General features: G+C 51.3%; 60 protein-coding genes, 1 tRNA gene and 1 pseudogene. 31 read left to right on the top strand and 31 right to left on the bottom strand.

Going from position 1 to position 50,821, the window contains the following annotated elements; all coding sequences use genetic code 11:
* Window positions 1–604 precede the first annotated feature (604 nt).
* Window positions 605–1,375, bottom strand: coding sequence for an enoyl-CoA hydratase/isomerase family protein (locus VGS11_04885; protein ID HEV2119424.1), 771 nt, complete (start codon window positions 1,373–1,375; stop codon window positions 605–607).
* Between the two features lie 107 nt (window positions 1,376–1,482).
* Between VGS11_04885 and VGS11_04880 the strand changes: the two genes are divergently transcribed.
* Window positions 1,483–2,304, top strand: a complete 822-nt coding sequence (locus VGS11_04880; GenBank protein ID HEV2119423.1) for an HD domain-containing protein — start codon at window positions 1,483–1,485, stop codon at window positions 2,302–2,304.
* A 56-nt stretch (window positions 2,305–2,360) separates the two neighbouring features.
* On the opposite strand, the gene VGS11_04875 is transcribed toward VGS11_04880, so the two are convergent.
* The 6 genes from VGS11_04875 to ychF form a co-directional block, all read right to left on the bottom strand.
* A complete protein-coding gene (locus VGS11_04875; protein HEV2119422.1) occupies window positions 2,361–2,654 on the bottom strand; it encodes an OB-fold nucleic acid binding domain-containing protein in 294 nt (97 codons plus the stop codon).
* 3 nt (window positions 2,655–2,657) lie between these two features.
* A complete protein-coding gene (locus VGS11_04870) occupies window positions 2,658–3,032 on the bottom strand; it encodes a TRAM domain-containing protein (protein HEV2119421.1) in 375 nt (124 codons plus the stop codon).
* Between the two features lie 783 nt (window positions 3,033–3,815).
* Complete coding sequence (locus VGS11_04865; protein ID HEV2119420.1) at window positions 3,816–6,320, bottom strand: valine--tRNA ligase; 2,505 nt, start codon at window positions 6,318–6,320, stop codon at window positions 3,816–3,818.
* Window positions 6,321–6,356: 36 nt separating this feature from the next.
* Window positions 6,357–7,463: a hypothetical protein gene (locus VGS11_04860; GenBank protein ID HEV2119419.1), complete on the bottom strand. Its 1,107-nt coding sequence runs from the start codon at window positions 7,461–7,463 to the stop codon at window positions 6,357–6,359.
* 13 nt (window positions 7,464–7,476) lie between these two features.
* Window positions 7,477–8,682, bottom strand: a complete 1,206-nt coding sequence (locus VGS11_04855) for a methionine adenosyltransferase (protein ID HEV2119418.1) — start codon at window positions 8,680–8,682, stop codon at window positions 7,477–7,479.
* A gap of 92 nt (window positions 8,683–8,774) precedes the next feature.
* Complete coding sequence (ychF, locus tag VGS11_04850) at window positions 8,775–9,986, bottom strand: YchF-related putative GTPase (GenBank protein HEV2119417.1); 1,212 nt, start codon at window positions 9,984–9,986, stop codon at window positions 8,775–8,777.
* Between the two features lie 247 nt (window positions 9,987–10,233).
* Here ychF and VGS11_04845 point away from each other — a divergent pair, with 247 nt between their 5' ends.
* Window positions 10,234–10,428, top strand: coding sequence for a hypothetical protein (locus tag VGS11_04845; GenBank protein ID HEV2119416.1), 195 nt, complete (start codon window positions 10,234–10,236; stop codon window positions 10,426–10,428).
* Here VGS11_04845 and VGS11_04840 read toward each other — a convergent pair.
* Genes VGS11_04840 through VGS11_04830 form a run of 3 tightly spaced genes read right to left on the bottom strand, consistent with a single transcriptional unit; the run spans window position 10,425 to window position 11,854 of the window.
* Window positions 10,425–10,742, bottom strand: coding sequence for a MoaD/ThiS family protein (locus VGS11_04840; GenBank protein ID HEV2119415.1), 318 nt, complete (start codon window positions 10,740–10,742; stop codon window positions 10,425–10,427). The genes VGS11_04845 and VGS11_04840 overlap by 4 nt on opposite strands.
* Window positions 10,735–11,589 carry a ParB N-terminal domain-containing protein gene (locus VGS11_04835; protein ID HEV2119414.1) on the bottom strand — a complete coding sequence of 285 codons (855 nt, stop codon included), beginning with the start codon at window positions 11,587–11,589 and terminating at the stop codon, window positions 10,735–10,737. The genes VGS11_04840 and VGS11_04835 overlap by 8 nt, the downstream gene beginning before the upstream one ends.
* Before the next feature lie 22 nt (window positions 11,590–11,611).
* Window positions 11,612–11,854 carry a 30S ribosomal protein S17e gene (locus VGS11_04830; GenBank protein HEV2119413.1) on the bottom strand — a complete coding sequence of 81 codons (243 nt, stop codon included), beginning with the start codon at window positions 11,852–11,854 and terminating at the stop codon, window positions 11,612–11,614.
* Between the two features lie 121 nt (window positions 11,855–11,975).
* Here VGS11_04830 and VGS11_04825 point away from each other — a divergent pair, with 121 nt between their 5' ends.
* From VGS11_04825 to VGS11_04810, 4 genes are all read left to right on the top strand, one after another.
* Window positions 11,976–12,197, top strand: coding sequence for a histone family protein (locus VGS11_04825; protein HEV2119412.1), 222 nt, complete (start codon window positions 11,976–11,978; stop codon window positions 12,195–12,197).
* 77 nt (window positions 12,198–12,274) lie between these two features.
* Entirely contained in the window at window positions 12,275–13,891 is a 1,617-nt protein-coding gene (gene thsB / locus VGS11_04820; protein ID HEV2119411.1) for a thermosome subunit beta, read from the top strand.
* Window positions 13,892–14,307: 416 nt separating this feature from the next.
* Window positions 14,308–14,419, top strand: a tRNA-Glu gene (locus VGS11_04815).
* Between the two features lie 13 nt (window positions 14,420–14,432).
* Window positions 14,433–15,002: an adenylate kinase family protein gene (locus VGS11_04810; GenBank protein ID HEV2119410.1), complete on the top strand. Its 570-nt coding sequence runs from the start codon at window positions 14,433–14,435 to the stop codon at window positions 15,000–15,002.
* An 88-nt stretch (window positions 15,003–15,090) separates the two neighbouring features.
* Here VGS11_04810 and VGS11_04805 read toward each other — a convergent pair whose 3' ends face one another.
* Complete coding sequence (locus VGS11_04805; GenBank protein ID HEV2119409.1) at window positions 15,091–15,291, bottom strand: hypothetical protein; 201 nt, start codon at window positions 15,289–15,291, stop codon at window positions 15,091–15,093.
* Between VGS11_04805 and VGS11_04800 the strand changes: the two genes are divergently transcribed.
* Together VGS11_04800 and tgtA are read left to right on the top strand one after the other, a co-directional pair.
* On the top strand, window positions 15,290–15,691 hold the full coding sequence (locus VGS11_04800) for an Lsm family RNA-binding protein (GenBank protein HEV2119408.1): 402 nt from the start codon (window positions 15,290–15,292) through the stop codon (window positions 15,689–15,691). The two genes, VGS11_04805 and VGS11_04800, sit on opposite strands and share 2 nt — an antisense overlap.
* A gap of 8 nt (window positions 15,692–15,699) precedes the next feature.
* Window positions 15,700–17,274 (top strand): tRNA guanosine(15) transglycosylase TgtA, encoded by a 1,575-nt coding sequence (gene tgtA / locus VGS11_04795; protein HEV2119407.1) that lies wholly within the window; start codon window positions 15,700–15,702, stop codon window positions 17,272–17,274.
* Here the strand turns inward: tgtA and VGS11_04790 are convergent.
* Window positions 17,271–17,969, bottom strand: a complete 699-nt coding sequence (locus VGS11_04790) for a PAC2 family protein (GenBank protein ID HEV2119406.1) — start codon at window positions 17,967–17,969, stop codon at window positions 17,271–17,273. The genes tgtA and VGS11_04790 overlap by 4 nt on opposite strands.
* A gap of 477 nt (window positions 17,970–18,446) precedes the next feature.
* Between VGS11_04790 and VGS11_04785 the strand changes: the two genes are divergently transcribed.
* Both VGS11_04785 and VGS11_04780 read left to right on the top strand, forming a co-directional pair.
* Entirely contained in the window at window positions 18,447–19,706 is a 1,260-nt protein-coding gene (locus VGS11_04785) for an MBL fold metallo-hydrolase (protein HEV2119405.1), read from the top strand.
* Window positions 19,707–19,712: 6 nt separating this feature from the next.
* Window positions 19,713–20,567: a hypothetical protein gene (locus VGS11_04780; protein ID HEV2119404.1), complete on the top strand. Its 855-nt coding sequence runs from the start codon at window positions 19,713–19,715 to the stop codon at window positions 20,565–20,567.
* On the opposite strand, the gene VGS11_04775 is transcribed toward VGS11_04780, so the two are convergent.
* Together VGS11_04775 and prf1 are read right to left on the bottom strand one after the other, a co-directional pair.
* Complete coding sequence (locus VGS11_04775) at window positions 20,562–21,281, bottom strand: HAD family hydrolase (protein HEV2119403.1); 720 nt, start codon at window positions 21,279–21,281, stop codon at window positions 20,562–20,564. The two genes, VGS11_04780 and VGS11_04775, sit on opposite strands and share 6 nt — an antisense overlap.
* Before the next feature lies 1 nt (window position 21,282).
* Window positions 21,283–22,551 carry a peptide chain release factor aRF-1 gene (prf1, locus tag VGS11_04770; GenBank protein ID HEV2119402.1) on the bottom strand — a complete coding sequence of 423 codons (1,269 nt, stop codon included), beginning with the start codon at window positions 22,549–22,551 and terminating at the stop codon, window positions 21,283–21,285.
* A 274-nt stretch (window positions 22,552–22,825) separates the two neighbouring features.
* Between prf1 and pyrH the strand changes: the two genes are divergently transcribed.
* Window positions 22,826–23,506 (top strand): UMP kinase, encoded by a 681-nt coding sequence (pyrH, locus tag VGS11_04765; GenBank protein ID HEV2119401.1) that lies wholly within the window; start codon window positions 22,826–22,828, stop codon window positions 23,504–23,506.
* Between the two features lie 20 nt (window positions 23,507–23,526).
* Window positions 23,527–23,793 (top strand): hypothetical protein, encoded by a 267-nt coding sequence (locus VGS11_04760; GenBank protein HEV2119400.1) that lies wholly within the window; start codon window positions 23,527–23,529, stop codon window positions 23,791–23,793.
* On the opposite strand, the gene VGS11_04755 is transcribed toward VGS11_04760, so the two are convergent.
* The 5 genes from VGS11_04755 to VGS11_04735 all read right to left on the bottom strand — a co-directional run bounded on the left by VGS11_04755 (window position 23,794) and on the right by VGS11_04735 (window position 27,325).
* Complete coding sequence (locus VGS11_04755) at window positions 23,794–24,234, bottom strand: hypothetical protein (GenBank protein HEV2119399.1); 441 nt, start codon at window positions 24,232–24,234, stop codon at window positions 23,794–23,796.
* Window positions 24,235–24,731: 497 nt separating this feature from the next.
* Complete coding sequence (locus VGS11_04750) at window positions 24,732–25,355, bottom strand: DNA alkylation repair protein (protein ID HEV2119398.1); 624 nt, start codon at window positions 25,353–25,355, stop codon at window positions 24,732–24,734.
* A gap of 7 nt (window positions 25,356–25,362) precedes the next feature.
* Window positions 25,363–26,037, bottom strand: coding sequence for a methyltransferase domain-containing protein (locus VGS11_04745; GenBank protein HEV2119397.1), 675 nt, complete (start codon window positions 26,035–26,037; stop codon window positions 25,363–25,365).
* 3 nt (window positions 26,038–26,040) lie between these two features.
* Window positions 26,041–26,280: a hypothetical protein gene (locus tag VGS11_04740; protein ID HEV2119396.1), complete on the bottom strand. Its 240-nt coding sequence runs from the start codon at window positions 26,278–26,280 to the stop codon at window positions 26,041–26,043.
* 40 nt (window positions 26,281–26,320) lie between these two features.
* The gene (locus VGS11_04735; GenBank protein HEV2119395.1) at window positions 26,321–27,325 is read right to left on the bottom strand and encodes a hypothetical protein; all 1,005 of its coding nucleotides are present in this window, start codon (window positions 27,323–27,325) and stop codon (window positions 26,321–26,323) included.
* Window positions 27,326–27,735: 410 nt separating this feature from the next.
* On the opposite strand from VGS11_04735, the gene VGS11_04730 reads away from it, so the two are divergent.
* Both VGS11_04730 and VGS11_04725 read left to right on the top strand, forming a co-directional pair.
* Window positions 27,736–28,530 carry a ParA family protein gene (locus VGS11_04730; protein ID HEV2119394.1) on the top strand — a complete coding sequence of 265 codons (795 nt, stop codon included), beginning with the start codon at window positions 27,736–27,738 and terminating at the stop codon, window positions 28,528–28,530.
* A 7-nt stretch (window positions 28,531–28,537) separates the two neighbouring features.
* Entirely contained in the window at window positions 28,538–29,239 is a 702-nt protein-coding gene (locus VGS11_04725) for a hypothetical protein (GenBank protein ID HEV2119393.1), read from the top strand.
* 51 nt (window positions 29,240–29,290) lie between these two features.
* Here the strand turns inward: VGS11_04725 and VGS11_04720 are convergent, their stop codons facing one another.
* The 4 genes from VGS11_04720 to VGS11_04705 all read right to left on the bottom strand — a co-directional run bounded on the left by VGS11_04720 (window position 29,291) and on the right by VGS11_04705 (window position 31,734).
* Complete coding sequence (locus VGS11_04720) at window positions 29,291–29,860, bottom strand: hypothetical protein (GenBank protein HEV2119392.1); 570 nt, start codon at window positions 29,858–29,860, stop codon at window positions 29,291–29,293.
* Between the two features lie 95 nt (window positions 29,861–29,955).
* The gene (locus tag VGS11_04715) at window positions 29,956–30,414 is read right to left on the bottom strand and encodes a hypothetical protein (protein HEV2119391.1); all 459 of its coding nucleotides are present in this window, start codon (window positions 30,412–30,414) and stop codon (window positions 29,956–29,958) included.
* Between the two features lie 79 nt (window positions 30,415–30,493).
* On the bottom strand, window positions 30,494–31,072 hold the full coding sequence (locus tag VGS11_04710) for a hypothetical protein (GenBank protein ID HEV2119390.1): 579 nt from the start codon (window positions 31,070–31,072) through the stop codon (window positions 30,494–30,496).
* A gap of 59 nt (window positions 31,073–31,131) precedes the next feature.
* Window positions 31,132–31,734, bottom strand: coding sequence for a zinc ribbon domain-containing protein (locus tag VGS11_04705; GenBank protein HEV2119389.1), 603 nt, complete (start codon window positions 31,732–31,734; stop codon window positions 31,132–31,134).
* 345 nt (window positions 31,735–32,079) lie between these two features.
* Between VGS11_04705 and VGS11_04700 the strand changes: the two genes are divergently transcribed.
* From VGS11_04700 to VGS11_04690, 3 genes are all read left to right on the top strand, one after another.
* Window positions 32,080–32,601 carry a zinc ribbon domain-containing protein gene (locus VGS11_04700; protein HEV2119388.1) on the top strand — a complete coding sequence of 174 codons (522 nt, stop codon included), beginning with the start codon at window positions 32,080–32,082 and terminating at the stop codon, window positions 32,599–32,601.
* A gap of 116 nt (window positions 32,602–32,717) precedes the next feature.
* Window positions 32,718–33,353: a class I SAM-dependent methyltransferase gene (locus tag VGS11_04695; protein HEV2119387.1), complete on the top strand. Its 636-nt coding sequence runs from the start codon at window positions 32,718–32,720 to the stop codon at window positions 33,351–33,353.
* Between the two features lie 126 nt (window positions 33,354–33,479).
* On the top strand, window positions 33,480–33,629 hold the full coding sequence (locus VGS11_04690) for a hypothetical protein (protein ID HEV2119386.1): 150 nt from the start codon (window positions 33,480–33,482) through the stop codon (window positions 33,627–33,629).
* Window positions 33,630–33,648: 19 nt separating this feature from the next.
* Here the strand turns inward: VGS11_04690 and VGS11_04685 are convergent, their stop codons facing one another.
* The gene (locus tag VGS11_04685; protein ID HEV2119385.1) at window positions 33,649–34,584 is read right to left on the bottom strand and encodes a cysteine synthase family protein; all 936 of its coding nucleotides are present in this window, start codon (window positions 34,582–34,584) and stop codon (window positions 33,649–33,651) included.
* Window positions 34,585–34,703: 119 nt separating this feature from the next.
* Here VGS11_04685 and VGS11_04680 point away from each other — a divergent pair, with 119 nt between their 5' ends.
* Entirely contained in the window at window positions 34,704–35,021 is a 318-nt protein-coding gene (locus VGS11_04680; protein HEV2119384.1) for a hypothetical protein, read from the top strand.
* A 179-nt stretch (window positions 35,022–35,200) separates the two neighbouring features.
* On the opposite strand, the gene VGS11_04675 is transcribed toward VGS11_04680, so the two are convergent.
* Entirely contained in the window at window positions 35,201–36,289 is a 1,089-nt protein-coding gene (locus VGS11_04675; GenBank protein ID HEV2119383.1) for an alpha-hydroxy acid oxidase, read from the bottom strand.
* 144 nt (window positions 36,290–36,433) lie between these two features.
* Between VGS11_04675 and VGS11_04670 the strand changes: the two genes are divergently transcribed.
* On the top strand, window positions 36,434–36,784 hold the full coding sequence (locus VGS11_04670; protein HEV2119382.1) for a hypothetical protein: 351 nt from the start codon (window positions 36,434–36,436) through the stop codon (window positions 36,782–36,784).
* Between the two features lie 74 nt (window positions 36,785–36,858).
* Here VGS11_04670 and VGS11_04665 read toward each other — a convergent pair whose 3' ends face one another.
* Window positions 36,859–37,194 carry a helix-turn-helix domain-containing protein gene (locus VGS11_04665; protein HEV2119381.1) on the bottom strand — a complete coding sequence of 112 codons (336 nt, stop codon included), beginning with the start codon at window positions 37,192–37,194 and terminating at the stop codon, window positions 36,859–36,861.
* Between the two features lie 105 nt (window positions 37,195–37,299).
* Here VGS11_04665 and VGS11_04660 point away from each other — a divergent pair, with 105 nt between their 5' ends.
* Window positions 37,300–37,788 (top strand): SRPBCC domain-containing protein, encoded by a 489-nt coding sequence (locus VGS11_04660; protein ID HEV2119380.1) that lies wholly within the window; start codon window positions 37,300–37,302, stop codon window positions 37,786–37,788.
* Window positions 37,789–37,791: 3 nt separating this feature from the next.
* Here VGS11_04660 and VGS11_04655 read toward each other — a convergent pair whose 3' ends face one another.
* Window positions 37,792–38,064 (bottom strand): hypothetical protein, encoded by a 273-nt coding sequence (locus VGS11_04655; protein HEV2119379.1) that lies wholly within the window; start codon window positions 38,062–38,064, stop codon window positions 37,792–37,794.
* 129 nt (window positions 38,065–38,193) lie between these two features.
* On the opposite strand from VGS11_04655, the gene VGS11_04650 reads away from it, so the two are divergent.
* The 3 genes from VGS11_04650 (at window position 38,194) to VGS11_04640 (ending at window position 39,766) form a co-directional block, all read left to right on the top strand.
* Window positions 38,194–38,367 carry a hypothetical protein gene (locus tag VGS11_04650; GenBank protein HEV2119378.1) on the top strand — a complete coding sequence of 58 codons (174 nt, stop codon included), beginning with the start codon at window positions 38,194–38,196 and terminating at the stop codon, window positions 38,365–38,367.
* A gap of 101 nt (window positions 38,368–38,468) precedes the next feature.
* Window positions 38,469–38,708: a DUF1801 domain-containing protein gene (locus VGS11_04645; GenBank protein ID HEV2119377.1), complete on the top strand. Its 240-nt coding sequence runs from the start codon at window positions 38,469–38,471 to the stop codon at window positions 38,706–38,708.
* 143 nt (window positions 38,709–38,851) lie between these two features.
* Entirely contained in the window at window positions 38,852–39,766 is a 915-nt protein-coding gene (locus VGS11_04640) for a 5'-3' exonuclease H3TH domain-containing protein (protein HEV2119376.1), read from the top strand.
* Between the two features lie 200 nt (window positions 39,767–39,966).
* Here VGS11_04640 and VGS11_04635 read toward each other — a convergent pair whose 3' ends face one another.
* The 3 genes and pseudogenes from VGS11_04635 to VGS11_04625 form a co-directional block, all read right to left on the bottom strand.
* Entirely contained in the window at window positions 39,967–40,683 is a 717-nt protein-coding gene (locus VGS11_04635; GenBank protein HEV2119375.1) for an RraA family protein, read from the bottom strand.
* Between the two features lie 22 nt (window positions 40,684–40,705).
* Window positions 40,706–41,434, bottom strand: a pseudogene (locus VGS11_04630) (LLM class flavin-dependent oxidoreductase).
* A 128-nt stretch (window positions 41,435–41,562) separates the two neighbouring features.
* Window positions 41,563–42,381 carry a hypothetical protein gene (locus VGS11_04625; protein HEV2119374.1) on the bottom strand — a complete coding sequence of 273 codons (819 nt, stop codon included), beginning with the start codon at window positions 42,379–42,381 and terminating at the stop codon, window positions 41,563–41,565.
* Between the two features lie 7 nt (window positions 42,382–42,388).
* On the opposite strand from VGS11_04625, the gene VGS11_04620 reads away from it, so the two are divergent.
* The 3 genes from VGS11_04620 to VGS11_04610 all read left to right on the top strand — a co-directional run bounded on the left by VGS11_04620 (window position 42,389) and on the right by VGS11_04610 (window position 44,159).
* Entirely contained in the window at window positions 42,389–42,703 is a 315-nt protein-coding gene (locus tag VGS11_04620; protein ID HEV2119373.1) for a hypothetical protein, read from the top strand.
* Between the two features lie 493 nt (window positions 42,704–43,196).
* Window positions 43,197–43,667 (top strand): hypothetical protein, encoded by a 471-nt coding sequence (locus VGS11_04615; protein ID HEV2119372.1) that lies wholly within the window; start codon window positions 43,197–43,199, stop codon window positions 43,665–43,667.
* Window positions 43,668–43,760: 93 nt separating this feature from the next.
* Window positions 43,761–44,159: a hypothetical protein gene (locus VGS11_04610; protein HEV2119371.1), complete on the top strand. Its 399-nt coding sequence runs from the start codon at window positions 43,761–43,763 to the stop codon at window positions 44,157–44,159.
* Window positions 44,160–44,235: 76 nt separating this feature from the next.
* On the opposite strand, the gene VGS11_04605 is transcribed toward VGS11_04610, so the two are convergent.
* Window positions 44,236–44,826 carry a hypothetical protein gene (locus VGS11_04605; protein HEV2119370.1) on the bottom strand — a complete coding sequence of 197 codons (591 nt, stop codon included), beginning with the start codon at window positions 44,824–44,826 and terminating at the stop codon, window positions 44,236–44,238.
* Window positions 44,827–45,402: 576 nt separating this feature from the next.
* Here VGS11_04605 and VGS11_04600 point away from each other — a divergent pair.
* From VGS11_04600 to VGS11_04580, 5 genes are all read left to right on the top strand, one after another.
* Entirely contained in the window at window positions 45,403–46,029 is a 627-nt protein-coding gene (locus VGS11_04600; protein HEV2119369.1) for a hypothetical protein, read from the top strand.
* Between the two features lie 354 nt (window positions 46,030–46,383).
* Window positions 46,384–47,610 carry a hypothetical protein gene (locus tag VGS11_04595; protein ID HEV2119368.1) on the top strand — a complete coding sequence of 409 codons (1,227 nt, stop codon included), beginning with the start codon at window positions 46,384–46,386 and terminating at the stop codon, window positions 47,608–47,610.
* A gap of 72 nt (window positions 47,611–47,682) precedes the next feature.
* Window positions 47,683–48,252, top strand: coding sequence for a hypothetical protein (locus VGS11_04590; protein HEV2119367.1), 570 nt, complete (start codon window positions 47,683–47,685; stop codon window positions 48,250–48,252).
* Window positions 48,253–48,756: 504 nt separating this feature from the next.
* Window positions 48,757–50,055, top strand: a complete 1,299-nt coding sequence (locus VGS11_04585) for a hypothetical protein (protein HEV2119366.1) — start codon at window positions 48,757–48,759, stop codon at window positions 50,053–50,055.
* A 6-nt stretch (window positions 50,056–50,061) separates the two neighbouring features.
* Window positions 50,062–50,625 carry a hypothetical protein gene (locus tag VGS11_04580; GenBank protein ID HEV2119365.1) on the top strand — a complete coding sequence of 188 codons (564 nt, stop codon included), beginning with the start codon at window positions 50,062–50,064 and terminating at the stop codon, window positions 50,623–50,625.
* Window positions 50,626–50,821 lie beyond the last annotated feature (196 nt).

Below are 50,821 nucleotides of genomic sequence, written 5' to 3'. Positions count from 1 at the left end.
CACCATGCCGTCCAGATCAACCGGACGAGCTGACCGACTGGGTTCGTGCCTACTATCCAGGGAGGAAGGCGAAAGGCGAGACGGTTCGAAGAACAGCGCAAAAGCTCAGGGAGGAAGGGGTCCTATCCTGACTTTACGGATATCATCCGTAAATTATTTGGCAGAGGGAATGGGATTCCAAAAGTGTTAAGCGTTACCACGACAGAGTACCCGCCTATGCCAAAGCGTCAGGCAACCGTGGGTTCGAATCCCACTCCCGGCGCCAAATAATTCAGTTAAGCCGCCGTGTTAGCAACGGCTGGTTGGGGACAAGAGGCGATATGAATAGTATACTTGTCCAATCGTACGTGGTCGTGACATCTTGGGCATTCTAAGGTCTTCATTTCGGTTCTAACGTTCCTGCCCTTCCAATTTCCTCCTCGCATTTGTTATTCTTACACCTCTATTTTGCCATTGTACTGGTTTGCTGGCTCCGACTGAGCCGCATCGTCCAGCCTACACGAACAGGTCGCTGGACCCGATATAAGGACTCTTTCACCGAAGCGCTGATCGAGCAGTGATATTGAATCTCTTCGCTGCGGGGGGCGCCAGAAAATTAGTGGCGTTATCGATAATAGTCTGGCGAGCGTTTCTCCACGAAGGCGCTTGACCCCTCTCGAAACTCCTTGCTTGTTATCGTTCTCAGTAGTTCCTTGTATGCCGTCTCTAGTTTTGTCTTTGTGAGGTCAGTCTTCTTGAGTCGTTTGAAACTTGAGTTCGATATGGGAGATACATGCATCATCTCTCGAATAATCTTCTCCAGTGTTGGAGTTAGTTTCTCTCTCGGAACTGAATAGTTGACGAGGCCATAGTTAGTAGCATCTGTTGCGCTAAGAGGGGTTCCGGTCAAGTTCATCTCGACAAGTTTTCTTCCATTCATTAGAGACGGTCCGATTATCCCAGAAATACAGCAGAGTGCTCCGACTCTTCCTCCCGAGAAAGCGAACGATGATTCAATCGATGCAACGACGACGTCGGAAGCTAGGGCAATTTCTGCACCAGCTCCGTATGCCGGCCCATCGACCACGGATATGAGCGGTTTCTCGCATTTGAAGAGCTGGTCCCAGAACGGCTTGACGAGTCCATAAACGAATTCTCTTGCTTCGACTCTTGACTTGAATCCTCCGACTTCTCTAACGTCGAGACCAGTGGAGAATGCCTTTCCAGCGCCGGTAATCTCAACAACTCTTGCATCACTGTTTTCCGTTGCTAGACTCAACGCCTTCCTCAAGTCGCGAAACATTCCCCTTGAAAGGGCATTGAGGACTTGCGGACGGTTCATTTCAATGTGAGCGACATTGTCGGTGACTGCGTATTCGACGTTTTCGAGCTTCATTTCGACAACTCGTTACGCACGACGACTTGATCTCTGGAAAGTAATTTGGCTTTGGGTCGCTGGTTCGACAACCTTTTTGAAGCGCTACGGGAAGGAGCCGATTGTCGGTGCGTACTGCTACGATTAATCTGCCTTACAATTCAAATCAGAAACTCAAGACGGTTCTTGACCGCGTCAATAGTGACGAGTATCTGCAGAGCCTCTGGGATTGCATAAACACTAACGCAGTTCGTAGGCTGGGTCTTTCAGACCATGGTAGAGTCCATTTCGCCATAGTTTCTAATATTGGCTTGAAGATTCTCCGGAACCTGATCGAGGCTGGTGTGGAACCGAGTATCGTCACTGATCATAAGCTCACTAATGATGATGCTGAGGTCGTGGTATTTCTTGGGTCGGTGTTGCATGATTTAGGAATGGTAGCGCACAGAGAGAATCATCAGATCTTTAGCGTCTCTCTCGCGGCTCAGATCATACCGGGGCTTTTGACCGGAATATACGGGGACAAGGAGAGAGCCATCATAACAGCAGAAGCGCTTCACACGATTTATGCTCATGAATCTGAGATTCCCCAATTCACAATCGAAGCTGGAGTTGTGAGAGTCGCAGACGCACTGGATATGAAGGAAGGCCGCGCCAGGATTCCCTTTACCGCTGGGAAAAAGGACATCCATGCCCTTTCAGCTATGTCGATCCGAGACGTGAAAATCCGAAAGAGCAAACAAAAACCCGTAATCGTTGAGATAAGCATGTACAATGAGTCCGGGATCTTCCAGGTCGACCAGTTACTGAAGAAGAAAATACTTGGAACGAAGATCGAAGGTTTCATTGAGGTCGTTGCTCAAGTCGAAAACCAGCAAAGGAAAACCGTACTCACAAGATACACGCTCGGAGCAACGGACACATCAACTCCAAAAGTCAGTATCGAGTGAGTAGAGCGCTCTATCGAGTTGTTCAGTCGCGAATCCGATCGTCTGGGACTACGTGTCTAGGCGGATTCCACTTTTGCGAGCTTTCCATATCTTCCGACGTTTAATTGAAGCTCTCCCCTAAACGAGTCAACATATCCGTTTTCGATCTGAACATTATCGTTGACCGCAACCTTCGAAATGTTCTCATTCCACAAAGTGACTTTGACTGTTCCGGACTCGTCTTGGAGAGTGGCGCTGGCAACTTGTCCGGGTCCGAATTTTGTCTGCACATCCCGGGGAGTCTCCATATCGACGATTTTTCCCGTAACGTCGACTCTCCTCATTCCGGGTTTAAGTTCCGCGATTTTCAATTGTTATTCTCCTGTGACGACTTCTCCTGTCGCGAAATTGCCTCGCACCGAGGTTATTCTGACTTTTACTTGGTCGCCTTGGTTTGTCCCGGGCACGAAGACGACGAAGTTGTTAATTCTCGCTATTCCGTCCCCTCGTTTACCAACGGAATCGATTGTAACGTCGACCTCTTGGCCTTCTTCTACTGGTGCCGGTCCGCGGTTCCGGTCCTGCCCGCGATCGTAACCACGATCGTATCCTCGACCGCCGCCTCCCCCGCCGCGGCCGTAGCTTCCGCCCCCTCCGCCTCTGCCGTAACCTCCTCCACTACTTCCTCCGCCGCTTCTAGGGTAGCCGCCTTTTCTGCCGTAACTTCTTCTCGGTCTCTCTTCTCCCATTTTTCTTGCCATCCTTTGTGTTTGCTAAGGAGTCTAAACCGTTTTGCGGTCAACATGAAAAGGATTGCTGCAATCGAGAACTTGCAAGGAAACCATTCTCAATCTGACCTGTTGGTCCAACTGACGCCTTCGCGGAAGATTTTACTCCTGTCATGATATAAGACTTGACTTCTTGTATGAAAACTATGGACTGAACGATTGAGCCGAAGCGTTTGGCCTTAGCGAAGCCTTCAAGGCAATGGTCATCGTCTGGGAACGCTTCTCAGCGATTCGACGGCTTCTCGAGTAACCAGAGCGTTTCCAGCATTGAGCAACCGGTCGCCTCATGGCCGACCGTGATGATAACGGCCGAGCAAAGCTTAAGCTTCTCAACGGATGCAATCTTAAGCGGTAAAAATTGTCGGAATCTTCAGCTCAAACCAGCTTTCTCGTAAAATGTTCCTCTTGCAATGTCGGTATGACCGATATGGGAGACATTCCGTTCCGGACGGGAGGAACGAGTGGGGCCGCGCATCTCCTATTTGGGAACTGGGCCGAGCTGGGAGAGGGCGTTTTACACCTCGATGCCTTCGTTTGCCAGAATTGTGGAAGGGTCCAACTCTTCGCAGACGAACGGACGAGAGACTCTATCGGTCATTGACTCTAAGACGTAAACGAGCAAACCAGTCGCGCCAATTCAACGATTCGTTCCTCCCTCGGTCAGAGGAACAATGAGGCTGCAACTGGACAGTTCTGAGCGGGAGTGTTCCATAGCCACTGGTCTTCCAAGAAGAAAAGACTCGACTATACAATAAGTTCAACCCTGAATCCAGGGGTCTGCTCTCTTCCCTGGCTTGGGTTTGTGGGCGAGCGTTCGAGTTCGATTGAATCAGCTTTGAGCGTTTTGAGAATGGTTTCCTCGTTCTCTTTCAGAAGGTGCAGGTTCTCCGCGTCGGTTCTTACGACGATTTTTTTGATATTCGAACCTAATGAGAGACCCTTTGAGGACTTTTCGCGACGAAGCTGAGCGATGACGTTTAAGAGGAGTGCGCCGTTGTGAATCGATGTGTCGTCGATGGGTCTGTCGCGCTCCGGCCAGTGTTCTTGGTGTATACTCTTGGCGATTCCTGATGGGAATTGATGGTAAATCGCCTCTGACATATGAGGGCATATGGGTGCGAGGAGCTTGCAAATAGTAAGAAGCGCCTCTTGCAAGCAATATTGAGTTGCTTTGAAGTCAGCCGAGTTCCCTCCAGCTTGAAGTCTATGCTTTACCGCTTCCAAGTAATCATCAGCCAGCGCATGCCACGTGAAGTTTCTGATCGCTTCCAAAGCCACGTTGAACTGGAACGTTTCAAAGGCGTCTGATACCTGCTCTGTCAACTTCTGAATGGAGGCCAGAAGCCAACGATCGATGAGTGGCGGATTCGTAGGTTTTTTCAGAGAAAGGGATTCGGTTCTGTTGGTGAGAACAAACCTAGCTACGTTCCAGAGCTTCGTCAGGAACTTTTTCCCGTATTCGAGTTCGTTCCAGCGGAATGGTATGTCATAGCCGGTCGATCCTCCTGCAGCTGCCCATTGTCGAAGTGCGTCTGCTCCCACTTTTCTGATTGCCTCGTCGGCTTCCACATAGTTTCCGTAGGATTTGTGCATCATACGACCATCGGTCCCTTTCACCATCCCGTTGATTAGGAGCGTTTTGTAAGGGGCGGTGCGGAATAACGCGAGATTTCTAACAAGGAGATAGTAGTCCCACGTTCGAACGATATCGAGACCGTTGGGTTGTAAGTCTGCCGGGAAGAGTCTTGCGAATAGGTCTGAATCGTTTGGCCAGCCTGCGTGGACGGGAGCGGTTATGGATGAGTCCATCCAGGTATCAAGCACGTCCGTTTCACCAATAAGTTCCTGGCTCCCGCAGTTCGAGCATTTTTCTTGTGGCGGTTTGTCCTTTCGAGGATCCACAGGGAGCTTGCTTTCATCTGGGAGTATTGATGTGTGACACTTTGTGCAATACCAGATCGGTATCGGTGTAGCGAAAATTCTCTGTCGGGATATTACCCAGTCCCAGTCGAGGGATTCGGCCCAATCGATGAGACGTTGCTTGGCGAAGGGTGGGATCCAATCCAGCTTTCCAGCCCATTCTACGACGTTGCGTGTCATGTCCCGGGTCTTCATGAACCATTGGGGTCTTGCGATGATCTCGACGGGCGTTTGGCATCGCCAACATGTTCCGATGTTCTGTTGTGTTGTCTCGGTCTTGTTGATCAGTCCTTGAGCTCGTAGCTCTGCAACAATTTTCTTTCTTGCTTCCTCTGTCTTGAGGCCTTTGAACCGGGGGTCATCAACGGATAATCTGCCGCTTTCTGTAAGCGCCTTGATGACCGGGAGATGGTATTTTTTTTGCCATCTGACGTCTGTCTTGTCCCCGAAGGTGCATATCATTACCGCGCCAGTGCCGTATTGGGAATCCACTTCATCGTCGGCTATTACCCGGGCTTTCTGGCCGAAGATTGGCACCGTCATGTTTTTTCCTACAATCGCTTTGTACCTCTCATCCTTTGGGTTGACTGCTATTCCGACGCAGGCGGCGAGAAGTTCCGGTCGCGTCGATGCGATCTCGACGTTATCGTTAGATGATCCGAACTTCATGAAGTATAGGATTCCTTTACGTTCATGGTACACCACCTCTGCTTCTGCTATTGCCGTTTCGTCGCGGGGACACCAGTTCACAGGATGTTCTCCGCGGTAGAGATGGTTGGACTTGTACAGTTGGAGGAAGGAAAGTTGAGTGAGCTTGTAGTAAGCTGGGTCCATTGTTCTGTATTCTAGTGACCAGTCCGAGGATATTCCAAGCCGATTCATTGATTGCTTCATCTTGGTGATATACTCGCCCGTGAGTTTTCGGCACATTTCGATGAACTGTTCTGGAGGCAGGTCGTTTTTTCGCACTTTGAATGTCTGTTCAACTCTAACTTCTGTCGGGAGGCCGTGGCAGTCCCAGCCTTGGGGAAAGTGCACGTTGAACCCCTTCATCCGTTTGTAGCGTGCTACGAAATCGATGTAGCACCAGTTCAACGCGTTTCCGACATGAAAGTCGCCGCTGGGATACGGGGGAGGCGTGTCGATGCTGAACGTCTTGAGGGATTTTTCGTGGGCGTCGAAGTGGTAAATGTCGTTCTGGCGCCAGTACTCCTGCCATTTGGTTTCTTCCACTGCCGGTTCATAGTTCTTGCCAAGGGCAAACTCCGGACTAGATCTTGATTGGTTTTCGGAAGAATGCTCGGATTCCTTATGGTCTGAACGGCTCAACTTCAATTCTTTCGAACTTGACGGTGATGCAAGCTCCTACGCCTGAACAGGTGGAGCTTCGGGTTCGGGTGTCTTATAAGTCGTTGGACTTTCTCGAAGCACTATTTTCCTTTTGACTCTCCTAATTGCCCATGCGATTGCAACCAGCAGGGACAAGGCTCCAACAACTAGCGCGGTCAAAGAAACGAGATAGGGAACTATGGAGAAAAGGCCGCCTAAGATAGAGCCTCCAACGATCGCTACTTCAAAGTAGAAGTCGAAAAACCAGTGTAGGAGTATCGCTGCGTAGGCTCCGTACCCAACATAGACAATAGCTATGACGAAGCCAGAGACAGCCGCTGTAACAACCTTGCCCGCCCCCCAGCTGGTCCCACCTCCGGATTCAACATGGGCAAGGCCAAACAATACCGACGAGACAAAGATGAAGATCCACTCTAGCCAGTGGACCCCGCGCCAACCACTAACCGCAAAGGTAGGATATCCCGTCTTGTGTTTCGCGCGTTCAGGTGAGAGAAAGGATAGACCGGCGATTGAGAGAAACTTGGTCGCGGAAGGGCCTTGCCCGGTGTCGAGTCTCCTCCACAAGATTCTGATGGGCACTACGAGACTCAGCGGCGTAATAATTCGGTAGGCAAGCTCCTCGCCTATAGGGGCGTAAGCTAGGCCAGCAAAGAGTTGCGCCTGTGTCGGACATCTGTTGATGTTGGGATCGCACAGTGATCCGGATGGGACCCCGACTTGGCTTAGAGCAAACGTCACGATTAAGACGATGATAATGAGCCCGGAGGAGATTAGCGGCATGGCAACAAGCCAGTTTGACGAGCCAGTAATTCGTCCAACTTTGGTTAATCCTTTCAGACCTGAGAGGAAGCCGTCTCTCGATCTAAACCCCGCGGCGAAACAAAGTGCGAAAATGAAGATGCACGCATAGGTTAGAAATGATAGGGGGAGTACGGTGTACCTTGAGTATATGTAGAAAAATCCGAGGGCTGGTCTTCCGCTAGAAGCCATTAGATCACTCGCCAGTTGGGTTACCGTAACTAGTGCGAATGCTAAACCCATTACTAGAACGTACGTAAGAACAACAAAGAACGCGGCTACGGCGGAAATCCAGCCAAGAACTGCCCGTGAGGTTGAACTCATGGGATTTGTTGGCCTAGCAGACCGGTATCTTTCCTTCGGTCAGGCGTTTGGTAAAATCGTTAATGTTGTTGAGGTCGGATTTTGCGATCTCTGAAGCGGCCTTCGAGACTCCCTTTAGTTCTACTCCTTTGTCAAGGATGAGTTCCACCCCTGCGACTTTCGGTTCGTTGATAGGCTTTCCTATTTGGCTCAGCAGCCAGACGTAAACTTCCCTAACGCCGGGGACTTTTTGGTGGACGTGTTGGGCGATCTCGTAGGTTAGAAGGTTGTATATCTTTCCGACATGGCTAACAGGGTTCTTGCCAGCAGCTGCCTCTGAGCAGGTTGGACGGTTGAGTGGTATGACGCCGTTGACTCGGTTTCCTCGGCCTACTTGACCGCCATCACCGTCGTCCGCTGACGTTCCGAGCACTGTGAGGTAGATTCCTCCCATGCCCCGCCCCCTCTTGTCCAGAGTATTGATATCAACATTCACGCCGTCAAATTTCACCCTTGACTTGACAAAGCGCGTCACGTCCTCGACCACCTCTGCCTTGCGCTGGAAGTATTGATTCTCGTTCTCAATTAGGCGGTCAACGAAAGCCATGGCAATTGTAAGGTTTAGATCTTTTCCTTCTCTTGAGCCCATTATCTTGACGTCTTCGCCTGTTTCCGGGAATTCTTTCTTGAAGCTGGGAGAGTTGATGTAGCGTTCTGTGTGAAGAACAATTCTCTCGGTGTCAGTAAGGGGCGCATAGCCTACTGCGGCTGATGTGTCGTTTGCGCCATAGAATTTTCCTTTTCTACTGAAGATGTCTCGAAGTGCCTCTGAGCCTCGTGCTAGCTCAACTTGGTATCGGACGTGTCTATCAGGGTCAACGAATCGGAGGTTTTTCTTGAACCACTTCTTCGCCGTCGAAACTGCTATCTCGTCAATAGGTATCGGATCACCATCTACCTCGTATGTGGCTCTATCTCCGAAGACCATTAGCATAGGTCGTTTGACTTCCCCGCCTCCAAAATTTCTACTGACTGCTCCCGCCGCGAGGAGTGCCTTGTCGATGTTGTGGTGCATGACTATGCCGTATCGTTTGATGTATTCTCGACTCAGAGAGACGGAGACTTCGTTCATAACGGCGTCGCATATGTGGTCAGGATGTCCGAGCCCTTTTCGCTCAACAATTTCGAGCTCCTGTTCACCCACGGGGGTCTGTTTTAGTTCGCTGATAACTAGGCCCATTTTCTCAAACTCAAGAGTTTGAATGTGTCCGCGGCGAAGTTCTGTTATTAACGTTTGTTAGCCTATTCTCATAGGAATATTTTCGGGAAAAATTACTTCTTGTGGGCGGCCGTGACGATCGAGATCACGTCTCGATCTCGCAGAAGATATTCATTGGGCAATCTCAAACCATCGCGGGTGTCAATCGCATAAAGCATCTTCTCAGCTAGCTCTGAATGTATTTCGTTGGCCAGATCTTTCGGCGTATATTCGCGGGGAACCAAGAAAACGTCGGGTAGAACGTTTCCCTTCTTGTCCGCGAAGGTCTTCGGATCTTCGACAGGGTATACAGCGTTCATTCCCAGTAGTTTGAAGACCGCGGAGTTCAGGGCGAACTCTACTCCAGTCCTCATTAGCTTGGTCATGACCTTTTGCTGCACGTATGCAAGGGCCCAAGCTTGGTCCTTGGATATTCGCGATTCGTCAAGGACCATGAAGGTCTCTTCACCCGGAACATACTCTATCAAGCCCTTCTCTTGGGCTCGTTTCAATGCGAGCTCTGCTTCGCTTGAAGCAGGTATGACGAGCTGAGAGCTGAATTCTTCGCGGAGTTTCTCGAGGTTCTTCTCGGAGTAGGCGAGGTCCATCTTGTTGGCGATGATCAAAGTTGGTTTTGAGACTGCTCGCAGCCTTTCAGAGAATTTTCTTGAATCTTCCTCCTTCCAGTCCTTCGGATGTCTTGTGGAGAGGTTTGCCGCCTCAAGAGCAGCTGTTACATGTTCTAGTTTGACTCCTATTCCGGCGAGTTCCTTGGCGAAGGCTTTGTCGTAGGCTCCGGTCTTAAGAGGTCGTTTGCGTAACCTTTGCATTGATCTATCGACAGACACTTTGAACCAGAGAACTAGCTCCTCTTCAATATCATAGACGTCCAGTATTGGATTTCCCATTCCAGCGCGGGCGATCTTGCCATCTGAGTCGATGCTCCCTGAGGCGTCGACCACGTGGAGAAGTGCATCTGCTTGTGCTACTACGTTCAGGAACTGTGTTCCGAGCCCTTTTCCCTTCCATGCTCCCTTGATCAACCCAGGGAGGTCGAGCACCTCGACAGGAATGAATCGCCAGCCATCTACGCACTTCGAGTTGCGGGGTCGATCTTTCAAGCCGAGTTCTCTGCAGACACAGAGGGTCTGAACTTGACCGAGAGCGGTGTTGGGTTTCTTTGTTGTAAACGGATAGGTTGAGACTTCCGCCGTGCTGGACGTTGCCGCGTTGAAGAAAGTAGTTTTCCCGGTATTTGTCTTTCCGATGATGCCTATCCGGATCAACTAAGAATCACACGTAGCTTGTTTGGGTTGAGGTGATATTAGAGCTCATGGATTTTTTCTCGAATTTGTTCGGTTGGGGATTTTCGTGAAGGGTGCGACGGGGGAGGAATCGACCCCCAAGGGATCGTTGAGGAAAGGATGTTTGGGAAAAAGGGGCCGGTCTCAGGACCACCAGGGTTCTCGATGGGCCGATTGAGGCGAACCGTTTATAGAGAGAGGCAAGCTCCGGACTAACAAGGTCCGAAAGATGCCATCGGAAATCACAAGCACAGACAAATTTGTCAGCCTATCAGAGGGCGCTCTAGAGTGCCGAGTAAAGCGAGCGAAGGATTTGGTCAAGCTAAAGCTAAGGACTCCGCGGCAGCTCTACACCCACAAGGTGAAATTGGAAAGGGCCGACGACGTTATCAAGCGACTAAAGTGCGAGATAGTTGAAGTCTAGCCCCCGTGCGCCACGGGAATAATGGTAACCCTCGTCCCAGGCTCGATCTGCGTCTTCAGTCCTTCGAATACATTGCAATCCTGATCGTTCAATAGTATGATCACGTTCGGTCTTGGGTCCTCAGTTCCTGCGTCGACCAAGAGTTCTCTGAAAGAATTGTTGTCTACGCCCTTCAAGAGCGTCGAGATTAGTTCTTGGACGGTTAGAGTGTTGGAGGTCGGCAGCTTGATTTCCCTGTTTCCTGCGGCCGAGCCGAGGACTCCGATAAGTTTCACTGGAATGGCATCCGCGGGCACGTTCAGCGTTTCATTCAAACAGGAAAACCTCCTCTAAGTAGCGTCTACTCCCAACCCTTGACCCTTCGGGTAACCGTTTGACCTTCCTCGATCGGATATATTTCTGATATCGGGATTGCGCTTCGGAAAAATCCGAAACCTGTAGCCAATCGATAGGGACTCCACCCCCTAGGGGCCTTGAGGGAACGAGGTGGCGAGTGGATTTCGGCGGGAACAACTTTCCTTTCTCGACGGTCTCGACGACCTCTTTTTTCTCGATCCTGATCGTTGACATAATAAGGCTCCCCGGACCTCCGGTTTCCGTGTTCTTCTTGTCCTGATATGCGATGCCAACGTCGTGCTCTCGAGCAGTGATTTCGATGCTGTGGGAGTCTCGGACCATCTCGTAGGGATCTGGACTACGGATGGGGAAGGCCAAACGAGACAGGGGTCTCTCGACCGTCGCATACCATCGCCTCTTTGAAAGTCCGTCCTCACATTCTTCTCGGCTCGCTTCCCTATGGTTGAGTCGCCTAAGGTCGTTCTCGAGCTTCGCAACGTTCGATCCTGAAAACAATCTAAACCATCTTTCAATCGCGATTTGAGGGTCGCCGTAGTCTACGAGGGCCGAGGGGATGAAGTTGCACTCTAACTGCTTAATTGCGGCCAATCTGTGCGTCCCGTCTAGAACGATTCCCGTTCTCCTGTCTGCGATTATTGGGTGTCGCAGAACCGGGTTTTCTTCTAGGGCGTTGACAAGTCTCTTGAGGTCTTCGGGAACCGTTTCTTCATGCGGCTTGAGATTTGATGCCTTCATTAGCGCGATAAGAATGGGTATTCTGGCGCCAGCAATCGAGTAGCCTTTCAGGGAAGAAGGGGCTTCCAAAACGCTGCTAGGCCAGCGTGTACTATGCTTGGTCGTCTGTTCCTTCGGGTCCGATTTCACCGGGTGCTGCGGCGCGTTTCGCTTCAACTATCTTAAGCCGGGTAACGTAACCGACTATCCTGTTTCGTAGTCGTTTAGTTCTCGCATCAACAAGGGTTGAGAGTGCGACTTTGTTCTCTTCATAATTCTTGCTGAACTTGTCCGGATACCGGGCGACGAGTTCTCTCGAAACTTTTTTGACCGCGGCTATCCGAACTTTTCCCACGCTAGCACATCCGAGAAGTCCGCGGACCTTCTGCTGGACTTTTAAATATTGGCGCGAAAGCGCGGTTACGTTCGACTAACTCTTTTATAGTCTGGTTTGGGAACCAAAATCGGTCCCATCCTTGGGAGAGAGCGAGATATCAACCGCTGCAGTGCATCGGCTCATAAAACGGGGCGGGGCCGGGCGAATAGGGGACGATGCAGCGGAGGAACTGCGAAAGGTGGTTGAAGAGTTTGCCATCCGGGTCGGCAAGGAAGCTCTGGAACTCGCAACGCACGCAGGGCGAAAAACGGTGAGATCAGAGGATATCCGTCTCGCTGTCAAGCGCATACAGAAGGAATAGCCTCAAACTCGCCCGCACTTGAGATAAGGTTTTTATTCGCAACTCCGCCGGCCCCTCTTTCCGAGTGCTAAGAGTAGATGTCATATCTCGCAAACCAACAAGTTTTGATTTTGAAGGAAGGATCCGCACGTAATCGCGGAAAGGATGCACAGAGAAGCAACATTAGCGCTGCTAGGATCGTCTCAGAGGTTGTCAAGACGACCCTTGGGCCCCGAGGTATGGACAAAATGCTTGTCGACAGCCTTGGTGATGTTACGGTAACAAGTGATGGGGCTACCGTTCTTGATGAGTTAGATGTTCAGCATCCCGCTGCGAAGATGCTTGTAGAGATAGCCAAGACCCAAGACGACGAAGTAGGCGATGGAACAACATCCGTCGTTGTTCTCGCAGGCGAACTATTGAAGCGCGCGGAATTCCTGCTTGACCAGGGCTTGCACCCGACCGTCATTAACGCGGGATTCAAGAAGGCTGGGGACAAGGCCCGAGAGATTCTCAACGAGATCGGAAAAACAGTAGACCTGAAGGACACAGAGACCCTTCGTAAGATTGCCGTAACCGCTATGCGCGGCAAGTCGCTGGGAGGCGCGACTGAACACTTTGCGAATATTGCTGTCGATGCAGTTAACCACGTCATCGAAAAGAGGGGTGATGGGTTCACTGCCGATATCGAGAACATTCAGCTAGTAAAGAAGGAGGGTAAGAGCCTCCTCGATACCGAGCTGATCAAGGGAGTCATAGTGGACAAGGAAGTTGTTCACCCTGGAATGCCGAAGAGGATCGAAAAAGCAAAGATTGCACTATTGGATACTCCGTTAGAGATTGAGAAGACTGAGTTTAGCGCTGAAATCAAGATTAGCAATCCGCAGCAAATGCAGTCCTTCCTCGATGAAGAGACGAAACTGATGAAGGACATGGTTGAGAAGATCAAGAAATCTGGCGCAAACGTTGTTCTCTGCCAGAAGGGTATCGACGAAGTAGCTCAGTCATTCATGGCTAAGAACGGAATCTTGGCGGCGAGACGAATCAAGAAATCTGACATCGAAAAACTGTCAAGAGCTACTGGCGCACGGATTATCACCAACTTAGAAGACATTCGCAGCGCGGACTTAGGACTCGCAGGTCTCGTCGAAGAGCGAAAAATTGGCGATGACAAGATGGTTTTCATAGAAGGCGCAAAGGACCCGAAGTCCGTTAGCATCCTCATTAGAGCCGGTCTCGAAAGATTAGTTGACGAGGCCGAGAGAGCCCTCAAAGATGCACTCTCTGTCGTTATCGATGTTGTCAAGAAGAACAAGATAGTTGCAGGTGGCGGGGCTGTTGAGGTTGAGCTGGCAAAGCGAATCCGCGATCTTGCCCCGAAAATAGGGGGCAGAGAACAGCTCGCAGTTGAGGCTTTCGCCGATTCGCTGGAATCGATTCCACGAACCCTGTCCGACAACGCGGGCCTGGAACAGATTGACATCCTAGTGGCTCTACGAGCAGCTCACGAAAATAAGGGCTTGTGGAGTGGAATCAACGTTCACACTGGCCAAGTCTCCGATATGTGGAAGGAAGGAGTTCTGGAGCCGGTAAAAGTCAAAGAACACGCGATCGGATCGGCAGTAGAGGTAGCTTCGATGATACTGAGAATCGATGATGTAATCGCCGCGGCTAAACCGCCTCCTCCGCCGAAGGGCGGTCCGCCTCCGGAATAATCAGGCGATCAGGAAGAACCGAACGGGCACCTTAGGCCCTATGAATTCATGGGGCATCGAGTTCCCTCTTGAATACTCTGTTATCTCGCTTCGAAAACGTTCTACTCCGTTCATATTGTCTTGTCAGTTCGGCTTCTGAGACACCGAGGTAGGGGAGAATCAATCTTCGGATTTTTCAACTCAATTCCTCCAATCTACGCGCCTCCCCGTCCTCCGCCGACCGGAAAACCGCTAACAAACAGGCAGAAGGATTGCACTTGCCGCGACGATTATTTTCGTGATTGTGTTGTTCATTGCGGTTCTTCTGTTGCGTCGCAATCTCTCCTGATCATTGGCGAGAATTGCTCGAGTCAGTGCTGGAAAGTGGTTGGAGAAAACGACAATCCTTAACTGAAACTTATTTTCTGGAAGCCTTTGCTCCGGTAGTATAGCCCGGTCTACAAGTTTGGCCGAAAGTATGCCGGACTCTCGATCCGGCGACCCGGGTTCAAAAGGCTCTAAAGGAGTCTGAATGTCCCGGCCGGAGCACTAGATCACAAACTTGGCCAACATTATTCTCATTACCGGCACCCCGGGGGTCGGCAAGACGGCACTGGCCAAGAATCTCTCGCGGAGGCTAGGTTTCAAACTAGTCGAACCTAGCTATCTGGTAAAGAAAGAAAGGCTCTACACCCGCCATGACAGAACTCGGAGGACCTATGTTATCGATGAACGAAAGCTTCGAAAGCGACTGGAAGCCCTGTCGCGTTCATCAGAGAGAATGGTTGTCCCAACTCATATGGTTGGCGGATTCCTTCCGAAGAACTCAGTGAAAATAGCCTTGGTCCTTCGGCTAGACCCGGTTGTTCTCTACAAGCGTCTGCGAGCGAGAGGATGGACCAAGCGGAAAGCTTGGGAGAACACCGAGGCAGAGATTTTAGATGCGTCCCTCCAACAATCCCGATCACTCTTGGGAATACGGAAAGTGTTTGAGATTGACACCACTGGAAAGTCAGCCCAGGCGATTTACAGGGAAACACGACGCGCTTTGTCGAGAGGAAGCAATGGCAAGTCAGGAATTGTGAACTGGCTCGCTCGCTATGACCCAATAGAATTGGAGAGAACGCTGTGACTGACAGAAAGAAGTTCTGGATAATCAAATGCCCACGTTGTCAGGCCTATCAGATTGTCGATTCTAGAAACAAGGGCAAGACTTGTTCTCAGTGCTCACGACGGTTTGAGATTCTCAATCTCCACGTCTTGGTTTCAGCCAGAGATGCAAGAGAGGCTAGGGCCATCGTTGCAAAGCTGAAGATGCCCGCAACAGTCGCCTCTGAACCAAAGGTGATATAGCGGGTCTCCCAGTCAGCACGCTTCGAGGGTACTAGAGCACTGTCTTCGACCGCCGGCCGAAAATTCATGGAGGAGCTATCGAATCTTCTCCAAAAGCACGTCAGTGTCTTGACGACCCAAGGAAAGACCTTCATTGGCACTCTAACCGGCGTCGACACTGAAACGCTAAGTGTCTGCCTCACGAACGCGAAGTCGGACGCGGGGGATATTCACAAGGTGTTTCTGAACGGTGACACTATTGTCCAAATATCCAGTTTCGAGAAGCCATTCGATCTTCAGAGTCTCGGCGATCGACTCGAACGGGTCTTCCCTAGGATGGTGCGTGTAATAGATGATGCTGGAGTGATCGTTGTGATGGACCGGATCCGGGTCAACGAGAAGGGAATCATCGAAGGCACTGGTCCAGCTGCTGAGCGAGTTCAGAGGGTCTTCGACGAGTTCATGAGGGAAAAAGGCGTCAAGGCCTAAATCCCGTTTTGTCTTTTCAGGTACACGGCAAAGATCTTCTAGGCAGAATCGGAACACTGACCACTAAGAGCGGTAGCTTTCAAACACCGCACATGTTCCCAGTTATCGACCCGAACCTCCCGGTTCTAGATTCAAAATTCTATCACGAGGAAGGCATCAGAGCGATAATGACGAACGCCTATCTCTTGAGGAGAGGGCGACCTGGTCAGCCTCCAAGGGATGTTCATGTGACCCTGGGTTTCAGGGAGACAGTGGCTACGGACTCAGGGGCATACCAGATTCTTGAGTATGGCCACGTTGGGGTGAAGCCTGCCGAGATCGTTGCTTACCAGGAAAAGATTGACACTGACATCGGAGTGATTCTTGACTTTCCTACAGGCTTTCACAGCGACGCAAAACGCGCGGGATGGACTGTCGACGAGACAGTTCGCAGGGCGGACGAGGCTCTGAAGAGAATCAAACGAAAGGACATTCTATGGGTAGGTCCAGTGCAGGGCGGAATCCACATCAAAGAGGTTGCCCGGTCCGCGATGGAAATGGCCAAGCGACCGTTCTCTATCTACGCGCTCGGCAGTCCTACGGAATTGATGGAGGCGCAGCGTTTCGACGTTTTGGTGGATATGATCGTCGCTGCCAAGAAGAGTCTCCCTCACTCCCGACCCTTGCATCTGTTCGGCGCGGGCCACCCTGCAATGTTCCCGTTCATAGTCGCCCTAGGGTGTGATTTGTTCGATTCTGCAGCCTACGCGCTCTACGCTCGCAGAGGCAGATACCTCACCTCCGACGGGACTCAAGAACTGGCCGAGATCGAAGAATTTTCGTGCATGTGCAAGATCTGTGACAGCACAACCCCCGAGGAAATGAGACGTCTGGAAGCATCCGAGAGGGAACAGCTCCTGTCAAAACACAACCTTCTCACATGTTTCTCAGAACTGCGCAAGATACGAGAAGCGATCAGAAGGGGTCTTCTGTGGGATCTCATTGAACATCGAGCGTACGCAAACCCGGCTTTCAAGAAATTCCTTGCAAAAATTGTTCAACATTCCCACCTGCTAGAACGGTTCACGCCCACCGTTAAGCCACGCGGGATCTCCCATCTCGGGGAGGTCAGTGATCATAGGCCCGAGATTTTTCGATACAGTGTGCGCAGGTCCTCGATTCCAGTAGAGCGGCGTAACGCTGTGGTTCTCCTGCCTGGCCGATGGAGGAGACCTTACCATGAGGACCCTCGCAATTTACCGATAGTTAGCAAGCTCGCGAACAAGGTGAAGGTATCTGTCTGCTTCTACACAATTCCATTCGGTCCAGTGCCGATGGAGCTCGATGAGACCTTTCCGTTGGCGCAGACGGAGAGTTTCGACAGTCACGACCCGATGATGTACAAGCGGAGGGCGGAAATGGTGAATGCCTGGATCAAGCGAATGTCACCGAAACAGTTGTTCCTCGTTTCCGAGGGAGAGTACGGTGTTGCGGTTGGGAAGGAACTATCGGGAGCGACTCATAGGCTCAAGATTATCAGAATCCAAGCAAAAGGGGCGAAGCCGGATCGTACAGTCGATTCGATCATTCGGCGACTAAACTAGGCGTACAGTCGCTCGTGAGATTTCGTAAGTCTGGACTTGTGATCGTACTCTCGCTCGATAAGTTTCGCGTCCTTCAACAGTTCTTTCAGGTTGACTTTGAAATTGTAGGCTTTCGAGATTTTCCGAATGGCTAACGCGGCGGCTGCAGGGTCGGCCCGGGCTGGCTCCGCGTAGGGAAGAACTGCTACTGCCGGGAAGTCGTGTATTTCGAACTCACTCAGCATGACCGCTAGCGGGCCATAGACGAGCAAGCCGGGTTCGAGGATTGGCGCTTTGAACACTTTTGCCTGGTCGATATACGCACCCGTCGGAACGACGCAAAAGTCGTCGTTGTTGTTTCTGAACGACGAATCGAGTCCTCCGATCAGAATCGCGTCCTTGAATTTGCCCTTCACAGCCCAGTTTGCCAAGGCCTTTGCGAACTCTGCTTCTTCGGATCTGTGCGGAGAAAATTCTAGCTTGACCAAGACGGTTTTACCTCTCCGGTAGACCTCGAAAGGTGTGACCAGTCCTCCGTCCGCTGTCCCGACCCAGGGAGGTGGGTTTGCGACTTGGATGAAGCCCACTCGTTCTGCTTTCAGTGCGTGTATCATGTAGGAGGTCGCAATGTAACCCGTCTGTCCTACACCATGGAACCCTGTGACGAGGGTTGAGCCTTTGAGATTCTTCGAATCAACGAGAAGCTGAACTGGCACTCTAATACCAACCGAACGAAGTGGATTCTTCTATCGTAATCGTGCCTAAAAATCTCTCCGGAGACTTGGTCGGGGTGTTTTTGCGCGATGCGCTCTTTATTTGGGAAGAAGACTGCCTAAACATGAAGATTATTGTCGGGTCCAGGCAGGTTCATGGGCTGGATAAGAGGACCTTCTCACTACAGGGAGTAGGTGAAGAAAGGTTCCTTGAAACTTGACCAGCGAAGAATAGTCGTTCTTCCTTTCGCCAACATGAGCCTGACCCGGCTGACTCGTATTCTTCTGATGGTATCGCGGATGAGATAATCTCGACGCTTTTGACCGCGAGCGGATTGAACGTCATTTCTCGTACCTCTAGTTCAAGCGCTCCTACAGTTGCGCTCGTTCACTTTTTATTGTAGTCTTTCAAACCCGTTCATTCGTAGCGTGAACAAGAATTTCTCGCGATAATTCATCTCACACTGTTATGGTGAACGGATGAAGATCAGGTTCTTGGGTGCCTGCCAGGAAGTAGGCAGGTCCGCATTCGCAGTAAGCGTCGGTAGCAAGTATCTGGTTTTGGACTATGGCGTAATGGTGAATCATCACGTCGGATTTCCGATGCACATTCCTCCGAAAGAGGTGGAGGCGATTGTTCTTACCCACGCGCACTTGGACCATGTCGGATCGGCTCCGATATTTTACATTCACGGAGGCGTTCCGCTTTATGGCGTTCAGCCAACTTTCACGCTGACCAGTCTGATCATCAAGGATTTCCTGAAGCTCAGCGGATATTATGCGCCATACGAGTTCATGGATCTTCAGACGATGCTGAAGCACCAGCGCGAGCTTCAGTACCACCAGTCGATCGATGTTGGAGACGCGTCCCTGACGCTAGTCAATGCCGGCCACATACCAGGTAGCGCTCAAGCCATAATCACTTCGGAAGGGAAACGGTTGCTGTACACAGGCGACTTCAACCGTCAACCGACAAGGCTCGTCGACGGCGCAGACCCCGGTAACTACAAGGACCTGGACGCGATCATCATCGAAGGAACCTACGCGACGGAAGACCACCCGATACGGGATGGTTTGGAAAAAGAGTTTGTCGAGAAAGTAACGGAAGTGGTGGAGGGAGGCGGGACGGTCCTAGTACCTGCCTTCGGTGTTGGCAGGTCCCAGGAATTGCTCTCGGTGCTCTCCGCCTATCATTTCGAGCATCCGGTTTTTGTCGATGGAATGGCCTTGGATGCGATGGAGATGCTGCTGAAGTATCCATCATCTCTCAGGGACTCGTCCGTGTTCGAACGGGCCAGCAAGATGGCTCATTGGGTCGATGGCTGGAATGATCGGAGGCGAGCTGCAAAGACCGCGGGCGTGATAATATCGCCGGCGGGGATGTTGAAAGGGGGCGCGTCTGTCTTTTACATGGAGAATGTTGCTGCGAAGAAGCAGAATGCGGTGTTTATGGTCAGCTTCCAGGTGCCCGGCAGCCCGGGAAGAATCTTGTTGGAGAGGAAAAAGTTCGTCATTCACGGCAAAGCCCGACCGGTGGACGCTCGGGTAGAGAGGTTCGATTTCTCATCCCATGGGGGCCGACGAGAACTCGAACTGACACTTTCCGATCTGGATAAGAAGACGAAAGTGTTCATTGTGCACGGGGCCGAGGGAAACTGTAAGAAGCTTGCCGAGTGGGCGTCCAAGGAACAGGGTTTGGACGCGAAGGCTCCGAAAACGGGCGACGTTATCGAGATCTAGGGCTCCATGGCAGAGGAAGAATATAGGGCCTTCAAGCCGCGCCCACGCCACCTCTATCCCGTAATTCTCAGCCTGGCTGTTACAGGTGTTTTGGGATATCCGATCTCAAAACAGGGCGTTCCCCAACTTCAGGTTACGCCGTTTCAGGGCGATACACTGGGCTCCGCTGGTCTTAACGCAGTCATCTTCGTGATCGCTCTCGGCGCAAGCGCGACGGCAATGCTTCTCCTTATCAGAAGAGGCAGAATGAAATTCATTCGATCGTTGATCAAAGCCGCAGTCCTCATTGTGTCGTTCGCAGTAGTGTTCTGGTACGCGTCTTCGATCTTCTTCCTGATTCCAAACCCTCCGTCAGACCCTCTACTCTCAATTATTCTCCTAGGTGTTTCTGTGGGAACAGCGGCGGCCATTGGCCTCACAATATTTTGGAGGGGGCGAAAGTATCAGTTGATCGGTGTTACACTTATCGGGGCAATGACAGGAATTTTCCTGGGCTACTCGATCGGCCCCGTGACCGCGCTGGTCTTGGTCGGAGCGCTCGTCATCTATGATATTGTCGCGGTGTTCCGCGGACCCGTGGGAGCGCTCGCGAAAACAATCGAGGAGGGTGATCTGCCTGGAGCCGTTTTTACCTACGGTGAACTAACAATCGGGATGGGAGACATGGTCTTCTACTCACTTGTGGCTACCACGGCGCTCGTCTCTTTTGGAGGCATTATCTCGTTCTTCGGCGCCGCTATTGGGATATTGGCGGGAACCTTTCTCGGATTCAAAGCCTTGTCGAAGTACGAGATGTTCCCCGGCCTCCCCTTCTCCTTGTTGCTGGGAGTGGCCGGAATGCTTCTTGCGAGTTACCTATAGAGACGTTAGGGTATCGGATGCCTCGGCGAGACTTGTAAAGTGGTAATCGGCAATGCTGTCGGTAACCGGTCTCTTTGAAACCAGCACTGTCTTCATGCCGGTGATCGTGCCTCCCCAGACGTCGTGTCTCTCTGAATCGCCAACGATCACTGCCTCACGAGGCTGCAGCTTGAACTGCGTTAGCGCATAGAGAAAGATTCCAGGGTCAGGTTTACGGATACCAACAAAGGCCGATGTTACGACCGTGCGGAAATAATCTAGGAGACCGACTTTTCGCAGGATCTCCACTGCAACTTCATGAGAGGATACATTCGATATTATTCCGAGTTTGATCCTTCGTTTCGAGAGTCTCTCCAATAGGCGCTTTGAGTCCGGAAATACCATTGCATTTTCAGCCCTGGCGGATATGATTATCTTTGTCGCTTCCTCCGTCAGGTCGTCGGGCTCTTCGCCGAGTGCTCGTCTTAAGAGCTGTACCATCCAGGCCTGAATTGGAATTTCTACGTGATGCTTGGAGCGAAATGCCTCATTCACTTTGTATCCTTGCTTGTAGATCCTGAAGAGATCGGATGGGGATTTGTGGCGAGGTAGGATCTTGCTGATCTTCTCTAGCGCCTTCATTGTAACCAGGTTATCTTCGATGTTTTGTGTTACGAGCGTTTCTCCGAGGTCGAAGAATACCGCCTTAGCTCGCGCCGTAATCCTCTCGCTCAAACTAGCTAGCAGGATAACGTAGAACCGCGGCAACCTTTCCAAAAGCGTCGCGGAGCATTCGTCCCTCCTCCGTCTCTTCTGAGACTACCTCGACCTTGCTTCCGCCCTTCTCCGCGTAGTCGAGGAAGCTGTCGATTATGTCGCTGTCTTCAACGACTTCGAGAGTTGTTCTGCCGCACTTCTTGCATGGTCGTGTGGCCAGCTCGTTCTTGAGAGCGTGCGCCTCGTACCTCGTGCCTCGGAATTCTTCTATGTTGCCACAGTTCTTGCATTTGAGTACGAGTCTTTGACCCTCCAGCTTCTCCGATATCAGCAAAGTATCAACAACGCCTTTTTCCAGATATTTCTGGACTTGTAGTTCTCCATACACTCCTTTGCCTGTTTCGTGTCCGAGTTCGTAGAGGAATTTCTGGACCATCTGCTTCTCCTCCTTGTATCGGACCCCTTTCAGGATCTCGCTGCTCTTCTCGACAACCTCTTCGACACCTGCTTCGCTCGTATAGCTTGTGTCGACGACTGAGAGCACTTTCTTCTTCAGCGTGTACTGTAGGTATTCTCCTTCGGACCAGACGTATTTGGTGGGTCCGGGTCCACCGATGATAATTCCTTTGAGGTCAGGTATTGCAAGCATGATATCGTTGAAGTGTTGACCGACGCGCTTGTAGTAGTCATTGGCAACCTGTTCCCTGATACGTTCGAAACGTCTGGCCGATTGTCCACCCGCGCGGCTCTTCCCTGGTATTCCTGACGTGAATGATTTGACGATCTCGACCCTGCGTCCCTTGAGGGTTGCAACAACTGCTTCTGTCCCGTCGATCACGATTATTCCGTAGGTGTCTTTCTCGACAACGAGCGCGAGGAGAGGTTCGACATGGAAGCGAGCGTCGCACCGATAGAAGCCTACCGTTATCGGCTCTGGAGGGGTAAGAACGTAGATCTCCATCCTCTCACTTCCAAGACCATTCTGGGGAATCATTCCTGCGAAGATCACCAAGCCTGTAGGCGGTGGTTCCTTGAACAATCGCAGGCGCTGCATCACCCGCTCTATGGAGTCTTGGACCGCTTGGCGGGTAGTGCGTGACTTGATGTTGGATGCTGTGCCGGCTTCTTCTCGAAGCTGACCGAGGACTTCGTGTATTCTCCTGTCTGGGGGAACGTATAGGCTAATGAGTTCTGTTCCTCGACCTTCTTTCCGTGCCAGTTGTTCCAGGGTTCGTCTGAACTTAAACTGGGCAACCGAGTCCGATGCGGACATAACTGAGCTCGTCACTGGCTATTCCACCTCCAGCGAGAAAAAGTAAGGACCCCGGCCTATGGTTCTAGCCCGTCTCGTTCACATTTTGGATTTTTTCTTCTTTCCTGGATTGTGCTTCGCGCAGGTGCTACACATCTTGTTGACGGGTCCTCACATGGCATAGGTGGGTTTTGCGTATAAAACGGTTTTTCCGAGATCTGGGTTACACTACAGTCTCTGATTCAAGGTATTCGACTAGATTCCCCACTTCTAATATAGTGACGGCTGCAACGTCGAAGATCGACGGATATTGCGGGCGGTTGTCAAACTTGGTGGCGCGTTGTTTCACCGCGAACCAGACGTGAAAGCTATCAAGGACATGGGTAAGGTTCTGGGAGCTTTCGTCGAGAAAGGGAATCAGCTCGTACTGGTTGCGGGGGGAGGGGAGACCGCTAGAACGTACATTGGAGTTGCAAGAAAGCTTGGCGCGGAAGAGTCGACCTCTGATCTCCTCGGAATCCAGATTACCAGAGCGAATGCTGAGCTGTTGCGACTAGCGCTGGGTTCGATAGCATCGTCACATATTCCGATCAGCTTGTCTGACTTGCCCCATTATGTTGGGCCAGGGAAGGCTGTGGTTATGGGCGGATTGCAACCAGGCCAGTCGACCAATACAGTTGCAGCACTTGCGGCGGAGATTACACGGGCCGAACTCCTCGTCAATGGTACTGATGTCGAAGGGGTCTATACTGAGGATCCGAAGAAGAACCCGAAGGCCAAGTTGATCAGATCTGTCCACGTGGACAAGCTGCTGAGCTGGGCGATGGGAGGAGAAGTCTTTGCGGGCCGCTACGAATTGCTTGACCCGCTGGCGATCAAGATAATGCAGAGAGCGAAAATACCTACTCGATTCGTGTCCCTCGGGGACCCGAACAATATCATCGCCGCTCTGCAAGGCAGAGAGATCGGAACCAGGGTGGATTACTCGTAACAGGCGGAGAGACGTTGAGATTGGTTGATCTGTTTCAATCGAAAGCACAAGTCCGATTGGTGGAACATCTGCTCCAGAATAGACAGAAGGTCTTCAACCAAGCAGGGCTTGCCCGAGTACTTGACGTATCCCCGTCAACGGTTGCAAGAATTGCCGAGCCGTTGGTGAAATCCAAGATCCTGCTCTTTGAAAGGTATGAGAAGGGCATGAAGATTTTCGCCTTTAACTTGGAGGCGCCTGCAGCGCGGAGCCTGGTCGAGTTCTACGAGAAGATAAGCGCACTCTGATTAGCTGAGTCTAACGACAGAGTAGGTGAAGGTGCTGCCTCGGGAAGACAACAGTGTTATTGTGTAAGAGTTTCCTGTCGCAAACGTGAACGCGCCTCCCGTGTTGGTGCAGAGGCACGATCCAGATATCAGAAGCTGGGCTTGTCCCAATGCTGTTGGAGCTATGGATGGCGGGCCGGTCCAGGCAGTCTTGGCGTACTGGCTAGAATTCGAATTCTTAACATAATATCCTGTCAGCGAGATTGGCGCTCCACCAGTGTTTCTCAGGTATAGAGTTACGTTGTAGGTTGGGTTCTGCGGCCCAAAGCTAGAGAACTCCATGCTAAGAGCTTCCTTCTGAAGATTCGGCGCCTGCGTCAGCGCCCCGAAGAGCCCAGTCGCATATACGAAGACTATGCCTGATGCGGCTACTACTATGACGACCATTAGGAGCGAGGCCATGATAGTGTCAACTGCTCGCTTGTTTCTAACTAGGCTTCGCAACATACGCTCTAAACGCGCTCCTGAGGATAGGTCTGCAAGAATCATTGAACGCGCGCTTGGTCAAATGCTCCTATCGTAACCCTACCCCGGGCCAACCGGGTAACAGGCTCGCCGATCTAAGCATCGAATTGGTGGCGTAGGCTATCGAAGGTCGAGACTGTGTTCAGGGCTCTGAAAGGCTAGATGCAGACGTCACGAAGGAAGAAGCGTCCGGGATTGGTGGGTGAACGTGGAATTCTCCGTGATTCAGGAAGGGCGCGGCGCGGGAAAAACAGACCCCCCGGGGGGTCAATATTTAGTTAACAGAAAGAAATAGTTACAAGAAAATCAAAGCGACAGAAAAAGCGAGATTCTTAGGTAGCCAGGTAATAAGTGGTAATCGCTTATTATTGGCGTCATCTGCTTCTGAGCAGCCTCTTCTTGACTTGTGGGCTTTTCAGTTCTCTCAGCGCGTCTCAGGCAACCCATTTCGCTGCTCCGGAATCCATTTTCTGGATCTTGAGAGCAGTAGAAACAGATGCTTTGTTAAGCTTTAGATTTCGTTTGCCGATCTGTCTAAGGGCCCAGTTTACGGCTTTCTTGACAAAATTTCTCTTATCAGAAGCTCCACCAATTATCAGGGGGAGAAAGTCGAGGAAGACTTGGTCTTTCGCTTTCTTGTCATGAACCGCTAGCTCCGCCATCAGGACAAAGCCCGCCCTCTTCTCGTACTCTTCTTCTCGTCTGCACCATTCCTTAGCCTTCTCAATGGCAAACGGGGTCTTGTCGAAGAGATTCCCGCAGGAACCGTCAACAACATCCCAAGAGTCGAAATCTTGAACCCATTTCTCCATCTGGCCTATTGTGACTTGTTGAGGATCATCAATCATAGATGCTAGGAGTCTAGCATCGTGCAGTCCAGTTTCCCAAAGCTGTATTGCGAGCTGGTGGTCTCTTCCGATCTCTCGCGCTAAGGTTCGGAGGGCAGGGACCGAGACCCCGAAAGAGCTGCTTGACTTGATTCCAAACCGGGCCATGCCCTCGACTGCCTTCGGGTCGCCCATCGACCTGAGCCGGTTTACAACCTCTTTGGCTTCCAAGGGGGATCTATCCTTGGTCGGGTACGCCGGGTCCTATTCTCTTGTACAGAAAGACCAGCCAGAATCGAGACGTGGCCTTGCCGGACCGTTGGAACCCGTTCTTGACAAGAAGTTTATCGACTGAACGCAAAGGATGGAGGTACAAACGGAAACCGGTTTTTCTCAACTTCTCGACCAGATTGGCTAGCCCTATTCCAGCCCTCATCAGGGGTTTCATCAGTCCTTCGTTTCGTGGAACAACGAAACCTAGCAATTCCTTGGAGGATTGGGAAGCGGTCTTCAGTAGCGAGTCGGCGTCAGGATAACAGCAGAGAACCTTGTCCATAACGACAATGTCAGATGCAGTGGGCTGCATGGAGGCCGCGTTCGCGACTTCGAACTTTACTCTTTCTTGAAATCCGGATTCTTTCGCGAACTCGTTGGCTTCGTGAATCGCGGCGGACGATAAGTCAACACCCACACACAAAGAGGCTCCATGTCTGAGCGTCTCCAATGCAAAGAAGCCTGTTCCGCATCCGATATCAAGAATCGTCTTTCCCGCCAGGCCATTCCTGGCAAGGATCTCCAGAAGCACTTCGGTGCTCGCCGTTAGGCCCTTGGACTTGTATTTGCAACAGCGATCGTGGGCCAGATCGTCGAAAGTCTCGGCGATTTTCTTGGTTTGAATAGGGTCTGAGGTCATACACTAATCGGAGCTCTGCCTCGAGAACTTCCCTGTGACTATGAAAACAACATCTGCCTCAGGAGAGACCGTTTTCAAGACCTCTCTAACCCTGTTCTTGACATCATCTGAGTCTTCTTCCAGGTAAATGGTTAGGCGGCCTTTTGGGATGCCTATCCCGCTGACCCCCGGTAGCCGCAATATCTGCGAGGATACCTTTCGTTTCAGGTCCCTAGGATCAGGGCTGGTCTGGGGAGGGCCCAACTATCTCAGGCTAGGGCGTTGGACTTTCCTTCACTTGAACCTATCCTGCAAGCTGGATCTGGAGAGCCGTTAGAACATCCGAGATATGATTCGCAATGGTTGACTTAGGTGAACCGCCGAAGAGTAGGCCAGTTGCCCTTCCTAATCCTCTGTCGACAATGAGCGATCCGGAGTCCCCAGCGTCTGAGAACATCTGTCCCATGTCGGGAGAGATCAGAATCTGTCCTTGAAAGGTTAGGGTCCCGACATCATACTGAATGTTGACATCGGCGCTTATGTCGAGCACAGAGCCGGTGGTGTAGCCTGTCGTCCGGCCGACCTTGTGGACCTTCATTCCATCCGTTGCGTCGATAGGTGTGGTGGTTGCGAGCTTGCCGACCTTCGGCAAGATCGTAGGATCTGCTTGAACGGCTTTGTCGATTGCTGCTATGGCACAGTCGACACTGTTGCTTCCACGGGGCGAAAGCGGCACAGCCTTCGACAGAGTCGCAACCTGATCGATTGTCTGGTTCCCCTTGTCAAGGAGAGCAGGTTGGAAGATCGCGGTTCCAACTGGAAGCTTGTCCTCGTTGGCGAGGACGTGGTTGTTGCTGAGTATGTATTGGGCGCCTCCGCTTTTCACGATCGCGCCCAAAGTGCCTGCCTCAACGAGGTTTCCGATTGGGGGTGGACCAATAGAGGTTCCTGGTCTGATTGGTCGGAAGCGGTCTCTAGGGGTGGTTGGTGCTGGTGGCATAGTGAAGGCTCGGAACCGGCCTGTCTCTACAACGTCCGTCGGGACACCGCGGATTATCGGGGGTACCAGTTGTGGTTGTGGAATCTGTGCTTTGGGAAATTTTCTGTTCACATATACTCGAACCGCGTCGGTCGCTGTTGGTTGTCCGCCTTTGATCTTCTTTCCTATCCCTACCCCGACAATGTTTAGGTCAAGCTGGTAGGAGACTGCTCTGGTCGAGTAGGCGGCGCGGGCGCTATCGGTCAGGAAGCGGGTGGCCGCTTCCTTCTTTGCCGTCGCTAGCTGCGTAGGGATGTTTTCGCGGTTCATGAAATCGGAAAACGGGCTTTCTGCTGATTAAAACTTCGTTTACAATCGGAACTTCCGGATCGAAACCTGGTCAGGGGTTTCAGGGGATGACATCGAAAATGGAACGAGATGCCGTATTTCCTGGACGATCTGAGATTTACATGAAAGTGCGAATCGTGGGATCCTCATGCCCCGCTTTTTGTATCGAGGAATGGTATTTGTATTAGCTGGCTCGTCCATCACTCATCTATTATCTAACAACATGCCCTGGCGTGGCGCTTCGCTGGTAATATAGTGTCGAGGGCAAATCATCGAAAGTTCGAAAGCACCGATCACTTTCTTGCCAAATCTGATCGCATTTTGATGTCAGGTGCAACTTGATCTGCGAATGAGTTTCTTACCAACCCATAGACTACGGGCTCTCTCCAGCTATGATCCTAAGCTTCGCAAACAACAAGGGAGGAACCGGCAAGACCACAACAGCCGTCAACCTCGCCACCGCGCTGGCACAACTCGGAAGAAGAGTCCTGCTAGTAGATCTGGATCCACAAGGGAGCGCTACGGTCAGCCTGGGCTTCCAGAAGTCCAAACTGCTCTACACGGTCTACGATGCCCTCGCCCAGTCGAGAAAAATGGAGGAGGTAATGCTTGGGACGAAGGTCGAAAATCTAACCCTCGTGCCTAGTAACCTGGATCTTGCGGGAGCAGAGGTCGAACTCTCCTCCATCCCTGGTCGCGAGTTCGTCCTTAGGGAGGCTCTCGCGGTTGCCAAGCACAAGTATGATGCGATTCTGATCGATTGCCCGCCAAACATTGGCATTCTCACCGTTAACGCGATCGTTGCGTGTGACCTCATGATCGTTCCCGTTCAATCTGAATTCCTCTCCATGGATGGCCTGCCGACACTGTTGAAGTTCATGCGGATCGTAAAATCGCGGGCGAAAACCGACTTCGATTATCGAATACTGCTCACGCTCTTCGATAAGAGAACGGGATTGTCAAAGAAGGTTGTCCAGCAGCTCAGAACATCGTTCGGCGACCATATTCTCAAGGTCGTGATCCCGCGTTCGATCCGGATGGCGGAAGCTCCCAGCAAGGGGATACCAGGTCTAGTCTACGCCCCTCGAAACATGGCCTCCGAGGAATACCGGCGCCTCACAAAAGAGCTTCTCGAAGGGTCCCTGGCGGAGACGGTTCTTACCAAGCTTGGATCTGCAGCGGACTGACTGATCGTTGGCTAACGGCCTCAACGGCGTTAAGAGAAAACGACGGCCGGCCCAAAAGGGTGTACAAGCAGTATTCACCGCCGACGTTAATTGGAAGGGACGGACCCAAATTGCCATCGGCCTAATTGCAATCGGATTCGGCACCGCCGCATGGGTCTATTCCTCTCGGGGCCTCGGAGAATTGGGTGTAGGAAATCTGATCCCGTGGGACTCGTCAGCCTCTGCCTTTCTCCTCCCCGTTTCCATTCCACTGCTGATAGGCGGAGTGGGCCTCTGTACCTACTACTTTACAATGAGGAGAACCTGGCGGGCTAGCAGCCTGATTGAATCGGCACTGTACGAGCTGGAGGCTCTTGTCGTGCAAAGGAGCCTCTCTTCTGGCTTCCCTGAAGCCGTGGCTGCAATTGAAGCGAAGCCAACCGGGAGGAGGCCATTCCATCTGCCCTCAAAGGCCCTTGCGATCGCGCTCGTCGAAGCTGTTGTCATGATCATGATCTACGGTGGCATTGTGCAGGAATATGGTTCGAACGTGAATATGCGGAACTGGGTTCAGGCCAATTTCGCCCCGGGAGAATACCTTCTCAACTATTATGGGGTCCTGATTCTTGCTGGGGTCTTAGGGGTCGCGATATTCCAAATAATACCGAGAAGCCTTCAAGCAAGGAAACTCCAAGCTCCGTTCAGAGCACCGTCTAGGAAGGAGCGATAGCGTCCGGGCCGTGAAATCGGGACCGTGATCTGTTCAGGCCCGAGAATAGCTCTACGATTCTACGATCTTGGTCTGAACAACTCCTCGGAAAACCTCCAATGCATCTGTGGCGTATTCTTGAAGGATTGTCTCCCTCGTCTGGGTTTGTCTTCTTGATTTGAGATACGCGCCCAAGGGTACCATGTAAAACTTGATCGCGGCATCAAGGTTTGAGTTCTGTTTGTAGCGCATCTCGAAGTCGTACACTTGAAAAACTTCCCTTTGCATTCTCATTGTCAACCGAACAAAGAAATCGAATTTGCGAGGCTTCTGCTTCTCCTTCTTCAGCGCAAGCGAAACAACTGCCTCATGGGGGATTGTGATGTTAGCAGTATCCGCGGCCAAGGAATCCATGCTGGTCTGCTCATAGTCTTCGAGGGTCTTTGGTACCACGTCGGTGATCAGCGCGGTTCCGTATGTTATCTCGCGACGAAGCCAAAAGTTGCCTCTCGTATTCTTCTGACGAATAAAGATCGATCGACGATCAGTCACTAGAATAGCGTATTCTTTTGGACTTACCTGGTCCGGCACTATGACCCTGTGGATCAATGCGAGCCTGCTCTCTAGTGTTGAACTAGCCATCTTTCACAGTCCAATCCTTCGTAGTCCGGTTCTTAGAATCCAAACCAGATGGCGTAAATCTCGTTCCTTTTACAAGCTCTACAATTGTTCAATTTCTAATTGAGTTGTCCGCTTAACGCTTGATACTTTCTTGCGTCACGCAAAGTGAAGAAGACGTACAAGAGCCATGCTAGCAACGCCACAACGCCGACAGACGCAAGCCCGATTGTGAAAAGTATCAACGCTGGTTCTAACACCAGGAAAAGAGTGCCAATGAGCCAGAATAGTGTCCCTGTTTGCATACTCGCGCGCTTCTCGGCGGAGCTCATTTTCAAAACGCCGATCCTATAGCAGAATAGAATACAAATGCTGAACGAGAGAATCGTCAGGACTACTGCACCTAGAGTAATCTGGAAGAGAACAGGGTCGATCTGGCCCGAGGCATATCGCGGGAAGAGGAAGAAGAGGAGGAAGGTGAATACGGCAATGGTTGATCCGAGAACTGTTCCTGCCCGGTTCACATTCGCCGCAGCAAGGTCAAGGTCTGACCATAGATTATCTTCGGCGTCTGACACTTGCTCTCGTCCTCTGCTAGAAACAGGATCGAAAGAGTTGGCTATTTAGGTGCTCGAGATTTGTGCCGCCTTGCCAGCATCAGATTGTTTTTCGAAGAGTTCGAATGTACTTGAGGTAAAATAAGTTCAGAGGAATGAACGTCGCCAAGACGGACCCTATTCCGACGGTGAATTTTGCATCCCTTGAAGCTAAAGACGTGAGCAGGTAAATGGATGCGAAGCCGGATGCTAGGAAAAGCTTGTACCACTTTCTAACACCGGTGACCGAATCTCTCCTGTCAAGCATCAATCTCGGCGTTAATGCCACGCTGCCCCAGAAACTGAAAATGCCGAGCTGAAATGTTATCGTGAGTAAAGGATTCGCTGCAGGATTACTCCATGGAGAAAGTCCGATAACTAGCCACTCTATCATCAGCCCTATGGCACCGGATACTAGATAGTAATACGGGACGGCCTTGGATTCGAGCGTCCTCCTGTCTAAGACTCTGCCAATTTGACGAACTACTATCAGAAATGGAACGAAGGCGATGAACGTTGGGATGAGCCAACCCACAAGGTTTCTCTTCAAAATGCCTTGAGTGATGAATTCCTCAAGAAACGCAACGGCAAGGCCGACAAGATAAAACCTGATTCTCACGCTCATACGATAGATCTTCAACGGCGTGGAACGAGCTCATCTGAGCCAAGAAGAAGACGTGGAAGATAGGCGTGTTGATACTATGTTAGCTTGTTGCCGCAGTTCTTGCAATACCTAGCTTCTGTAGGGTTCAGTGTTCCGCAGGACACGCAGGAAGCCGATGTCAACAATGCTCCGCATTTGATGCAGTGTTTTGCGCCCGCGATAAGTGGGGCGCTGCACCTTGAACATTTACCGATGTTCGAAGACTCTTCCGGAGGTTTCGGTGGTGCGAACGCGCTAGGCGAGAACACGTCTGAAAGTATTACGACATCCCCGACTGTTGCGATCTTCTCATGTCCCAGTTCGAACTCGCGTGGCAAATCCCTTTCGTCCAGCAGGGTCTTGAATTGCTCCTTGTCGACAGAAAGGACGAATGATCTCACATCGCCAGTTTCGTTTGAGATTGCTTTTCGGACCCGGCCGACTATCATTCCATGGGAATCTATTACCTGGAGGCCGTTGATGGCTTCAATCCTGGCGTGCGCGTCCTTGAGGAGTGTTGGTTCAGTGGGACGGTCGACGTATTTCTCGCAGGCGTAGCAGTACCATCGTTTCTGGTGCGTTTTGGTCCGGATGAATGTGAGCGATTGAGTACAATCTGGGCATCGTGCCTTAGGTTCTTCCTCGAACATGGTGGGCATACCGGATTTCAAGAAATAGTCTTGCCGGAAATTGCCAATAAGACCATTTTACATAGTTAACATCTTCGCCAAGTGAACAGAATCTTCTTCGCACATGTCAAGATCGAACGAGAAGTCAATACCCTGTTTCGAGAGGCGGGTTTGACGGTTTCGAGTCAATCTTCTCTCCTAGCTACGCTGGCATTTCCAAGCTGGGCTCATTTTTGCTGGGCTACCAAATCTACGCAAAAAAGTAGTCTCGAGATAGGCTGTCGGAGCCGAAATCAAGTAATCCGGTCCGCAGTAACAAGATAAATTCATTCAGTCAGGCATCCTCGCCTGCGTCTATCTCCGAAAGTTGAGCTGATGCGAGTGGAACTAGAGTCAGGTGAGGAAGTCGTCTGGAAGGGGAGACCTGCTTACCATCTTCGGTATCCATTCTTGGCGTTTTTGTCCCTCTTCGGGATCCTTAACATTAATGGGGTATCACTTGGAGATGAGGCAGACGCCGCCGCAACGATCCTCTTGTTCGTATTTCTGGTTGCGAGCCTTGTGAGTCTCATTGTTGACATGGGAAGGAAATACTATCTAACGAACCGTCGGGTGATCGCGCACAACGCTACTCTGCTGGTTCCAGATTTGTCGAATATTCGCATGGAACAATCTAGACTGGGACGGTTGCGTGGGGTGGGAGACGTCTATTTTGATTCGAGAGATAGCAGATGGATAGTCTTCAAACATGTGAAGGACCCGAATCTGATTGTCCGGGGCGGGTTCAGCCTGCGAGGGATACCGGCCGGAGTCACGAGCACCGCATTTTGTAATTACTGCGGGTCAAGAATCCCCGGCGGCGCTACGAAGTGTCCTAACTGCGGCGCAAACGTGTGATTCACAGCAGAACCAGGGATCGAACCGAAGCTTGATTTTTTCCTCCATCGCTGTGATAATTCTTTAACCCACGAGCAGTTCGTGTTGGTCTGAGGCAGCAAGAGAGGCGTTCAATCTTGAAGAAGAGCGTTAGACAAATGCTCAGGTCAATCTATGGTGGTCGCGCAGATGTTCATCTTGATCTACACACACTATCCATCCAGCATAGGCGTAGACACGGGCGAGATTGTGACCTATTTCCCAGCGACCCAATGCAAGCACCTCGTTGGACAGTGATCGCGTCGTTGACGCATGCGCGACGAATGTTGGAGGTCGGTTGTGGTCACGGCTACACGGCTGCTTTGATGGCTTCTGCGGGAGGTCCCGGTTGTCATGTGGACACAATTGAAGGGGATCCGGGTCATGCGGACCTTGCTGAGCAAGCGTTTGAGCAAAGAGGCCTCTCCACGCAGATACGCGTTCTCCGCGGCCGTGGACAAGACGTCCTACCCAGGCTCAAGGGCTGGTATGACGTCGTGTTTCTAGACGGCGATTGGCGCGAATATCCAGGATACGTTCCACACCTCCGCCGTCTCACGCGCCCCGGTAGCATCGTCGTGACCGCGAATCTCAACCCACTGTTCGGTGGATGGGGAGGAAGGTTGCCAGGGAAACCGGCGATCCAATCCTACCTGACACGTCTTGTAAGAGATCTGCACTTCCGCACGTATGTGGTTCCTGGGGAATGGGAATCAATCAGCGTTCGCGTCTAACGGTAGGAGCGTCAATGGCTAAAGAGCAACAGAAAGCTGTTCTCGACACTGTTCAGCGGTGATTAGTTTCGGCTAGCTGATCTGTCTAAGTTCCTGTTCACCCTTTCATGAAGGAAGCGTATTGTCTTGGTTTCGGAATACATCCTGCTTCTTCTTGGGTTCGTAAGAGATGTGCTCGACGCGTACGACAGCTGGAACGGAAAAGACGATGTGCCTTTGAAATTCAAAGAGCTCATGATGGTCCTTCGGGTCGAAGCCTCAGACCGACAGAAATGACTCTTGTTTTTGTCAGAAATCAAATGGTGCCAAAAAGCCCTGTGCTCAGGTATCTGAGACCCGAGTCTACCATGAGCGTGACAACAGTTGCGTCAGGTCCAAGTTGTTTCGCAACCCTCAACGCGGCTACCACGTTTGCGCCAGATGATGTTCCGACGAAGAGACCTTCGTCTTTTGCTAGCCGCCTCGACATTTCCTTGGCCTCCTCCGTCTTGACCTTGATTATCTCGTTCACAAGTTCAGGTTCCCACAGCGGCGGGATGAAGCCTATTCCGACACCTTCGATCTTGTGAGAGCCAGTCGGCTCTCCCGAGAGAACTGCGGACTCGGCTGGTTCAACGGCCGCAATATGGATCGCGCGATCATGGTTCCAAAGAGCCTTGGTGGCGCCGTGAATTGAGTGGGCTGTTCCGACGGCTTGGACGAAAGCGTTCACCTTGCCCTTGGTTTGGTTCCAGATCTCCACTCCTAGTGGATAATATCCGGCTATCGCGTCTTTGTTCGTCAGCTGGTCAGAGTACCAATGATTTGGCCGTTTGCTGATCTCGGCGGCTTTGTCGATCATTTCTTTGATAAGTCTCTCGGTTATCTTCTTGCTGTCGCTCTTGACGATACTAATCTCGGATCCGAAAGCCTGCATGGTCAGGCGTTTCTCCTCGCTGAAGGCATCTGAGTAGACCATGTGAGAACGGAAACCCTTGGCCGCGCAGACTAGGGCAAGTGAGATTCCGGTCGTGCCGGCAGTGTACTCAACAACCGTCCCGCCGAGTTTCAGCCTTCCGTCGGCCGCGGCTGCCTCGACCATCGCCTTCGCCACTCGATCCTTCATGCTTCCTGTGGGGTTCTCAAACTCAAGCTTGGCAAGAACCCGGGCGGATCCAGAAGGTACGACCCTACGGAGTTTAACTATCGGAGTATTTCCGATCGCCTCGACAACACCGCCAGATACTCTCATACCAAATGCCCTAGGTCAATTCTATCTAAGACGTTCGACAGGATTGTGGACTGTCGCGTGGACATGACACCAACAGCCCAACACTGCGTTCGATGAACGGTGGAGGTTGGGAAGTCGGGTTGATTCAGTGTTCAAAACTGTTGGCTTATCTCTTCAGTCACCATATGCTGGAGAAGTTTCGCCTGGAGGTGAAGAGCTCGAAGAAGATAGCCCTTATCCTACTAGTAGCAGCGATCCTGCTTCCAACAGTAGCCATCCTCCACGCTGCAGACACGTCCACGGGCAATACCACGACCAGTCATGATGACGATCACAAGGATCAGAATCAGAGCCATCAGCAGGAACACGATGACAATGAGACATCAGACCATCCAGTGAACCATGGTGAAATAGAGGATGATCACGAGAACGAGACAGACACGGAATCGGCTCAATGACAAGATTGAGCTGGCAGTTCGCCCGCCTAACTCTTCCATTTTTTGTTAGCTGTTCCTGAACCCATGGATCTTAATCGATCCCTCTTGATTAGGCCTTCGTCTCCAGCTTCAACTATGCTAATCCTCTTGTCGGTTGGTCTGATACCGGGACCAGACCGATAGTAGCTGGGACTGGGTCCCTAGATGGGTTTGACGTATTCTATCGTGATGTCAGCCAGTTTTGCTGTGCCTGCGAGCCTCATCACGTTCACTAGTTCCATTTTCAAGTGTTCCAAGACTGCTGCAACTCCTTCCGCACCGTGGAGTGCGAGGCCCCATAAGACTGGACGGCCGACCCCGACCGCATCGGCGCCCAACGCCATTGCTTTAAAGACGTCAGTTCCCCTCCTGATTCCGCTGTCGAATAATACTCTCGTTTTTCCTTTGACTCTTTCGACTATTGGTCGAAGAGCCTCTATTGCGCCGAACCCGGTGTCGAGTTGTCTTCCTCCATGGTTTGAGACGACGATGGCTGGGACCTTACGCCTTGCAGCTTCCTCAGCGTCGTCGGGTGAGAGGATGCCTTTGATCAAGACGGGTAGAGAAGTATGTTTTCCGGTCCATTCGTAGGCGTCCCAGCTCAGATCGTCCTTCAGGCCAGCCGTGAGGGACTGAAGGCTTCTCGTTGCGGCGATGAATCGCTCGGATTGAACGTTCGGCCGGTTGAGGTCTGTTGGTAGGGTGAAACTGTTTCGGATGTTACGATCTCTAATTCCTAGCACTGGGAGGTCGACTGTCAGGACGATTGCAGAGTAGCCTGCTTTCTCAGCCCGCCCGAGCAACTGTTTGTTGACCTCAGGGTCCTTGTTGAAGTAAAGCTGAAACCATCGAGGGCTATTCTTGATGGCTGTCGCTACTTCCTCCATCGTCTTGTTAGATCCAGTCGGAGAGACAAAGAGCGTGCCTGCCTTCCTCGCACCCAGAGCGCTTCCAACTTCGGCAGATGGATGGACGACGCCGTGGTTGGCCATCGGGCTAACATAGATCGGCATCGATAATCGCTGCCCGAGAAGATTCGTCGAAGTGTCGGCCTCTTTGATTCCAGTCAGGACTCTGGGCATGATGGCTATTTTCTGAAAAGCCTCTCGATTAGCCCTCAGGGTCAGCTCTGAACCGGCGCCACCAGCGACGAAATCGTAGCTGGCCTGGTCAAGCATCTGTCTCGCTTGTTGTTCTAGGTCTTCTGTATTGGCGAATAGGGGGCTAGTTACTTTTTCGAACTGGGTCACAGGAGGTCTCAAAGATCGGCTTCTATCGCCTGAGGTATAAACCGCGCAGTCAATCGCGAGACCGCCATCCCTAATCACAAAAATACATGATCTGATCGACGCCAAGAGCAAGACATGCCAGCAGATAACCTACGAGTGCTTCGAATGCCTGTTTCTTTAAAGAAGAGTAACGAGAACGTATTCACGAAGGGTGTAGTTGAACTGTATGCTGATCGTGTTGTCCTCAAAATCCCTCACGGATTCTCGTTAGCAACTTTGGTAAGTCCACTTCCGCCCACTTTTCCCGACGTACAGATGGTAGAGATGACAGAGTCCATTCCATTCTCGAGCATCACGTCAATCAGTAGCCGTGTGAAGGGAGGGTTTCTTTCACGAAACGTGAACGTAGAGATGCGTACTGACAAAGGCGTGACTTGGAATATCACGGCGCCCTCGAGAATCCTTGATGCTCTCCAAAATGCCTTCGAGGCGTGGAAGCATAGTGGTCCCGACTAGATTCAAACAATCTCTGGCGGGATTCTGAAATCATGAATCTCTTGTTGATTTGATCGCCAAAGTCGTCGTTAAAACTAGCATTCTTCGATTTCGCGTTTCATGCGGGCTAGAAGATCAACTGCGTCGTCCGCGTAGCTGCCAATCCACCTGTCGTGCAGTTCTTTGATAGGAAGGGGGTTGATGTAATTCCAGCGGAGACGCCCTTCACGCTTCACGATGACGAGATCAGCTCTCTCGAGAACAGTCAGGTGCTGCATCACCGTACATCTGTCTAATTGTCTAAAGCACTCGATTATCTCCCCAGTTGTTCTAACCCTCTCCTTGAGAAGGTCGAGGATCTCGCGCCTTCGATAATGGCCGAGGGCCTTGAAGACCAAATCGTACTTGTCTTCCATCGTCAAGTTAGCCATCTTTGGAGATTCTTGCTCGGATCGATATTCTAGCCCAACAGTTGAGTGCTTAGGAAAGTGTTATAAATATATAACATATAGTCGTCGGCGTCGGAGAACGCGAATATGGACTTAAGATTCACTGTTCAGACGAAAATTCAGAAACCTGTCAGCGAGGTATTTGATGCGGTCTACAATCCGAGGAAGCTTAGCACCTACTTCACATCGGGCGGATCCAGTGGACCGTTGGATGAAGGCAAGACGGTGATGTGGAAATTCAACGATATGGGAGCGAAAGTCGAGACGGTCCCGGTTAAAGTGAAGAAGGTCGTGAAGAACAAACTAATTGAGTTCTCCTGGGGTGCGAGCGAAGGGGTGTACGATCCGAAAACGGGATCAGTACCACAATCAGGCGGATACGATACTGTGGTCGAGATGAGTTTCGAGCCTCTGAACGCAAACGAGACGCTCGTGAAGATTGTTGAGGGCAAATGGCGCTCTTCAACGGAGGGTCTGCAAGGCTCATACGGAAACTGTCAGGGCTGGACACAGATGACTGACTGTCTGAAAGCTTACTTAGAATACGGGATCAATCTGCGAAAGGGATCGTACTAGCAATCAAGACTTATCCTCCAACATCGGTATCTTCCTTCCGCGTAGACGATTGAGAATTCCCGGTTTCTGAATCAACTTAATCCTCTCCTTCGGGAGGACTACGTTTGTTGAGGCAATTGTCAACTGCATCTTCAATCCATATCCTATATCTTGCCAACCCTCTGATGCCAGAATAACACCGGTATGGTCCCAATTCCGTCTTTCAGTCAGGGCAATATGAACAATCAGCTCATTTCCCTTCCTCTCAACTTTTATTGTGTGTGGTATTCCCCTCAAGTCACAGTCACCATGGCTAGACCGACATTCAAGGGATATATGGACAACATTCAGATCAAGATTGACAAGACCCCAGAAGACTTCTGAAAGCTCGCAATCAAGAAAGGTTTCGTCAAACGCGGCAAGGTTGTGTCAAAGCATTCCAAGATTCTCGCATGGCTCAAATCCAAAGAGATTGGATTGGGGCATGTGCACGCAAACTTCATCGTACTGTATCTGCGAGTGCGTGCTAATGTTCCGGAACTTAGCACGCAGTCCAGGAAATGGGCTTATAGCACGGGATATGAAGACTACAAGAAATAGGATCGGGAAAACCCGACCACTGAGTGAGAATGGTACCTAGTAAGAAGTTTGAAACAATAGATGAATACATCGAGTCTTTCCCGGAAAATGTCCAGAGTGTTTTGAAAAAGCTGAGGTCTACAGTGCAGGGGGCGGCGCATGGAGCGGTGGAATCAATTAGTTATGACATGCCGACGTTCAAAGTGAACGGGCAGAGATTGGTGTACTTCAGCGCTTGGAAAAATCATATCGGATTCTACTCCATACCCGAAGGAAACGAGGCCTTCAGAAAAGAACTGTCGTCCTATGCTGGAGAGAAAAGGCTCTCTGAAGTTTCCGCTGGACAAGCCCGTCCCATATGATCTAGTGGAGAAAATAGTCGAGTTCCGAATGAAGGAAATTCAACAGAAGAAGTAACCGATTTCGCATCCGATCGAAGTCAATGCGACCCTGCCGATCAAAAGGGTTCATCTGTTTCATTTAGTTAGACGAACGCTGTTCTAGCGTGGATATCTACCTCGTGGACGGCACCTACGAACTGTTCCGTCACTTCTACGCAATGCCCACCCATGCCAACGAAAGAGGCGAGGAGGTTGCCGCGACCCGTGGCGTACTCAACAGCGTAGCCGGTATGCTGGAATCAGGAATCACTCACGTCGGCGTCGCAACAGATCATGTTATTGAATCCTTCCGGAACAACCTCTGGCCAGGGTACAAAACGGGCGAAGGTGTTGATCCACGACTCCTATCGCAGTTCCCGTTGCTCGAAGAGGCTTTGCAGGCAATGGGAGTTGTCGTTTGGCCTATGATTGAGTTGGAGGCTGATGATGCTCTCGCAGGAGCCGCCGCTTCTCTCAGCAAGTTTGCGAAAGTCGCCCGAATCTACATTTGTACCCCGGACAAAGACTTGGCCCAATGTGTTCGGGATGACCGCGTCGTCCAGCTTGATCGCCGTGCACGAAGTGTGCGAAACGAGGCAGGCGTAATGGAAAAGTTCGGGGTCCCGCCCACGTCCATTCCTGATTATCTCGCCTTGGTTGGCGACACCGCGGATGGCTACCCTGGTCTGCAAGGCTGGGGAGAGAAATCAGCATCCTCTGTCCTTAGAGTCTACAAGCATCTAGAAGCTATTCCCTCGAAGGCAGAAAGCTGGAAGGTACAGCCACGATCCACTACTCGCCTCGCAGAGGTGCTAGAAACCAATTTCAAACTCGCACTTCTATTTCGCGACCTCGCAACTCTTCGAACAAAGGAACCGAAAATATCCTCTGCTGAAGAAATACGCTGGAAGGGACCTGGCCGGACATTTCCGACCATGTGCAAAAGACTTGACGACGCTCAGCTGGTCGCGCGTGTAGCTAAGATAATGAGGTCAAAGGGGCAACAATCTCAGATCAGGAGATCAAGAAGACCGAAATAATCCCCAATTAGATGGTTCTTCGCATAACGACGGTCGACGTTCGACCCGTTCCGAAGGGTCCGACGATCTTGAACCCTTCTTTCTTGAACATTGAGACTGTTACGATGTACAGTAGCCTGTCCCCGATGAGTCTTGCTCACTGGAAAGGCTTCGACAGGTCCACCACGCCTGTTTGAGATGCAACACAGCTCAATTTTCGTCTATTCCTCTATGGCTCCCCCTCTTTCCCTCAGGTGTTTGCGGAAGGTGTAAGATGGGTCTGATTTGCGTTTTGCCAAGTACCGGTCGAAATCAAGCTGTTCGGAAAGCTTCTTTCCAGCTTGGATTATTTCTGCCTGCTGCCGTTCGACGCTCGATATTGACTTGGCTACTTTGAAGACATCTTCGGTCCTGTTCCAAGCTACAAAAACGACACCGTCATCATCGGCAAAGACAGAGTCCCTATCATCGACGGTGAAACCGTCCCATTGCGTTGAAGAGAGATCGAGTGGCCCCCGTTGATCGAGTCGTCGAGGACCGGCCGGACATGATCCGTAACTGAAGACAGGAAGACCCAGCCGGACAAGCTCAATAGTGTCGCGATGGAAGCCCCGCAACACCAACCCCGCTAAGCCGAAAGCTCTCGCCTCCATTGCGGTAAGGTCGCCGACGCAACCCTCGTCGCTTCTGCCCTCGTTATCGACTACCAACACATCTCCACTCGCAGCCTTCTTCATTGCCTCTAAGAAAACGTCGACACTTCCTCGATGACGAGCGGGAAGCACACGACCTGCGAGACGCATGCCCGGCACCAGAGGACGTATGCCAGACGCGGCAACTCGTAGCGGGACTTTTAGGCGGAGACAAGCGTCAGCGATAAGGGCGGTCGAAAGGCTGGAAAACCCTGTTTTCAGCAACGTGTTGTCCGTTGCAATCACTTCTCTCGAGATGAGGGAATCTCTAGGACCTCGGCGGTCCCTTCTTTATCGTGCTCAGAAATTTGTCCATCAATTTGGGGTCATCCATCGCGGACCACTTGGTTGCAATGTACCAGGTCGCGCCGGCCTCTGCCCAAGAGCGGACGCTTTCACGGGCTTTCGCTTCATCATCTGGTAGATTTCGACCCTCCACGACAATCTCGAAATTCTTCTTCGAAGATCTCTTAGCATCAACGTACTTCTTGATCATGGGAATCTCCTCGGCCTCTGGATTGCGCATACCATTGTTTGGGTCCGCGATGGTCGGTATAATCCCGTCGTATCGTAGCGCGCGGTGCATCGACTTTGGCTTCTGCCATGCACCAACGACCCAGATTGGTATTCGTGGTTCTTGGATCGGAGGCGGTGGTGGGTAGAATTTTGTCTCCTTTACCGTATAGTGTTTTCCTTTGAAGCTGAATGGCTGTCCATGCCAGAGTCCGGCCAGAATCTCTAAGCCCTCGTCTAGCAACTCCGCTCTGGTCTTCCTGTCTGTCTCCTCACCGAATGCTTCAAACCCGTTATCCACCGACCCAAGGCCGACAGAGATTATCGTTCTTCCTTTCGACAGATGGTCGAGGGCAACGGATTTACCGGCAAGTTCCCAAGGACGCATTCTCGATATCGGAGTAATCATTGTTCCTAGCCGTATCCGTTCCGTCTGCGTGGCCGCGGCGGCCAGCATCACCCAGGCGTCGAAGCCCCAGATAGGCTCCCAGACAAAGAACCCATCCCACCAGCCTCCTCGGCAGTATGGGCGAAATCCGCGGCCCTTCTTGGGTCACCGCTAGGGAAAACGACTCCGTACTTCATGACGCCCGGATCGGAGGATACGAACCTTTAGAGATTTCTTGTCGATCTCAAGGCTCGTCGACTCTCCCTGTAGGCAAAAACAATCCCGTAGCCCACCTCCATATAGAATAGAACGTCGAAGGTGAACAAGTACCAGTTGACCGCCAGTGACAGACGTCCGCAACCGGCTATTTCTCGCCATGCGAAGGGTCGTCCATAGTCCCAGTATTCGATGCAGGTGAGTCCAAACCAACCCTGCTGGACCAGTATGAGGCCAGTTGCAAATGTGACGATGACTCCGATGGCGGCAAGGCTCGTGACAAGAGCGATGTTCTTGACAGTCCAGCGTAGCATCGGATTCTTGCTTATTCTTGGAAAGACGGCTCCTGTGACTGTTGAGGCGAAGAGAACTAGACCCGAGAGGAGCGTCATGGAAGACCAGCTGCTTGGAATGCATCTAGGGCATGTATCATAGGGAGGGTATACTGTTAGGGTCATCGGTTCAGTGTGGGTTATCGAGCCGTTCGTGGCCGTTATGGTCCCCGAATAGTTTCCGGGTTGAGTGCTAGCGGGAACTCGGAGTGAAATGTTAGGCAAAGCCGTCCCGGCATCGGGAATTGTTGCCGTAGACGGGTTAACTGCTACAGGAGCGTTGAGGTTGATAGTTGCTGTCAGGTTTACTCTGCCTGTGAAGTGGTTGATGCTTGTTACCCAGCCCCAGGTGGTGTAGTTTTCACCAGCTGCTACGCCTCCCATGTACCCATTGCCTTGAGGGAAGCAGCAGTCGACGCTGAAATCCGCGGGAAAGGGATGCGCTTGAAAGATTACTGGAATCGAGTGGGATAGAGAACCGCTTGTTGCAGTCACGGTTATCGTGAAATTACCCGAGAAATTTGAAGAGGCAAAGAGCGGTGTAGAGGCAGATCCACCAGAGTTGACACTTAGGAACACACTCCTGCTTTCGACAACGGTGGTCAGCGAAATACTGGGTCCTGTGGGAGAGACTGTGATTGAGACGTTTATACTGCCCGAAAAGCCCCCCAGACTCGTAATTGTCACCGTAGAGCTAAGCGACGGTCCAGATTCCGAGGAGGGATTAGCAGATATGCTAAAGTCAGGTGAGCATTGGCCGGTGGCAAACAAGCCAGCGAGACCAGTATTCCTACGAAAACTAGGAAGAGCGGTGTGAACCTAAGCGGCCTCAACTGCTCAATCGAACTATACTCGCGTTTTGTTAATTTGGGTCTGCTGGAACCAGCGTTGCAGAAAGGCTAGAATCGAGGAAAAGAGTCTACAAGATGCTACGGCTCAGGTCTCTTAACAGCTAGCCAAAGCAGAGAGTCCACATGTTCGAGAGCTACAGGCGGATGGATAGAGGATCAATCGAAAATCGTCGAGCGATTGGCTTGCGCGGACTCATGGCAAACTCGCGGTGGAGGTGCACAGAATTTCTGTTTTCACTAGGAAGATCCGAAGATTCATGTTATGGTACCTGAATGTCCAGTCTGAAACCCCACGACTGCTTAAGTGCTCGGCGCGCCCGGACTCACGTGAAATTCACGGTGGAACTGGTCATACCAAACTGACCTCCGCTCATCATTCGAGACTCTTCACGGGGTCCCGAGGGTTCCGAATCTGTTCTCCTTCAAGTTGGTAACTCATTCCTACTGGATATGCCTATTATGAGAATCGCTCTTTCTGTAGCGGTAAAGACTTTGATCAAGATGATAGGCCGGACCCCCCGCATTCTCTTTGGTGGTCTGATGTGGGGTATCTTTGAAGCGTTAGTGATTCTATGGATTTTTCCTTCGGAGACCTCGTTTCAGAGCGTGGGTTCCCTATGCTGCGAGCGGGGGGCGTTCAGTGTCACGGACGAAATTCCGCGGGCCTACGTTCAAGCCTTGGCTGGTTCTGCCTTGTGGCTTGTCCTCTGTCTGGCGGCTCTAATGGGCTATCTCTTTAAGGATCATGCAGCCATGATCAGGGCCATTCTCATCGCACAGTTCGCCAGCGGAGTAATTCTCTTAGAGTGGTCTGGTTGGGAACTAGTCTTTCTTCCTGCGCTCTTAGTTCTCTTGTTCTTCTTCGGCATAGTGTCAGGATTGTTAGGTGGATTACTTAGTGAGCGAATGCTCCCTTCGAGGCAACTCTAACTAGACTGGAGACCTATTTCACTCGGAATATTATCTCAGTCTTTGATAATCCTGTCGTCAATTTCCCAGACTGTCTCGAGCTCGCGTGCTCTTGTGGTCCCTTTTGGAGGAGGCTACGTCACAATGGTCGTGTCGATTCTTGTTCTCGTAGGAACAGCGGCCACGATCTTGGGAGTGGTCAGGAGAGGACTAGTGTCCTCTAACTTGGACGGGCTTTTCATAATTGCGGGTTTCGTGCTTGGTGCGCTCACCTTAACATGGATTCCCTTCGCATCTGCAGTTTGGTACACTAGCGCCTTCCTCGCAAGTTTCGGCGGTCCTGCTAGCATAATGTACTCTACGCAGGCACAGCTCTATCAAACGATTACTTGGTTGCTGGTCGTAAGTCTAGCTGTTCCTGCACTGATATTTCTGAGATGCATTTTTCCGAAGCCAATTCCACCTGAGAAACAGCGGGCGGATCCCCCTTCGCATAGACAACAAGGTGCCTAGCAGATGTCCCGGACTCACAGCATATTTACCGTAGAACTGGCAGGGTTTATCCGTTCTTGAGAATTGTTTGGGGCCTTCATATTACTGTAGCTTGGAAGTCCAGTCTTAGAGACCACGATTGCCGATTACCCGCCCACACAATTACGAAGAGATGAGAGCTAGTGTCAGACTGAGCCACATTAATCGTTAGAGTTGCTGTTACGATTCCACGAGGAGTTAGAATGATGCTACTCGGGTTTACAGCCGCGTTGCTGGGACCGCCCGATGCCGTGCCCGTGCAACAGTCACCATACACATATGTAGCGAAACCCACGTTGCCGGAGAACCCATTCACGCTTGAAAGGTCGAGCTCTACATTTCCGTACGAGCCTCTGGGGATCCAAAGATGGGACCCGCCGATGGCGGTTATTGTAACATTTTGATCAATCACAAGAAGACTCTGCGTATGAGATATGGCACCGCTAGATGCGGTTACTGCTATAGAAAAGTACCCAACCGATCGCCAATCAGCGACATCGAGGATTAGATTTCCTGTCTTGCCCTGTAGAATCTGCTCTTTTTCCCGTCCCGTTTGTGAATCTTGAAGCGCTGTCTTTAACCCCGCAGGTGAGGTGACCGTAACGGTCAATATGCCAGTGAAGTTCCTAATTGCCTGGACTGAGATCAAGGTTGTATTATGCCATCCTCCCATAAGGTACATAGGGGAAAGCTGGAAATGACGAAGTCAGGTCTTTGAGCAAGAACGCCTGCCAGAAGGAACGCCCCTGAGGTCGCGGAGGCAGTCACGAGTATTCCTATCAAGAACACCCATAAGGGCAGAGGTCTCTTCCAATTCATATGGCCGGCTGTCCTATTCTAGGCTAGTACAGGTCTTCGATTTAGCTCCAGCCCTTAGAACAAACCGTTCGGAAATCAGAACACGCCTCTGGCCAAGCTCAGATCGTCCCTTGGACCTTCCCTTATGGATACTCTCTTCCGTGGGAATTTACCCGATACCAAGAAAGTCGAATCGGTTCATGGTAGATGGTGGGCCCGCCCGGATTCCCCATTCCCTGGAAGCGAACTTTTTTGGCCCAAGAAATGTCGCCACGAGTTCGCCGTTCTACTTTGCTGACGGATACTTCGAAGGGGCCTGAAGGCAGAGTCAAAGAGCCTCAGAGATCTAGCCCAGCTGGAAGGATACCCGGTTGAGTGGTCAAAGCTAGAGAAATACGACGAGATCCGAGCCTCGGAAGACAACAAGATGGCGGGCTTCCTTGCGAACGAGATCAATGTAAGAGATGCATGGAAGCTGATGATCACATTGACAAACTGCTGTCCACTCACTCTTCAGAACGCCTTCCTGGACCGAACGCACAAAGCGATCCTGCATTCCTGGTATATTGAACATGGGTATCTGCCCATTGAGTATCCTAACCCCGGAGACTCCCTTATTGTCAAAGGGCCAATCAGAGAAGCAGTTCCTGGGTGTTACGAAAACGCCTCAATGGTCGACGTCAAATCCGCCTACCTGACATGTGCGTCGTCGAAGCAGCTGCGACTTTACGACGAAGAGGATCCTCCCGCATTCACGTCGGTCATGCAGAAGTTCCTTGAGTTGATTCGGCAATTTCCGAAACAGAAACCGATGCTAAAATTCCTCGCAGTCTCACTTGTGGGTAGTCAGCATTCGGACAACAACTTCCTCAGGCGCCAGACCATCTACACGGATGTGGTCGAGGGATTCGCTGAGGAATTCGCGGGGTACCTCTCCAAGCTACCTTTAAGTCCTTTCTACATTCACACTGACGGGTATCTAACATCGACGAGCATGCAACCTCCTCCCTTCGCTGGCTACGAGTTGCCCATCGGCTCACGCGACCCCGGCTGATCGAGAAAATCCTGATCTGCAGTAAGTGTGGCTTTCGATGTTCGACATGCCGAGTGTAGGGTCCTATGCCCCGGAGAATCCAATAGGCTAAACTGGTGGGCCCGCCCGGAACCGCCACCACAGTTGGCACTTTTTTTGGCCCCGAGTTCGTCTACTAGCCCGACGGTACGGGAGAGTTACACACTCAGTCACACGCACTATCCCCATAACGAATTGCTATAATTTGCCACGTTGATTCCTTCCTTTTTTCCACAAGTAAATGTACATTCTATGTGATTTGTGGTCAAATGTAAACGCGCCTTTTAAAACAATTTGTGGGAACATCTGAGTTTGCAAAATTTGATTTCTCTAGCAATGAAGGCGTCGAAAGCTAAGCAATTCTATCTGATTGTGTTGCTAATGATGGCGGCAATTTCAATGCTACCCCTCTCGCGAGTGTATGGAGTTTCTTCTACCGGCGGAAGTGTCAAAGGGACAAACGCGTCCCTTTCGTACATTGAACTCCAGGAAAATCAGCTTGCTTCGTCCGTTGATTTTGCCAAGGCCATCTCTTTAGCCACCAGTTCGCCCGCGTTCCAGTCAATAACAAGTGCAGCAACATATCAATTCAACAGTATCTACGAGGAGTTCTCTTGGTCACCCTTCGCCGCGACACCATCGGTGGTTATGAACACCGTGAACGTTGTCTACTCTCATCGCAGTACGGACCGAAATGGAACCAATGTTGTCGCCGTTGAGGACTCTGGCTTAGCCCGAATCGTAAAGCTAACAATTCAAAACGGAATTGGAATGCGTGTGTGCGATTACTCATGGAACTGTTCCTGCTCAGGCAACTGTCAGTTTTCAGGCATCTGGGATGGCTGGGAGTTCAGCCTAGGCACGCAAGGGGTCTTTGAATCCACTGCCCACTGGACTGTTCCTCAGGCCCACGTCCCTTTGAACTCGGTAACCGGAGCCAATTGTAACTGGCCCACCCATTGCGACTTTGCGCCATGGGTGGGTCTGGCAGAGAACGCAGGAGGATCCTGCGCCGCGAGTCAGTATGGTTGCATAGTTCAGGGCGGAACGGATTCCGGACAACAGTGCGGATGTTGCGGTTGTGGGCCGAACAACGGAGGATACTATTGGCCCTGGTACGAGTTTTTGCCAGCGAATCCTGTTGTCTGTGGGAACACTACAGATTCGAACATTCGCTACGGCGACTCATACTCGGAAGACGTTAAACAAGTCATCGGCTCCACTATCTATTACATAACTGGCAATGACCTCACTACCGGCTATGGATGCAATGGCCAAGCAAACTACACTTCTTTCGACAATACGCGGAACTGCTACTATTCTCCAACACCATGTGCCAACTTTGCCGAAGTCATAGGAGAACGACAGAATACACTGCCTGCATTCAATCGATACACCACTAGCCAGTGCACAGTCGATCCTGGCCCGAACCCAGTGGGATGCCACAATATAATAGCGAACGAGTATTACATGGCAAACTGCGGCTACACAAACGTTGGGCATCTTGCACCGGACACATCAGACTCCTGGACGACATCCTACTTCGGCAGTAGCTGCACGTAGAACTCCTCAGCAGAACGCGTATCTCCCAAATTTTTTACGATCAGTATCTATGATTATGGGGAAGATATCCTAATGAAGAGCATGGCTATCACCCAAATCAAAATCTTAGCAAACTTCGTCAGCTCAGCACTGACGCTCGGATCGATATTTGTTCCCTGGATCAGCTACAGCACAGGCGGAACGCTCACGCTCATCCAAGCCCAGGATGCATGGTTGTCAGCTGCCCTCGTCTCCTCTGGAGGGATCATCTCATTATTGTCCAGATACGGCGGTCTTTTGTCAATGGCAGGCCTATGGCGATTCGCTGCGGGCCCTCCCGTCCCTCTTCTCTTTACAGCATCAAACGTGACGATTACATCATCCTTTGAGACAGGCTTTTGGCTGGCCTGGGTGGGAGCTACAACATCTCTTGTTAGCAATTCTTGGATTCTTCCGTTTGGACTCCCGAAGACAGAAGCGGACTGGAAGAACTTTGGCTTGATCCTATTTCCAATAGGCGTGGTCGCGACCGTCTTCGGATTCGTACTCCCCATACCGGGATCGATAATTCTGACTCTCGGCGGACTGATAATCCTCGCCACGTGTCTTGTCCTGCTTCTTCTCGTTCGAGGACACCGTCTGGCACAGACTCCCGTATCGTAAATGAACACAGCCTCCAATCCTCTCGAATCTCCGATGTCTCAACGTTAACGTGGTGGGCCCGCCCGGATTCCCCATTCCCTGGAAGCGAACTTTTTTGGCCCAAGAACTACGACCTTAAGGTCCCCGTATTACTTTACCGACGGATGCTTTGTTGGACCTGAAGGTTCGACAAGATTTCAAAGTTCCAAAGAATACCGGTCGCTACCCGGGCTTCATCCGGTAATTGTTGATCGTTGGACCTATACCGACCACGCGCGCAAGACATGGATTCCCGTAAGCACGCTGGCCGCTCATACATCCGGCATTCGATTCGAAGAGAACCTGCCTCCAGTCTCGGATTGGCAGTGTCTCGATATTGAGACTGATACGAACGGATTCAAACTAGCTGTCCTGAACGATGTCGTATTCACTAGCCCAAGAACGCTTGTCGAGACCGTTCTCTCTGGCCGAGACGCCGGAAGAAAGGTTGTCTGTGGTTTCAACAGTTTTAAGTTTGACAACAGGGTGCTCGGAAAGCTAGGCCTTATTCCCAGCATAACGTCGGGACCCTTCACAATCCACTATTTTCCTCAGATGCTGAACGTAGATCTCTGGTACTGGGCCCGCTACCACTATCCGGACACTGAGTCGAAGAGTCTCCGAGATTTGGCCGCGCTCGAGGGCTATCCCGTCGACGATTCTAAACGAGCTAACTACGACGAGACCCGTGCAGCCGAAGATAATCGCATGACCCGATTTCTCGCGGAAAAAATCGATGTGAGAACAGCTTGGAAACTAATGGTTGAATTGACGAACTGTTGCCCACTGATACTACAGAACAACTTTCTGGACAGAGCCCACAAGGCAATCCTTCACTCGTGGTACCTCGAACATGGGTATCTTCCTCTCAAGTATCCTCATTTCGGTGAGTTAGTGCCTGTCAAGGGTCCTATTCGCAACGCTGTTGCTGGCGTCTACGAAGACCTTGCAATGTTCGACGTGAAGAACGCTTACCTGACCCGGGCGTCGTCAAGACCCATACGTCTCTACAGCGAAGAGGACCCGCCAGTATTCACATCCGTGATGCAGCTGTTCGACCGTCTAATCCGGGAGCATCCTGCCCAGAAACCCATGCTGAAGTTCCTTGCGGTTTCACTGGTCGGTAGTCAGGGCTCTAACAACAATTTCTTGCGAAGACAAGGCGTGTACAGCGAGATTGTCGAAGGATTTGCGAAAGAGTTCAGCGACTATCTAGCCAAGATTCCTGTGAAGGTTCTTTTCGTGCATACCGATGGCTTCTTGGCGCCAGCGAGTCTTGTCGTCCCGGGTTTTGGCGGTTACGAACTGACAATCAAGAGCAAGTATCGATGGGTCGCAGTCTATGACAAACAACGAACCTTAGGGCTCCTCGATGATAATCCGCCGAAGGTACGAGCGAGGGGATTCCCAACATTTGGCAATAACTATCCCCTTATCCTACGATGGATGCGCGATAGGTTCTATGATCTTCTGGCCACCGTCTCCGACTCAAAGGAGGCGAGAAGAGCGCTATTGGATCCTAAGCGATTCGTGCGCGAGAGCATCAGACTCCCACGAGACAGGAGTCTCTGGGAGTCGACCATTTGGAAGGAGAACGAAATGTTCCCACAAAGGTGGGACACTCGGAGTCCTGTCTGGAATGCATGGAGTCGATTCGAACTAGGCCCAAACAGGTATCGGTGGCCGCGACTCTGGGTCCGATACCAGATCGAGCTGATGTTTGACCAGTACAGACTTCCTATCGAAGTCTCGCCGAGAATATCCCACCCACACGGGAGGAGTTGAGAGGAGTTGTCGAAATCCCGGCCAAGCGAAAACTTCTCACTGGTTGGAAACCATGTGCGAATTACGAGGGGCGGCGATCGCCCGAGACTCAGCTTCTACGCCGCTCAGCACACAATGGATTCGAACGGTTATCTTCGCGTTGAGAGTGTCAAGTATTTAGGCTGGCGAAACGCAACCAAGAACGAACGGAACATCATTAGGAACTTTCGTCCGTCTATCGCTCTTGTACCGGGCGAGCGAAAAGCCTTAGCTTCCTACCGAAACATAGGAATTCGAGATCGATATTCACGTCCACACAGCATTAGGCCTGGCCCTCAATACGATGGTCCTCCGAAGCAACCAATCCAGAAACTAAGAGTGCAAGTACATTATGTCGATCAAGGTACTCTGAAGACTCAACGTATTCTGTATCGCTTCTACGACAACAAGACCATCCAACGTTTTCAGAAACTTGAACAATCGGGCCGACTGCCTTTCCCTCTGTCAGGCAACATTGTTGATTACGGTCTAACGCCTCACTCCTATCGATTGAAGCAGTTCAAGGCGAGAACGAGAGGTCACGGGTCCTAGGATAGAGTAAGAAACAGCTATCTTGTCGATTGTACCCGTAAAAGGCATGGTCTTTGTTTGCCCCAAGTGTCAAGAGAGGACTCGGTTTCATCTGGAAAGAAGAGGCGACGTGCTTCAGGTAATGTGTGAGGCTACCAAATCTTGCGGTTGGTCGATGAAGGTTATGATGGTCGAAGACGGACCATTCTCGGTTGAG

It is taken from the genome of Candidatus Bathyarchaeia archaeon, assembly GCA_035935655.1.
Classification (GTDB): Archaea; Thermoproteota; Bathyarchaeia; order 40CM-2-53-6; family 40CM-2-53-6; genus 40CM-2-53-6.
Note: the sequence above shows the minus strand (reverse complement) of the source record. Positions and strands in the feature narration are given on the sequence as shown.

What these genes read in the sequence shown, in the direction of transcription:
- VGS11_04705 (HEV2119389.1), bottom strand. Translation starts at nt 31,734, where the DNA reads ATGCCCACCATGTTCGAGGAAGAACCTAAGGCACGATGCCCAGATTGT.
- VGS11_04870 (HEV2119421.1), bottom strand. Translation starts at nt 3,032, where the DNA reads ATGGGAGAAGAGAGACCGAGAAGAAGTTACGGCAGAAAAGGCGGCTAC.
- VGS11_04860 (HEV2119419.1), bottom strand. Translation starts at nt 7,463, where the DNA reads ATGAGTTCAACCTCACGGGCAGTTCTTGGCTGGATTTCCGCCGTAGCC.
- VGS11_04805 (HEV2119409.1), bottom strand. Translation starts at nt 15,291, where the DNA reads ATGAATTTTCGGCCGGCGGTCGAAGACAGTGCTCTAGTACCCTCGAAG.
- VGS11_04785 (HEV2119405.1), top strand. Translation starts at nt 18,447, where the DNA reads ATGAAGATCAGGTTCTTGGGTGCCTGCCAGGAAGTAGGCAGGTCCGCA.
- VGS11_04665 (HEV2119381.1), bottom strand. Translation starts at nt 37,194, where the DNA reads ATGGCTAACTTGACGATGGAAGACAAGTACGATTTGGTCTTCAAGGCC.
- VGS11_04700 (HEV2119388.1), top strand. Translation starts at nt 32,080, where the DNA reads ATGCGAGTGGAACTAGAGTCAGGTGAGGAAGTCGTCTGGAAGGGGAGA.
- VGS11_04590 (HEV2119367.1), top strand. Translation starts at nt 47,683, where the DNA reads ATGAAGAGCATGGCTATCACCCAAATCAAAATCTTAGCAAACTTCGTC.
- VGS11_04595 (HEV2119368.1), top strand. Translation starts at nt 46,384, where the DNA reads ATGAAGGCGTCGAAAGCTAAGCAATTCTATCTGATTGTGTTGCTAATG.
- VGS11_04845 (HEV2119416.1), top strand. Translation starts at nt 10,234, where the DNA reads ATGCCATCGGAAATCACAAGCACAGACAAATTTGTCAGCCTATCAGAG.
- VGS11_04780 (HEV2119404.1), top strand. Translation starts at nt 19,713, where the DNA reads ATGGCAGAGGAAGAATATAGGGCCTTCAAGCCGCGCCCACGCCACCTC.
- VGS11_04720 (HEV2119392.1), bottom strand. Translation starts at nt 29,860, where the DNA reads ATGGCTAGTTCAACACTAGAGAGCAGGCTCGCATTGATCCACAGGGTC.
- VGS11_04855 (HEV2119418.1), bottom strand. Translation starts at nt 8,682, where the DNA reads ATGGGCCTAGTTATCAGCGAACTAAAACAGACCCCCGTGGGTGAACAG.
- VGS11_04730 (HEV2119394.1), top strand. Translation starts at nt 27,736, where the DNA reads ATGATCCTAAGCTTCGCAAACAACAAGGGAGGAACCGGCAAGACCACA.
- VGS11_04685 (HEV2119385.1), bottom strand. Translation starts at nt 34,584, where the DNA reads ATGAGAGTATCTGGCGGTGTTGTCGAGGCGATCGGAAATACTCCGATA.
- VGS11_04660 (HEV2119380.1), top strand. Translation starts at nt 37,300, where the DNA reads ATGGACTTAAGATTCACTGTTCAGACGAAAATTCAGAAACCTGTCAGC.
- thsB (HEV2119411.1), top strand. Translation starts at nt 12,275, where the DNA reads ATGTCATATCTCGCAAACCAACAAGTTTTGATTTTGAAGGAAGGATCC.
- VGS11_04745 (HEV2119397.1), bottom strand. Translation starts at nt 26,037, where the DNA reads ATGACCTCAGACCCTATTCAAACCAAGAAAATCGCCGAGACTTTCGAC.
- VGS11_04600 (HEV2119369.1), top strand. Translation starts at nt 45,403, where the DNA reads ATGGCGGGCTTCCTTGCGAACGAGATCAATGTAAGAGATGCATGGAAG.
- VGS11_04615 (HEV2119372.1), top strand. Translation starts at nt 43,197, where the DNA reads ATGAGAATCGCTCTTTCTGTAGCGGTAAAGACTTTGATCAAGATGATA.
- VGS11_04670 (HEV2119382.1), top strand. Translation starts at nt 36,434, where the DNA reads ATGCCTGTTTCTTTAAAGAAGAGTAACGAGAACGTATTCACGAAGGGT.
- VGS11_04755 (HEV2119399.1), bottom strand. Translation starts at nt 24,234, where the DNA reads ATGGCCTCGCTCCTAATGGTCGTCATAGTAGTAGCCGCATCAGGCATA.
- VGS11_04800 (HEV2119408.1), top strand. Translation starts at nt 15,290, where the DNA reads ATGGAGGAGCTATCGAATCTTCTCCAAAAGCACGTCAGTGTCTTGACG.
- VGS11_04885 (HEV2119424.1), bottom strand. Translation starts at nt 1,375, where the DNA reads ATGAAGCTCGAAAACGTCGAATACGCAGTCACCGACAATGTCGCTCAC.
- VGS11_04735 (HEV2119395.1), bottom strand. Translation starts at nt 27,325, where the DNA reads ATGAACCGCGAAAACATCCCTACGCAGCTAGCGACGGCAAAGAAGGAA.